A 57,671-nucleotide genomic window follows, 5' to 3' on the forward strand; every position below is an offset into this window, starting at 1 on the left:
GATCGTACTCACGAATAATATCCTTTCTTGGCTTCCCATTCTGATACAGCTGCACCATTTGATTTTTAAATTCTTCTGAAAACGTTCTTCGTTCTCTTTCTTGATTCCATCCTTATAGACAGTCGGTCAATGACTGTCATAGGATTTATATTCTTCATAAAAGCCTGGACGTTTTTGCGAATTTCAGCTGTGGTATGGTAGAAAACGTTATGGATGATGTCGGATTTCAACCATTTCCAAAGCCCCTCGACCACATTAAGTTCAGGGCTGTAAGGAGGCAGGAAAATCAAATTCAATCTACCTCCCAATTCTTTGAGGAAAGGTTCAAGTATTTTTGCATGATGAATTCGTGCGTTGTCCAGAATCATGACCATGTTTCCAGTCGGGTAGGATGCTGTCACTTTATTAAGGAAAGATAGGAACTCAAGCGCTGTATAGTGCTCTTCTTCCTGCCATACGATTTCTCCAGTAACGTAATCTATCGGAGCTAACAGTTTGACGCCATGATGTTTTCCGGTAGTCTTAATGATTCTTTGTTTTCCTTTGGCAAACCAGGTATACTGCAGGGCCTGGTATTCACGGATCATGCTTTCTTCAAACAAAATGTGATCAATTTCGCCCTTGTGGTATTTTTTTACCTCTGGGAAGGTCGTTTCGACAAATTCTTTTTGCTTGTCTTCATCGGCTGCGGACAGGGTATAGGTTGGTTTCGTGTAACTTAGGTAAGCCGTTCCATCATTTTCGACACGCCACGAATGGAATAGGACGTTCCAAACTCTCGCAGAATGTACAAACTAATGAGTTCTAGCGTCCAATTGAACTTGGCCGGGAACCCGCACCCATGGGGCTGGAAATCAATAATGGTCTACTTTACCTGAGCCTGCTGTTCCGTCGTCAATCGTGGTGGCTTTCCGGTTGAGAACTTCATGGTTAAGCCGTCCAATCCATGTTCTTGGTAGGAACGGATATAGGTTCCGATTGTTTTACTGGTCCGCTTGTGAATGGCGGAGATTTCCTGGACAGATTTCCCCATCAGATGTAGCCGGATTGTCTGATAACGTTCATACATGCGACGACTTTTTTCAGTTTTAAGTCTATTTTCAACCTCTTGTAATTCGTCAACATTGGATTTCATGACATCTCCCCGCCTATTCAGGATAAAGCTTTATTTCGACGAGTGATGTACAAAAATCCTTCCGAATTATAAAGAAAAACTTAAGTTCAATCTATATAGATCAAAATTATCTTCATTCCACTCGATAAACTCATAATCAGTTAGATGTTTTTTCCAAGATTCTATACATTTTTTTGCAAGTTTATTTTTTTCTCCTCTACCGAACCATGCATAATGTACTATTTTAGGAATATTTTCAACTGTCACTTCCAACACCCTCTTCCATGTTTTTAATATAACGACCATTTTAAACCATTTTTACAAATTTACTTTAGAATCATTGAGCTAATCATTTTTGATTAGTTTTATTATAAAAGCTAGGATTATTGAAAAATCTATTAATTAAACTTCCCAAAAAAAGTTATAAGGATAAATAGTATTCCACTCTGGTCGCATTATTAAAATAGTAGTAGCGTACGCACAGAACAATACAACAATTATTAAAACAATTACTATAACTAGATTTTTATCTCTTAATCGTTTTAAAGAGTTAGGCAAATAAACACAAGAAAATAATAAAAAATAATCACCTACTCTATTAAGCAGGTTGAAATTAAAAGATATAAAAGTTATAGAAACCCCAGCTACTAATAAAAGTAGCATAAGTTGACCATCATTAACTTCTGTTCTATTAACACTTTGCACATTGAAGTTTCCAATATCTATTTCCCTTTTTTGGGTGTGATAACCTGTGAAAATGCCAAATAATATAATACTTATTCCAACCAACATATTCAATACACTAGCCAATCTAATTTCTCCGTTCAGATATTCTGAACCTAAATAGTATTCATATGTTGGAAATATATTTAGCAAGACTTCAAAAATGATAGGAAATATAATATACAATATTAAACTTGTTATAATAGCGGTTAGCGCTGTTTTAAAATTAAATTTTAATTTCGTAATTGGCCATGCTAACAAGAATACTAGTGCCGTTCTATGAAACATGGATGCTAAAATAACAATAAGAATAAATTTAATTAGATTTCTTTTTCTAAGATAATCATAAGCAAATAAGATAACTATTATCGCAAGTTGTAGTCTAATAGTATTCATAGTTGCCCCATAGTATCCGAAGGTGAAAAATAAATAAGTGCTCAACCAATGGATTTGAGAATATTTATAAAAGAATCTAGCAAATCCAAATATAATAATGAAGCTTGTTACAATTATAATTATTTGAGGATGTGAGCCTATTAAACTAAGTAACTTATTCAAATATAAATAGCCTATTTCATATCTCCAAGCAAAAGATGTTATATCTCCTGATAGAGATATACTAGAAAACAACCTCAAATATTCACTCGTATCATTACCTACATTTTCCGATCTAAATGCAACAATAATAAAAAACAAGCCAAATGTTAAAATAATATACGTTATTTGTTTTATTCTATTCTGTTTTCCTGTACCTAAGAGAAGTCCAAGTAGCAATATATATAGTATTAAAAAAAAATGCAGCCACATCTCATTACCGCCTATCGTAATCAAAAGTTTATGGGAAAGATTATATTTAGAGTCAACATATATTATAAGTAGACTATATTAAATCCCGGTATAATTCTTCTAGTTTTTTGGACTCCTGAATAATATTAAACCCCGCCCTTACAACATCTATATAAGAATTCATTCGATTTTCATTACTACCGATGCTTAATACCTTCTCTGCCCAATATTCTGTCGATTGGTTCAACCCAATATACGTATAATTTATCAATCCAATCTCTTGAGTAATATCAGAAGACAATATAATAGGCAATCCTGAAGCCTGTGCTTCAACTCCTACTACAGGTAATCCTTCAAATAGAGAAGGCAAAATAAAACTATCCATTGCTTGAAAATAATCTTGAACATTACCCTTTCGTCCCAAAAACATTACCGAATCTTCTAAAGCAAATAGCTTTACCTTCTCTTTTGTATGTTCGAATAATGGTCCATCTCCAATTAGCATTAACAAACTATTAGGCTTTTTTTTCTTTATCTCAGCAAATATTTCTATTATAAATTTATGGTTCTTCTGCTCATTAAATCTGCCCACATGCCCTACAACAAACTTCCCATTAATTTTAAGATTGTTTCTCACTTTTTCTCTTACATCTTGATTATATTTATATCTGTCAATATTTACTGCGTTATTAATAACCTTCACTTTACCGAATTCAACATATTTTTCACCATATACAGTTTTTCCAGCTGCTTTTGAACAAGCCAAGTAAATATTTGCTTGTTTTTTTATAGGGAGACATAATATTTTGTTACGAATAGCACTAATTTTCTTATCTGAAAATTTTGTGGCGTGACTATGAGTAATCAAATGTTTAATACCATACCTTTTAGCAATCGGAAGAATTACAGAGTTTAAATAAACTTCATGTAAATGAACTGCTTTATACGTATTTGCATTCTCTTTAAAAAAATCTTTATATTTGATATAGCTTTTTATAGAGGGTCTTGGTAAATAGTAAATTTCTCCGCCTAGTTTTTTAATTTCTTCTATATGATTTTTTTCACTTTCAATGAAATACAAGAAATCAAATTGAACTTTGGTACGATCTATGTGGCGATAGTAATTCATCAGAACCCCCATTACACCACCGTCAATACCTAAACTAGATACTACATGTAAAATCCTTATTTTATCCATTCTATCTCAACTCCAAAAAACACAAAATTAATGCAAAACTTAAGTTACTAGGTGTTTTGAGAATACATATATATTCTAAATTTTTTTTCGTAATAGCGTATTAGAGAGAATTTTTAATAGCCATATAGGCGAAACAAACATGATTAATTGTCCTATTATGACAACAACTAAATCAGTAGTGCTAGAATAACCTTTTTTCCAAAAATCATAAATAACTGCTATATAGCTTTTACAGTTCCCCCAGTTCTTTCTTCTCTTAAAATTATCTTCGTTAGATCTAAAGAGTAAAAGGGCTTTGTCAATATTCATTGCCTTACAACCTTTATTCAGCATCCTTATAAATAAATCAATATCTTCTTTTCTATTAACATCACGGTAGCCTCCGCATCCTAAAACATGGGATTTCTTATACATAACAGTAGGATGGTTAAAAGGGCTTCTTCGTCTTGAAAACTTCAAAATATCTTCATGACTAGTTGGAACTGTTCTTGAAGTAATAATATTGTCAGGTTCATCATAAAACTCATCCGTAAATGTCCCGACAATGCTTAAATTATTGTTCTTAAGGAATTCTTCAATTTGTAATTCACAACGATTTTTTAACGAAATATCATCAGTATCCATTCTAGCTACTAGTTCATTTTTGCATTTTTTCAAACCTTCATTTAAAGCAAGTCCAAGTCCTAAATTCTTCTCTAAGGGAACTATGGTAAATAGACTAGACTCTACTGAAGCATAGTAATCTATTACCTGTTCAAGTTCCTCAGTCAACTTACCATCCTTTACTATTACAATTTCATCCGGCTTGATGGTCTGATTAAGCATACTATCAATACTCAACTTTAGAAATTCTGGTTTTTCTTTATAATAAACAGACATTAACACGCTATATTTCATATTAGTCATCTTAAAATTCCCTTTCAGATACATTTATCGATTCTTCTAGGTTCCGAATCTGATAATTTTCTTTATAATTACTCATGTTTTTGTCATATACTAAATTACCAAATACTTTGTTAACAATTTTTAGCTTCAATCCCAATACTTTCAAAATCGGATTGAACAACTTTGTGAGTAACACCTTCTTACCATGTACCTTAGCTATCACCTTTACTAGCTCACTAGTCTTAACATACTCCTTATTTTGCGGAAAGAACAATCCTCTCTCTTCATTATCAATGAGTAACCTAATAAATTCACAAAGATTATCAATATGAAGCATACTTCGCTGATTCTCTATGTTAGGAAAAACAGGCAGCTTTTGAACCGCTTTTGACAACTTAGGATAGTTCCCTTTAGAATCTTTACCATAAATCATCGGCGGCCTAATAATAACAACTTTAAATTTATCACTTTCTAAAGGTTTGATACCCTCTTCTGCCTGCAGTTTACTATTACCATAAAAGTTACTCGGTATAGGTACTGTTTTTTTATCTATAACTCTCATATTACTGGTGCTATCTCCATACACAATAATGCTGCTCATAAAAATAAACTGCTTAACGCCATCTGCTTTGGCTTTTTTAGCAGTCTCTATTGTAAGATCACGATTAACTTTATAATACATTTCTTCCATTTTAGAATCTGATGATACATGAGCTATTCCTGCCACATGAAAAATAACATCATATTCCGAGAAATCTTTTTCCCTCCAAGAATTGTCTCTTAAACTAATCGAATCTATTAAATACCTATCAGGATAATTTTTAAGCCACTTCTTAAGGCTCATTCCTACATAGCTGTTTTTTCCTGTTATTAATATTTTTTTCATTTAGAAATGCTCTCCTTACTACTAGCAATTTCCTTTTTTACTCCGGTTCCACCTTCAACAACCCCGTCACTTTTCACTACACTAACGATGGTCCCGAAGAAGCACTTTACATCCATCCAGAGGCTAATCTTCTCAACGTACTCCCCATCCAACTTCGCTTTCACTTCAATAGGAAGCTCGTCTCTACCATTAATCTGTGCCCAACCAGTTAATCCAGGTGGAACTTCATTAGCACCATACTTATCCCGTTCAGCAATCAGATCATACTGATTCCATAGTGCTGGTCTTGGCCCAATAATACTCATCTGCCCCACAAATATATTCCAAATCTGCGGAAGCTCATCAAGTGAGGTTTTTCTCAGGAATTTACCCATCTTTGTGATATACTGTTCTGGATTACCTAATAAATGAGTTGGTGTGTCCTTAGGCGTGTCTATTCTCATAGTGCGGAATTTCAAGATATTAAAGTGGGTCTTGTTAATACCAACACGCTTTTGCTTAAACAGAACCGGGCCTCTTGAATCAATTTTAATTGCAATAATTAGAATTAAAAAAATTGGTGATAAGAAAATAAGCCCTATTAAAGAAAGAATGATATCTATCAATCTTTTTATCTTCATATACATCCAGCTACACTCCTTAAAATTTGTCCTTTAGTAGATTAGGACTTAATTAGAATCTGTTATTCTTCAATTCCAACCAACTACTAAACCACTAAATCTTATCTATATCTGATAGCCACCTCGTAATATCTATTCAATCTACCAAGCAAAATACAAAATAGATATTCACTTTCGGGTTACCATAAACCGAGTTTCTTCCTATTATATATACCATTCAATCAATCTATAATTCTCACTAAAAATGCATCAAACACTTATCCTGCAAGGTTTCTAGCACTCAATCTAACTACGATACTCAGTTCCTACTCAACATTCAATCACAGTTAACTCTTCATCTGTGCTCAGAGGAAAGGGACCCATCCATCATCTTCTTCCTCTACATCATTGTCTCCTTTTTTATTATGGTTAGAATACAAATTACATTGCACATTCCCTTCTAAGTAGATAATGTCGCCATCATTTGGACATATCTCTTCTCCATATTCTCGTAAGTATTCAGCAAACAACACATTAGTATGCTCAACATCCGCTTCAGTTAATAAATATGTGTTATACATTTTTTCAAGTTGCTTCATGTTTCGATTGCACATTTCCGTCTTAACTTTTTGTATATATCCAAATAAAGATAGTACGGCTATTGAAGCCAAAATTGCCAATACTGTTATTTCTGCAAGACCTCTATCAGACTAAAACCAGCATTATTAAATTTTTTATTTCTATTTTTGCTTGCAGTACTCATATAACGTCCCTCCAAGCCTTACTATATTTTGCTGTCATGCATATTCACTTCATTCTATTCTTTCTCACTCTTCTTTTTCCCATAGATTTACCCAGCTATTTTGAATAGCTCAAATCTCTTCTGCTGATTCTGAATAAATTTTCAATCATTGTCTATCACATCTGCCAGATGAACTTTTCGCTATCTCCCAAGTTTGTTGTAAAAAAATAAAGCCAGGGTCCGATCCCCTTAGTAAAAATACAGTGTTAAAATACTTAAACACGGTATATTGTAGTTAGTGTACAGGATCCGACCCTTATAAAAATTACCTAATAAAATTATTTAACTAATTTTTCTTCATATATCTTTGAAAGATACATAAATAACTCTTCTCTTAATTCAGCTCGATCCATAGCATTTCAATGGTAGCCTTAATAAAACCAAGTTTGTCCCCAACAACATATCTCTTGCCTTCAAACTGATAAGCCACAACCATCTGTTTCTCGTTCAATTGTTTAATCACGTCTGTATATTGGATTTCTCCTCCAGCGCCAGAATGTTGGTTTTCAAGTATAGCGAAGATTTCTGGACGTAAAATATAACGGCCCATAATGGCATAGTTGGAAGGTGCTTCATTTATGAATATAAAACGTCACGAATTCCATATCAAAAGCTAACCGCTTCCCTCATAACCTCTTTCAATTCATCCTTCGTATTAGCAATCTTCACTAGCTGCTCTTTCAAAGTATCGTTATCCTTATCATGCAAGCTGGCAATAAACTCATGAAAGATCGGCCCTTCGACAACGGCGGCTTTTCCGATGTGTATTTTCGGAAACACCTGTTTAGGGTGGACTTCATTGCTGTTGAGTAATTCTTCAAACATTTTCTCTCCTGGACGGATTCCTGAGAAGTTGATGCCGATTTCTTCTATTGAATAGCCTGACAGTGTGATCAAGTTTCTCGCAAGGTCGACGATTTTGACTGGCTCTCCCATATCGAGTACGAAGATTTCCCCGCCTCTTGCTAACGCTCCCGATTGAATAACCAACCGTGATGCTTCCGGAATGGTCATGAAGTAGCGTGTCATATCCGGATGGGTGACTGTGACCGGTCCACCTGCTTGGATTTGTTTTTTAAACAAAGGGATAACGGATCCCCGGCTGCCTAGTACGTTTCCGAACCGAACCGCTACAAAGTTCGTTTGGCTTGTTTTATCAAGTTGCTGAATGATCATTTCAGCTACACGTTTGGTCGCACCCATAACATTCGTTGGGTTAACTGCTTTATCAGAAGAAATGAGCACAAAGTTTTTCACGCCAAATGTATCAGCCGCTTCAGCAACATTTTTCGTGCCAAAAATATTGTTTTTTACAGCTTCTTTTGGGTTGTACTCCATTAACGGGACATGTTTATGTGCGGCCGCATGGTAAACTACATCAGGTGTATGTTCCTCGAAAACATCAAACATCCTTAATTTATCTTGCACATCCCCTATCACAGGAATGATTTTAATTAAATCTCTGTATTGGTTCCTTAATTCCATGTCAATTTGATATATGCTATTTTCTCCATGACCAACTAATACGATTTTACTTGGCGAGAATCTGCATATTTGTCGACAAATTTCAGAACCGATTGAACCACCGGCTCCCGTTACGAGTACAGTCTTTTTAGTAATGAATTCAGAAATACTATCAATATCTAATTCAACCGGTTCCCGTCCTAGTAAATCCTCGACTTGGACATCCCTGAATTGATTGATTGATACTTTACCAATCATGATATCTTCAATCATAGGCATAATCTGAGTTTTTGCATTCGTCTTCGAGCATTCTTCAAAGATTCGCTTTAATTCCTTTTTGCTTAATGAAGGGATAGCTATCACAATATTTTCTATTTGCAGCTTCTCTACTATTTGAGCAATTTTTTTAGAATTCCCTACTACAGGAATACCAAAATAATGGAGCTTGTATTTTTTTGGATCATCATCAATATATGCAACAGGTTTTAGCTCAGAATCATGGTTATTTAACAAATGTCTGACGACCATATTTCCTGCCGCTCCAGCTCCAATAATTAATGTTTTCTTCTTTTCTCCCTTTGGTTTAATATATCGGTCAGCAAACATCCTCCACGTAAAACGGGATCCTCCAATTAACAATACATGCAGCATCCATGTTAACCCTAAAGCCCTGACGTACACATTTTGAAAAATCAGCATCTGGATAATAGCGGTCACGATAATGGAGAAGGTTACTGCTTTCATTATTGATAACAGCTCTCCGACACTGGCATATTCCCATGCCTTATTGTACAGCTTGTAAATAGAAGCAAAAATATGATGGCTAATCAACAGAGTAATAGAGCTGATTAGCAGTGTAGACATTTTAAAAATATCTAGATAAGGATGTAAAACTAAGTAACTTATATATATGGCCGATAAAACAATCAGAGAATCCAATATTATCAGTGTTATTAATCGTTTTCGGTACGCCAACCGAAATTCCCCCTTAGTGTTATCCAATACAATTGATTTCCATAGACATTGAATACAATCACAATTTATAAGGTTTTGGTTTTTATTTTTCTGTGATCTACACTTTGTTCTGAAGAAATGATTGTTTTCATATATTCAATGATTTCTTCCTTTAAATCCTCATGCTGTAATGCAAATTCTAATGTAGTTTTGACAAAACCAATTTTTTCACCAACATCATAACGCTTACCTTCGAAATCATAAGCGAATACCCGCTGTATTTGGTTTAATTTTTGAATGGCATCTGTAAGTTGAATTTCTCCGCCCGCGCCAGTTTCCTGGTGTTCAAGGAATCTAAAGATTTCAGGTGTCAGTATATAGCGACCCATTATTGCGAGGTTGGATGGTGCTGTGCCTTTCTCAGGCTTCTCCACAAAATGATTTACCTGATAGCGACGTCCTTCTTGTGCTGCGGGATCGATGATGCCATAACGATGGGTTTCTTCATTAGGTACAGTTTGTACACCAATAACGGATGCAAGTGTTTCTCCATATTGATTAATCAACTGTTTTAAACAGGGGGTATCACTTTGGACAATATCATCACCTAATAAAACTGCAAACGGCTCATCACCAATGAAGTGACGAGCACACCAGATAGCATGACCCAAGCCCTTCGGTTCTTTTTGCCGGATATAATGGATATCAGCAAGATTTGTAGAGTAACGAACCTGATCCAATATATCTAACTTTCCTTTTTCTAATAGGTTTTGTTCCAACTCCAGTGCGATATCAAAATGGTCTTCGATTGCACGTTTTCCTTTACCTGTCACAATGATGATATCTTCAATACCTGAAGCAACTGCTTCTTCAACGATGAATTGGATAGTTGGCTTATCTACAATCGGCAGCATTTCCTTTGGCATCGCTTTGGTTGCAGGTAAAAACCTTGTCCCCAATCCTGCTGCGGGAATGATCGCTTTCCGTACCTTTTTCAAAATCCTTTCCCCCTTCGTGCATTTCTCTATTTAAATTAATGATTTTACTAAAACAATTTGGATTAAAGCCGATACCTATAATGAGGAATTCTATCCATCTAGGTAATTTATAAAATCTGCATAAATAAATGCCTAATGATAGGACATGTGTCATGACATGTCCTATCATTAGACATTTAACTTAGTTAACTAAATAATTAAAAAGTGGGCATTTAACCCATCCTCACACCATACCATCGACGACGGGCGTCTAAGGGTGCCGGTCCGGGCATCCCACAGCATGATCGAGTGCCTCCTTGGATAACGGTAAGGAAGCCTCGCCGGTCAAGTTCTCGTCCTGACAAATCTAAAATCTATCGATTAAAATTAAATAATCCTAATATCTTTTTCTTCTTTACCTTTTCGGGTATTTCTTTGTATGGGGTTTTTCCTGCGACTAGAAGCTCGGCATTTTCAGTGAATAGGTAGACCATATCCACGCCGTAATTCTTTTCGATTTCATCTAATGCTTCCGTTAATTTGAAGCCTCGATTGGAAACGTTATGGGCATCCGATGCGATGAAATGCGCCAGGTTGGCTTCGATTAATTGCAGGCTGAACTTCTTTACCGATTTGCCGAAATATCCGGCGACACTTGAAGCCGTCAGCTGGGTTAAGGCTCCCTTTTTGACGAATTCGTATAGCATGTCCGGGTTCTGCATGAGTTCTGCGTTTCTTTCCGGATGGACAATGATCGGGGTCAATCCGTTCATCTGAATGTCATAAAGAAGCTGTTCGGTATAGCGTGGTACATGTCCGGATGGAAGTTCAATGAATAGGTGCTTTCCGGAGTCGTTCAATGTTATGATCTCGCCTTTGTTATAATCCTCCAGCAGTTCACCGTAAATTCTCGGTTCCTGGCCGGGCAGAATTTGCAGCGGAATAGCTGCCATGTTCAGGATGGTGTTGAGCTCTTCTACTTTTTGCAAGATGACGCGTTTTGTATTTTCATAGTTTCCGTTTTTGTGGTGGGGGGTTGCGATGATTGATGTGATTCCTTCTTGGACCGCAAGCTTTGCCATTTCCATACTTTCCCTCAGTGTTTGGGCTCCGTCGTCAATATCAGGCAAGATATGGCAATGTATGTCAATCATCACAAGACCTCCAGTTAATTTCCAATTATCTTTCTACTAAATCTAACATAATTTCCCTAACGCCGGAACAAGTTTTCATCGACACAACTTCGACATTAATTTACATTGTGGTAGTAGTAATATTGGTCCTCTTTTACTTTTTTATTGTTTAAAATCGCCCCCAAAATGGTCCCATTGACCGATAACAAAGACTCTTTCGCCTTTGCTGCCTGCTCGATTTCCGTCTTTCCGCTTGAGACGACGAAGATCGTACCATCACAGCGGGTCGCGAGAACCTGGGCATCTGTTACAGCTAAAACCGGTGGAGAATCGAACAGAACGATGTCGAATTCTTGTAGAATATTTTCTATTAAATCATCCATTGCCTTCGAGCCTAACAGCTCAGCCGGATTCGGAGGAACCGGACCGCTCACAAGAACATATAAATTTTCTTCGTCCGTCGGGACCATTGTGTCTTTTAGACTGGCTTGTTTCGCTAGTACATTGGTTAAGCCAAATGTGTTTGTTAAATTGAAGGTGAAGTGGACAGTAGGCTTGCGTAAGTCCGCATCCACTAAAAGCACCTTTTTCCCCTGCTGGGCGAAAACGACCGCCAAGTTCGTAACAGTAGTTGATTTACCTTCAGCCGGTGCTGTAGAGGTTACAAGGATGGAGCGTATGTCTTTATCAACTGAAGAAAACTGGATGTTCGTCCGGATCGTCCGGTATTGCTCGGAGATTGGTGATTTTGGATTCAGTTTTGTGATTAGCTTTCTTTTGTTATCAGAGCCTTTCTTTCTAGAAGCCACTTGCTTCACCTCTTCTTCCCCGTTTTTCGTTCTTGTCTTGTTCATCGATCTTTGTTATGACCCCTAGCACCGGCAATTCCAATAGCTTCTCAATATCCTGTTCCGTTTTAACCGTGTTATCCAAGTATTCCAGTAAAAAGGCCAAGCCGACACCGGCCATTAACCCGACGACTAACGCAATCGCAATGTTAAGCAGCGGGTTTGGTTTTATCGGGGATTGATCGTCTGCCGTTGTCGCTTTTGTTATAATCTTCACATTATCTACATTCATAATCTTCACGATTTCTTCCTGAAAAACGCTTGCAGTTTTGTTCGCTATATCCGCCGCCTGCACGCGATCCGGATCCTGTACCGATAGATTGATAACTTGTGAATCCTGTTCGCTTTGGACCGTTATCTTTTCATTTAACTGATTGGCTGTCATATCGAGATTCAGCTCTTCCCTGACCAAATCCAAGATCGCCGGGCTTTTTATGATGACGTTATATGTATTGATCAGCTGCAAATTCGTTTGGACCTCATTGTAGTTGTACAACGCTTTCTCATCTTTTGACTGGTTGACCAGAATCTGTGTTGACGCCTGATAGATAGGTGTTAAGAAAAAGTAACTGATGATACCGCTGGCAATGGTAGCCAGGAGAGTAATGATCATAATCAGCTTTAATCTTTTTTTAAGCGTTCCGAATAATTCTTTTAAACTTATCGTTTCTTCCATTGTGTCCTCCCACTTTCTTACTGTAAAACAAGAGTTATTATATCAGAAGGTTTCTGTCAGTTTTTGTCATTCTGTGTTTCACTTCGTAATTTTTTTATAAAGTTGTCGGATTTTATAATCAAGTCAAAATATGACTTATTATTTATTACATGTTTTGGCACACCACTTTCGGGATAAAATAATCAGGTTTGGGTTCCACTTGGAAAAAGGGATTGAAGTGTCCGTTATAGCGACTCGTATAACTGCTTAGTGAATCCATATATTACAAAAGGAGCATTTTTTATTTTGACTACGTAAATAATTAGCCACCCGAAATATTTTCCTGTAGAATATACATGGATATTTAAATTGTAGGAGGACCTGTATGAGTGAACCGTTTGCAAAGGAAGGTCCAAATACCTCAGATAAGATTTGGACGAGAGATTTTGTACTGATTGTTTTAGCTAACTTTTTTATTTTCCTCGGCTTTCAAATGACGCTGCCGACGATTCCTTTGTTTGTCGAACAGCTCGGGGGAAGCGATCAGATGATCGGCGTTGTCGTCGGTATCTTTATGTTCTCCGCCTTACTGATCAGACCGTATGCCGGACATGCGCTGGAAACGAAGGGCAGGGCTTTTGTTTATTTAATTGGTCTTGGCATTTTTGTCATTTCTGTAGGAGTTTTCGGGTTTGCGACTAGCATTATTCTCTTATTCATTGTGCGGATTATCCAGGGGATCGGCTGGGGATTTTCTACCACTGCTTCTGGGACGATTGCTACCGATTTAATCCCTGCACATAGAAGGGGCGAAGGCATGGGTTACTACGGTTTATCCGGAAACCTGGCGCTTGCATTCGGCCCGTCGCTTGGCCTTGCGCTGAGCGGGGTTTTAAGTTTTACGGAATTATTCTTAATATGCGGCGGGCTTGGCTTGGCTGCTTTACTTCTATCTTCCACCGTTCGTTATAAGAAAGTAGAAAAAGCCGCCAAGGAAACAGTAACCGTCAAGTGGGATTTCTATGAAAAGAGCGCCTTGCAGCCATCCATTCTATTATTTTTTATCACGGTGACGTTTGGAGGCATCGCTACTTTTCTTCCGTTATACGCGACGCAAAAGGATATTTACGGGATTCAGTGGTATTTCCTTCTTTACGCTCTTGCCTTGATGCTGACAAGGACATTTGCCGGGAAGCTCTATGATACAAAAGGGCATCGCGCTGTCTTCATTCCGGGAGCACTCTTGATCCTGGTTGCGATGGTACTCTTAGCCTGGCTGCCAAACAGCGGCATCTTGTATATAGCCGCGATTCTTTACGGACTAGGGTTCGGTTCGATCCAACCGGCGCTGCAAGCATGGTCCATTGAGCAGGCGCCCAGACACCGAAGAGGCATGGCCAATGCGACATTCTTTTCTTTCTTTGATCTTGGCGTAGGGATTGGCGCCATCGCATTTGGGCAGATTGGCCATTGGTTCGGATACAGCAGCATTTATATGACCGCTGCGGTTTCGGTGTTTATCGCGATGATTTATTATTTGATCTTGCTGAGGAAGAATCCGGTGAAGCCAGCTTAAACTGTATAATCTGAAAGAGCGCATTCATCGTTTGATGCGCTCTTTTTTTGAGCATGAAAAGAAGCCAACATAAAAATGCTGGCTTCCCTTCTTTTATTTAGTCTTCGTCTTTCTCATCGTCGTCGTCTTCATCTTCTAGCTCATCTTCAATTTCAATTTCTTTCCCATCTGCATATTCAACTTCCAGTTCAACACTGAATTTGCCTTCGAACTTAAGGATGTCCAGAATGGCCGTAACCACTTCTTGTTGTGTTTTGCTGTTAGGTTCCTGCAACTCTTTTACCAGGGCAGTAACTTTTGCATTTGTCACTGTTCCGGTTGTATCTTTTATTTTAAGGGTTGTTTTCTTCTTTTTGACCTTGTAATCGACTGTTACCTTTTTGTCGTCGGCTGTTTCAATTTCGATTTCTAAATCGACGACTTTATTGGAGTATTGGACACCATCTTTGCCTTTTTCTTTGCCGTCTTTAATTTTGTCTTTGTCGGTATCAGGATTTGTAGGGTTCAGGCCAAGCTCGATTTCAGCCAGGTTGCTGACTCCATCTTTATCCTTATCTTCTTGTCCGTCTAATTTTTTGTTTTTGTTTGTATCCGCTGATTTTGGGTTTAAGTTTAGCTTGTATTCGATCAAGTTGGTTAAACCATCTTTGTCGTTATCCTGGGCAGCTATATTCTTCCCCTTAAGTTTATACTTCTTTTCCCATTTGTCATCGATTCCGTTTTTATTCTTGTCGACGACTTTCTTAGCCTTGGCGTCTGCTGTAGTCAGGCCTGCTGAAAATAGCAAGGACAGACTGAGCACACCAATGAAGAGTTTCTTCATATTTCTCATGTTCTTTTCCCCTTTTATATATATTTCGGTAATTGATTCAACCATAGTGGCCCGTAACCGAGTTCCCATGGTTTTATCTATTCGCTGTCTATACTTAAGAAGAAGTTTACCTACCGATTACTGTATTTATCGGTCGTATGCGACATAAACAAATAGGCGTAAAGAACCGTTTTATTTCCAAAGAAAGTCAGTTGGACATTATTTTCTGATTTTGTCAATACATTTTACAAATTAACACAGAGTGCCAGACCACCAGATCATATCAACGAAATACGAGATTTATCACCGAACTCTGAAATTTTCACCTAACCCGAGACTGCTATTTTGATTAAATGTTTAAAGGAGATTAGAACAATTGAGAAGATGCGTGAATCATACTGCTAAAACGAAAAAAACGGCATCCTCCACCCTAGGAGAATGCCGCTTTTCTTTAATGTCCACCCAAATAAGCCATTTTCACCTGTTCACTGGATGTCAGTTCTTCCGCGTCTCCGGAAAGCACAATGCGGCCGGTTTCGACTACATATGCCCGGTTGGCAATTGATAGTGCCAGGTTGGCGTTCTGCTCAACCAGAAGGATTGTAGTACCTGTTTTGTTGATTTCTTCAATGATGCGGAAGATTGTTTTAACCAGTAAAGGAGCTAATCCCATTGATGGTTCATCCAACAGCAGAAGCTTGGGCTTTGCCATTAAGGCCCGGCCCATCGCCAGCATTTGCTGCTCTCCGCCTGAAAGGGTTCCCGCTTGTTGCTTTAGACGTTCGAGCAATCTCGGGAACAGTTCATAGACTTTATCCAGATCCTGCTTGATCCCGGCTTTATCCTTCCTTAGGTACGCACCTAATTGAAGGTTTTCTTCAACCGTCATGTTCGCAAAAACGCGACGGCCTTCGGGAACATGGGAGATCCCCTGCTTCACGATTGTTTGTGCCGCCTTGCCGCCAATCGGTTTTCCTTCATACAGAATCTGGCCTTGCTTTGGCTTGATCAGGCCGGAGATCGTTTTTAAAAGCGTGCTTTTTCCGGCACCGTTTGCGCCGATCAACGTCACTATTTCCCCTTGATTAATTTCCAGGGAAACATCTCTGATCGCCTGGATATTGCCGTAAAATACATTGATTCCTTCTACCTTTAACATTATGAAACCTCCTCGCCGAGATACGCTTCGATGACTTTTGGATTGTTTCGGACTTCTTCCGGCGTACCCTGCGCGATTAGCTGTCCATGGTCCAGTACGTAGATCCGTTCGCATACGCCCATTACAAGCGGCATATCATGCTCGATAAGCAGGACAGTCAGGTCGAATTTCTCTCTAATGAATCCGATAAGCTTCATCAATTCCTGTGTTTCCTGAGGATTCATTCCAGCAGCCGGCTCGTCCAAAAGCAGAAGCTTCGGATTTGCGGCAAGTGCCCGCGCGATCTCTAAGCGGCGCTGCTGACCGTATGGAAGGTTTTTTGCCTTTTCATCCTGAAATCGGTCGAGGCCAAAGATTTTCAGGAAATCTACGGCTTTTTCATGCATTTCTTTTTCCCCGGAAAAGTGAGTCGGAATGCGTAAAATTGAGCTTGCGATCGAATGCTTCGCCAGGGAATGATACGCTACTTTTACATTATCGATGACCGACAGTTCACTGAATAAACGGATATTCTGGAAGGTACGGCTAATTCCTTTTCTTGTTATCTTAAAAGGGGGCTTCTTGTTCAGCTTTTCTCCGTTTAAGGAAATGCTGCCTTCGGTTGGTACGTAAACGCCTGTAAGCAAATTGAAGAAGGTTGTTTTACCGGCCCCATTCGGCCCGATAAGTCCTACAAGTTCCCCGGGAAACAATTCTACGTTGACGCCTTGTACGGCTTTTAAGCCTCCAAATTGAATGCCGGCGTTGTCTACCTTAAGCAACGGTGTGTTGGTTGCCATCCTTAGGACCTCCTTCAATGTCTTTCTTTTTCTTGAAGAATGATGTGATTTCCTTCGTACCCATTAAGCCTTGCGGACGATAAATCATCATCACGATTAAGATAATGCTGTAAATGACCATCCTTGTTTCCGGATATTCCTGCAGGAAGGTCGATACGATTGTCAGGAGTATCGCTGCAATGACGGCTCCAGACATGCTGCCAAGACCGCCCAACACAACAAAAATCAGGATATCAAATGACTTTAAAAACCCGAAATTCGATGGCTGGATAATGTAGAAATTATGGGCAAACAATGAACCGGCGATCCCTGCAAAGAAAGAGCCGATCGCAAAGGCAACAACCTTATAATAAGTCGTGTTGATTCCCATTGCGTCTGAAGCTGTTTCATCTTCACGGATAGAAATACATGCCCGTCCATGCGTGGAATTTGTAAAGTTTCTAATAACCAGTATCGTGATTAACGCACAGCCGAACACCCAAGGCCAAGTAGTCAAATGAGTTACCATCATGCCGCTTGCTCCGCCGACATAGTCAATGTTTAAAAATACAATCCGGACGATTTCTCCAAAGCCCAGTGTTGCAATCGCTAGATAGTCACCTTTAAGCCGCAAGCTTGGAATCCCGATGATAAGACCGGCAATCGCCGCGACAATGCCCCCGATTAAGAGCGCAACCGGAAACGGCAATTCCAATTTCATGGTGGCAATGGCGGATGCATAGGCACCTACAGCCAAGAACCCGGCATGCCCAATGGAGAACTGACCGGTAATTCCAATAATTAAATGAAGGCTGACCGCCAAAATGATATTGATTCCCATAAACAAAATCGTGTTTATGAGGAAATCGTTCACCAATTGAAGGTTGATCGTAAGTTGTACAGCGAAAAATACGATGACTGAAAATAAAATTGAGAGCCAAAAACCTTTTGTGCTTTTTAGAATAGTCATTGCTTGTCTCCCCTACACTTTTTCTCTTCTATTTTTTCCGAACAAACCTGACGGAAGGAAGATAAGGATTAAGATAAGTACAACAAATGCTACTGCATCGCGCCATAGAGAGTATCCTGCAGCGCTGACAAGCGATTCAACCACTCCGAGAAGCAGTCCTCCGACCATTGCTCCGGGAATGATGCCGATTCCGCCAAGAACAGCAGCAACAAAAGCTTTTAATCCAGGGATAATTCCCATCAATGGCTCTATTTTGCTGTAATATACACCGAAGATAACACCCGCAGCACCGGCAAGAGCTGAACCGATTGCAAAGGTAGCAGAAATGGTATTGTTGACGTTGATGCCCATCAGCTTGGCCGCTTCGGCATCAAACGAAACCGCGCGCATTGCTTTACCGATTTTGGTTTTATGTACAACGAATTGCAGGATAATCATGAGAACAACAGAAGTACAAAGAATGAAGATCGATTGGCTGTTTACCGATACCCCCAAAATGGATATTTTTTCGGAAGGCAGTACACCCGACGGATACGCTTCAGGCTGTGCGCCGCGGAAATAGATAAAGCCGTACTCGATTAGTAGAGAAACCCCGATTGCTGTAATCAATGCCGCAATCCTAGTCGCGTTACGCAATGGCTTGTAAGCTATTCTTTCGATGATGACACCGAATAGAGCTGTGAACGCCATCGTTAGCAGCAAGGCCGGGAAGAAAGTCAATTCTAGGATCGTTATAGAATAAAAGCCCACGAACGCCCCTACCATAAATACATCACCATGCGCAAAGTTAATCAGCTTAACAATGCCGTATACCATGGTGTAACCTAGAGCGATCAGGGCATATATGCTGCCGAGAGATATTCCGTTAATAAGCTGTTGTATCAGTTCCATATTGGTCTCTCCTTGGTTTTTTAAGAAGTATAAACAAATAGGGGGACAGGCCCCTGTTTTTCAGGTAAACCTGTCCTGCCTTGTAATTCAGAGCTATATATAATAGCCCGATATTTTTTATTCTGGGTCAACTTTTGAATCGAATGTTTGCTCTCCAGCTTCATACTTAAGGATGGATGCTGATTTAATCGGATCGTGATGATCATTCAAGGTAATGTTTCCTGAAACAAGGGCAAGATCCTTTGTTTCCGCTAAAGCTTCCTTGATTTTTTCAGGGTCTGTACTGCCTGCGCGTTCAATAGCATCAGCAATCATATACCCAGTGTCATAACCAAGTGCCGCAAAGCCGTCTGGTGTGGACTTATACTCTGCCTCATACGCTTTTACGAAATCCTGAATCTTCGGATCAGGATCAGCTGCGGAATAGTGGTTTGTGATAAACGTATTGTCCAACGCGTCTCCACCGGCAATTTCAACAAGCTTCGGAGAATCCCAGCCGTCTCCACCCATGATTGGCACATCAATACCAGCTTCGCGGGCTTGTTTAACAATTAAGCCTACTTCTTCATAATAACCAGGCAGGAAGATGAAATCCGGCTTAGCAGATTTGATGCGTGTAAGCGTCGCACGGAAATCTGTATCCTTCGCTACATATGCTTCTTCAGCTACGATTTTTCCGCCGGCTTTCGTATACGATTCTTCAAAGGCTTTAGCCAATCCTTTTGAATAGTCACTTGCCGTATCAATAAATATCGCTGCATTTTTCGATTGGAACTTGCTTTGCGCAAAGTTAGCAGCTACTGTTCCTTGGAATGGATCGATAAAGCATGTTCTAAACACAAAATCGTTTACTTTGTCACCCTTGCCCGTGATATCAGGGTTTGTTCCCGTAGGTGTGATTAATGGAATCTTTTGATCTGTGGCGATTTGCACCTGGGCCAATGTATTTGTACTAGTAGCCGCTCCGACCATAACCGCAACCTTGTCCTGTGTCGCAAGCTTCAATGCCCCTTGGGTAGCCTCTGCTGCATCAGACTTATTATCGACTTTGACTAATTCCAATTTCTTACCATCAATGCCTTCTTTGTTGATTTCATCAAAAGCTAGCTCAAGACCTTGCACCCCAGATTGTCCATAAGAAGCAACCCCTCCGGATAATTCCATGTTAGCACCAATCTTGATCGTATCTCCGCCGCCTGATCCGCCACTGCTCTCAGAACCGCCGCCGCACCCAGCCAGAAGCAATGTGGCACTCAATGATAGTGATAGTAAAAGGCCGCCCATTTTCTTTTTCTTCATCCAATTTTCCCCCTATTTCTCTTCGTTTTTTCTTGCATATTCTCCTAAACTTTGTATTTCTACTATAGAAGATATGCAGACCCGGAAAGATAAATTAATATTGATAATAAAAATAATATTCTGAAAAATAGTTTACCTTATTTTCCCGTAACCGTCTATATAATATTATAGTAAAATTTAAATTTTTCTGAAAAACGCTTACGAATTTAACACTTTAAAGGGGTAAATATTATATATTTAAAATAGTTTCCCTTTGAAAATTTCGACAAAATTCAACCTGCCGCAAATGTTTTGAATTTTACTGTTGAATGAGATAGAGATAGACAAAACCAAAACTAACTGTGGTCATTTGTAACTTCACGAACTATATTTCAAAAAAGGTACGTTTTTTCTGAATGTTGATTCGTTCACTACAGAGACCAAAAGGAGCCGGCATTCGCACCAGCTCCTTCATCTTCATCTTATCTTCAGGGTAACGGAATTAAATTTCTTCTTATTGCCTATCGGGTTATAGTTATTTTCAATATTCCCCGCAGCATCCACAGAGAACCAATTAACCGTCGTCGTTTTATCAATTTTTAGCGTTTCGGCTCCTTCTCTTGTCCCGCTTAGCATCAGTTTCTTGGATTCAAACGTTGGCCGGCTGCCGTCAAGTGTATAATAGATTGTTGCCGGTTCGCTTGTTTTAAATGTAAGATTGATAGGTTCTTTGTAAGATCCGCTGCCAGGTACCGCTTTCGTCGTTGGTGCGCGGTGATCTTTGGAGTGATGATAAGCTACCTCCATTAAACCAATTAAGCCGTTGGAAAATTCCATGGCTTCCTCATGTCCTTCCTCAAACGGCGGCTGGAATCCGACGGGCTTCCAATCGTTTGTTGTCTTATCCCATAGGTCAGCCCCGACTTCGAAATTCCAGGCGAAAATTCCTTTTTCATACCATAAATAGTCTGCGGAATTGCCTGCCGCTGAGTACAATACATCAGGAATCGGACCTGTACGGCTTGGAAGGATGGCTGTTCCCCGATGTTTTTGGATTTTATTTAAGATTTGTTCAGAGGCCGCCCAGTAAAATGCCTCTTCCCCTGCAGATGGCCGCGGCAATGTCGTTCTTGTGGCATCGTATGCACCAGGTGACCACATGAAATAACCGCCATAGCTGTGGATGTTCATTGCAAACTTGATATTCGGATTTTTGTCTGCCAGCCACACGAGATTTTGGGCTTCCGGTTCAGAGCCCTCATGCGGACCAGCATAAGTAGTGCTTGTACAGCTCTTGGATGCTCCGATGAATCCATCATATACGGAGCCGATCGTATGGTTGCGGTTAAGATCTACACCCCAGGAATTTCTTAAAGCCGAATCTGATGCAGTAGGCCCGCAATGGTTCGTCATATTCTTCCGCTGCATATTGGCATCATAAAAACTATAGTTCGCGCCGTCCGGATTTACTGTAGGAACTAAGAAAATGTCGAGATTGTTAACCAAACGCTTTGTCTCTTCGTCATGTCCATAGTTTCTCAGCAATCGTTCTGCCGTCTCAATTGTAACCAGAGGTGTAACCCATTCGCGGGCGTGTTCCTGCGCATAACCCAAAACACCTGGCTTGGAACCGTCACGGTGCTTGCCAATGCGAATCGCTTTCACAGTAAATGGATCTTTTGAAACCTTGTCAGGAGCCTTCAACCCATCTGTAAGTGTTGCCGTAACCGGTTTAACGAGACCGCTTCCGCTATTCCCGCGGTATGTAACAGCCGATACAAGCTGATTCGCTTTGCTATTCACTTCTGCAACAACCTGACTGGCAGTGCTTGTACTGGTACCCGCCCCGTCTGTGGCCAGTTCTACTATTACTTTTTTATTTTCGATCGTTACGCTTAGCGGGGCATTGTTTGTTCCGGGATTTTTAAATTCGATGGAAATATCATTGCCTCCCTGATGTCCTAAAGTCTTCGATGTCAAAACTACAGCATCTGTATTATTGGTGCCTATTGTAGCTTGAGCATAGCGCTTGTACCCATTGGTTTTGTTTGGCATATCAATGATTTCAACCAGGTCCGGAAATTGCTTAGCCAGCTTCTCTGCCCGCTGATACAATTCGGTCGGATCCATATAATGATCGATAAAATCTTTCACATAAAACCTGTTTGGCTTATCACGTTCTTCACTTCCCAGCCACTTAGTGACTGTAGCTGTAGCGCTGCCCCCTAAATTGCTTGTGATTTTTACATTCTTTGGAACCGCACTGATGGGCAGTTCTAAGTAATGGTACAAATATTCGCCATAATCCACCTTCCTTGAAAGAGTTGCCGTCTTTTGGACTCCATTTTCCGTCCAGCTGGCCGTTAACGCAGAGCTTGCAGCAGTTCCAGCGCTCGACTTTGCCTCAATATAAAGGAACTTTTCTGACTGGCTTGTAAAATAGTTCGCCCTTAACACATTGATCTTATCTTCCACAGCCGTAATCGATGACTCCTGCTTTACAGCTTGATTCCTCTCTGCCACTCTTTGTTTCCATTGCTGTTGTGTAATCAGCGTATCTTTTACATCAATCCCGTGCATTTTTAACATAGCAATTTCAGAAGGTGTTACGACCGCATCCACTTCCAATATCCCATCATGCTCATGGACCCTGTGAGTGAGATCAATCCCAAGCTCCACGATCTTGTCCATCGCCTTTTGGCCAGGCACCTTCAGCTGAACAACAGAAACTGGTTCCGGCTTCTCAAGCGGCACAACCGGCTGAGATGATGCCATTATCGGTTTGTCGATAACCGGGTAAACCGTGGACAAGCAGAGACCTGTAATAACTGACAAAGCAACAATTCCTTTTTGCAAACCCCTATTATTCTTCAAAAAATCCCCTCCTAACCTGATTAGTAAAATAAAAAACTATCAACTCAACTATAAAATTATTTATCTGAATATTTTGTCAACATTTCACAGCTATTAAAAGTGAGTTCTATATACCTAGAATTAAGCTGGTTATTTAACCAACATGTTTTATTTCGGTTCCCGAAAATATTTAGAATTGAACTTTGTAAGTAAATAAGCCTACTGTTATCCCGTAAAAATAATGATTAGTCTTTTAAATAGCATTCTTGATTTTGTGATTCACGAAGGATTATGGAGTACTATGTAGAAAAATAAATAGTTATGGAGAAATTTTTTGGAGGATTTTAAAGATAATAAAAAGAAAAATACTAGTTTTAATAAAACGTTTACGGTCTATAGCGGAGAAAGAGCCATTCTTATCTTTCATGCAAAAATGCCAGGAGATTTTTGAGATGGCATCAGGAGAGGGAGTCCCTGCTAAATTTGTTTATACGGAGGTTCCAAACCACAACTTGGTTTACAGCTTAAATAATGCAAATAGCGTGAGGAATGGCCAAACTACAGCTATCTTCAAGGCTGGGTTCAAAAAAATTCAAAATTAAAACAAAAAACTCAGGCCTGTTTTTGGCCTGAGTTTTGCTGCAAAAGATTATTTTTCGTCGCTGACCCGTTGAATCGGGATATCTTTTAAAATTTCCCGAACAACCCAGCTACCGGCAATCAATCCGGCCACCGACGGAACAAATGCGTTAGAGGAAGGTGGCATCTGCGCTTTCCTGATCTTCGCCGCGTCATTCCCTACCTCTTTACGCACATCTTCTCTGATTACAATCGGGCTTTCATCCGAGAATATGACAGGAAGACCTTTTGTTATCCCTTCCTTACGTAATCTCTTACGCATGACCTTCGCGACCGGGTCGGTATGCGTCTTTGAAATATCCGCAATCATGAACCGGGTTGGATCCATTTTATTAGCCGCTCCCATGCTTGAGATAATCGGAATGTTCCGCTTCAGACATTCCTTCGCTAAATGGATTTTATAGACGATCGTATCCGACGCATCAATGACATAATCGAGCCCGTAGCTGAAGAATTCCTCATACGTTTCTTCCGTATAGAACATTTTTAACGAAATGACTTCACACTCCGGATTAATATCCTGAATCCGTTCCTTCATCAAATCGGCTTTAAACTGGCCGACAGTCGATAACAACGCATGAAGCTGCCGATTCACATTCGTGATATCCACATCATCCTTATCGACCAGTACCAGGCGGCCCACGCCCGAACGCGCCAGCGCCTCAACCGCGAAAGTGCCCACCCCGCCGATGCCGAGAATCGCCACCGTTGTATTTTTTAATAACTCAAGTCCTTCTTTTCCAATCGCCAATTCATTACGCGAAAATTGGTGCAACATTATATAACCAACTCCAATAAAATCTCTTTATCTTTAGAATTCCCAAAGTTGAATATATCATAAACATTGTGGAGTTTGATACTTTTTGAAGGGATCAATGTATTGGGATTGATGAGGTGGAATCAAGCGGTGGCTACAAAATTGAAATCTTCGCTACAAAATTCATTGTTTCGGCTACTATCTGTTGAATAACTGCTACTATATTGAAATTCCCGTTACAAAATTTGGGACTGACTAGTATATAATAGAGTAGAGTTAGGTCTTCCAAACCAATCCAATTTCAGTGATACAACAGTATGGGCCCTTTTTATTCATTTTATATTATTTTTATCATTATTTATTTTCCTGGGGGGCCATATGAATCCTTTTGTTAGCTTTTTAATATATCCTGGAACGTGGATAGCGATTCTTGGATTGATAGCCTTATATTTTTCTGTGAAATCTTTGGCGAAGTATCCCATTTGCGGTTATAAGTATCATTATTGTTATTGTATCTCTATATGATTCAATTAACTTTTTGCTATGGTTATTAGGTGTTCCTTGGAATAATTGGTCGTCAGTTTCTTCTATGACAGCTAGCGACTTTACACATTTAAGTTTTTGGCAAATAAATAGACAGTAGGATTTTAATCCGACTGTCCCGTTATAGAGATTTTAATATATGAGAAATTGCTTCATTTCCGCTTCGCTTAAATCTTTTGCTTCAATGCCTTTTTTCTTACAATATTCACCTAATGCACGTATCTTCACCTTTGGTGCGTCTGGATCTGGTGGAAATGCATATACGCCATCAGGAAAAGCATCGTCAAATTTTTCGATTTGTTCACGTAACATGGAATTACTCCTTGTTATAAGGTTCCCGTATTCCGTTTAACTACATAACTCAAGCCAAATAGAAATGCGCCATTAAAAGGAAAAAACTTATGCTTACTCGTGTAACCATTTATCAACACATCCTATCTCATAGAATATTGTTGCCTGTCGTTACAATTTAAAAGTAGCATAAATTTGTTAAGCTGATGATAATGGAGCATGAAAATTAAGTAAATGCCGTACTTACTATTCAGTCAATTGATATACGATCTATCAATTTGTTATTCTCCTGGTCATATAGTTCAATCTCACCTTGTTTGATCGGATTCTCACTTTGATAATACCAGAGGGAAATGTTCTCCAATTCATATTTTTTCACAATATTTTGTTCCAGCATCGTTTCTAAATCCAATAAATTAGCTCGAATTCCATTCACTTCAACATAATGGTTTTGTTTAGTCGTTATTAAACCATAAATTAAAAGCTCACTTTGCCCTTGGAACCCATTGATTTTATTAGGTTCGATTTTTTCTATTGGACTTGAAGTCATCACTCCTGCCTTCCAACCAAGAAACCCCTTTTGCACAAAAGATACCCCGAAGTTATTACTTCCGTCTATAAAAAAAGAAGAGGGATTCATCGTTTAACTTATAGGCAGGGATTAACAATATATTCTTATCCAGACTCATCAAAGCGTCTTGAGGTTCTGGATAAGAAAGGGACTTCTCAGTCTGAAACCAGAAATAAACGAATGAAAACAGAATAAGGATTAATATAATTTTTGCCATTTTCGATTTTAAAGAAGGATTTTTTATTCATCCCACCTCCACACAAACCGTTTCCTTTTCATATGAAGAACTGGTATTACGATTTAAACACTAACTTTTTTTGATTTAAACGAAAAATTCGACCATTTAAACGAAAAGTCTGGTCATTCAAATGAAAAACCCTGTCATTCAAACGAAAAGTCCTTCCATTTAAACGATAAATCCACCGATTTAAACGAAACCAAATGCTAATAACTAACCCCGCCGCGACACAAATTATCCAAAAAACAAATCTACAATATTACCGGCTTTAGAGGATTGTTTATTATAAAGTTCGGAGTATCCGCAATTCGTACAGTAAACAACAGTAAAATGATTATGCTGTACATCGAACAGCTTCGATAACCCCGTCCCTGACGTTGCTATTTCTTTTGTTTTGGCTTCTGTATGGCCGCATTTTATGCATCCTTTTTCACTCATTCTTCTCATCCTTTTCTCTTTTATAATAATAACGGATTTAGAGTAAAAAGGTTTCATTTTTTCCAAATTTTATCTTTTATAAAAAAGAGCTGCCGAAGCAACTCAGGTGTCAATTTTTCTTATTGCTTAAAACCTGCTTATCACAATCACTGAATAGTTTATATGTCTCTCTAAACCGCATTTCTCTATCCAATTCTTCTTTCTTCATTCGGATTAATTGCGCTAAAACGTAGTCGTTGTTATACATTCTGACCACCTCCTTGTTCTTAATGTAACTATACTCATTAAGGAACAAGAGCTCATTCGTCGTTCGGTTGATTTTTTCTACGACTTTTGGCGGAAAGATGGATGGTGCGGTTTTAATAATTGTCGGACATCGCCCCTCAGACATCTGTGGATTTTTGGTATAGCTTTTGGCCAAGCGTGAATGAACTGCTTATATCAGGTATAAATGGAATATCTTGAACCAGAAATGCCCAAACGAGATATAGACTTAAACTGACGGCACTTAATACTAAAATATAAAAATAACTTTTTCTTCTTTTCTCTAAAATAGAAAGAAAACGTACCTATCCCTGAAAGAACACTTACGATAAATATCCATCCTGCTAAAGCATCCATTCTAGAAAATGGTTGCCAATTAAAGTATATTAATACGAATATGTAATAAATCCACGAAATCGCTAGGATTAATAAGAAAGGAATTGTCCTCACTTCTTTATCAAATAATTATCACATTTTATTGGTTATTATCGGCTGGCCAGTTGTAGTTATGATATAAACTTAGCTATTCCTTTTCCCTATCAATAAAGGTTGCAATTAAAATTGTATAATCGGAATTAGTACACTAAAAAAGGAATCCTGATGTGGATTCCCTGTTTTTACGCAACTTTCCCTCAATGGGTTGCTAGTATTGTGGGCCTCGATTGTTTAGTGAATCTTCACCGTCCCTATCATCTGTATCATTTCTTAGTACAACGTTATTGGTTCCTTTTTTATACTCATACTCCACATCCCGATCCATATCTCTCGCTTTTTTCAAAAATTCTTCTTTGCTCATGTGCTTTCACCTCCATGCTTATTGTTCCTTATTCATATCATCTTATTTAAAACATGAAAAAAAGCAGGAAATCTTCCTGCTTTTAACCAGTGCGTATTATGTAAATTACTTTTGGCTCTGCAAAGCCATGTGAATACCTAACCCGAGATATACAACCCCGACAACCTTCCCCTGCCAGCGGGCAAACGTTTGATTTCTGGACAGCCATTGGCTTACAGAACCCGCAACCAGCGCAATAAAGGTTGTGTACAAGATGCTTAACAAAACAAAAGTAAGCCCGAGAATCAATAATTGGGTGATTATTGGTCCGCCTGCCGGGTTTATAAATTGGGGAAGAAAGGCAAGAAAGAACAATGCCGTTTTTGGGTTGAGTACTTCAGTGACGATCGCCTGGGTAAACGAACGGCGGGAAACTGTATGATCCTCCGGTGTGGGTACAGACAGCTTCGTTGATTTTTCAATCAAGGCGCGGATCCCCAAATAGAGCAGATATGCGGCTCCCAGATATTTAACGATTTCAAAAGCAAATGCCGAGGTCATTAAAATCGCGGAGAGGCCGAGTACAGACGCCATCGTGTGAATCAGATCCCCAACGGCGATGCCAAGACCTGTGAATATTCCATTTCTTTTTCCACCGCTAATGCTTTGGCCCAGTGTTAGCATGACAGCCGGTCCCGGTATGACGAATAACGTTAATACGACTAACACAAATGCAACCATCTGTTCCTCCTTGGTTCTATAAAAAATTAAGCTTAATGATCGCTTTTTACCTATTTCATTTTAACATAAAGTTTTAAACATTCAGTTTTCTTAAATGGTTTCATCATCGTTTATAATCGCGAGCACTTGATGATCTTCCCACTTTCCGTTAATCTTCACGTTGCTTTTGGCGATGCCCTCTCTATGAAATCCGGATTTTTCTAATACTTTGATTGATCCTATGTTATGCGGCATGACTCCAGCTTCAATCCGATGCAGCTTCAGTTTATTAAATGCAAAAATTACAATTAAGCCAACAGCCTCCGTCATATAACCTTTGCCATTCTGTTCTTGATCAAGGAAATAGCCAACAAAACAATTTTGCAAAGCACCTCTTAAGACCTGTGACAATGCGATTGTACCGATTAATTCCCCATCTTCATTTCGGAAAATGCCAAAAGAATAACCTTGGTCACGTCCAGACATTTCATTATTCCTATTTATCCGGTCAGCCTGGTCCTGCAATGTGTAAAATTCATTTGCCCGTAAGGCTGTATACTTTTGAAAAAATTCCTGGTTTTTAATTTCTAATTGTAAAACAGCACTCGCATCCATAGTATCTAACATTCTAAGGAAAACATGGTCCCCTTGGAGCTTCATAGCATTTCCTCCAGTTCGTAGAATTTTATAAGGTTTTCATTTGCAGATATGCTTGAATTTCTATTTCATCAGGAGATGAGTAATATAAAGTTACTGATCGATAATCTTAGAATGATAGATAAATATAAATAGTTTCTCAAGGTAATCCCCCGGCAACCTTTTCTTTTATATTACCACATTATGGGTTTTCAGAAAACTTCGTTAGTATCTAATACGCCAAAAAAAGACTACCCCGAAGGATAGCCTCTAATCGCTTATATTCTCTTTGCCCCTAGATATTTTGGGGACCAGTAGCTATTATTCAATGAACTGATCATTACGCCGTTTGAAGAGGAGCTGTGAATGAATTGTCTGTTCCCGATATAAATCCCTGCATGGGATGCACCCTTTTTATAAGTTTCAAAGAATACGAGGTCTCCAACTTGCGGGCTGGAAACCTTGACGCCTTTTTTATAAATATCAGCTACAGTTCTTGGTAAGCTGATGTTGGCGCCTTGCTTGAATACGTAGCCTAGATATCCGCTGCAATCAAAGCCTTTTGGGGTAGTTCCGCCCCATTTATATGGCACATTTTGATACTTCTTTGTGGTTGATACGATCTTGGTTGATTTAGAAGTAGACGAAACACCGGCTACTTTACTGCTAGAGCTTGGCGCACTGCCTAAAGCTCTGAAAGTGTTCGTTCCAACAACGCCATCTGCTTTGAGGCGGTTCTTTTTCTGGAAATTGATGACTGCACTTTTGGTAGCTGAACCAAAGTAAGTCGTCGTTTTGCTGATCTTTAAATATCCTTTTTTCTTCAGGATGTCCTGCAGCTGCTTCACATCACTGTGGGTCATGCCGCTTTTAAGCGTTCTCTTCCCAAAAGTCGAACTTATTACTGCCGGAGCCGACGCCTTTTTTACTGCGGGAGCCGCACCTTTTTTGATCCCTAATGCTTTATATGTATTCGCTCCAGCAATTCCATCTGCTTTTAGACGGTTCTTTTTTTGAAAATTAACAACCGCACTTTTCGTAACGGTTCCAAAGTAAGTCGTCGTTTTGCTGCTTTTGAAATATCCTTTTTTCTTCAATACTTCCTGCAATTGCTTTACTTCACTATGAGTCATACCGCTTTTTAACGTTCGATCACCTAAGGCTGCATTACTGGCTAACGGGCTGCTGACAAGTAAAGTACCTGCCATTACTGCGGATACTACTAATTTTTTCAATTTTTTATTTCCCCCAAACTCATTTCTATACCCCAAATCCTACCACTTTAAAATGACATGTTTATTTTAAAACAGTGACATTCACGTTAAGAAACATTACAAAAATCGACAAAATTGAAATGATACTGAATTTTCTGACTTTATAAGAGGTTCGGGGCTTTTTTCTTTTACATGATTTCCTGTACAATATACGTATCAGTAAAAGGAGGAACCGAGCATGTTTACGACTATCCCGCCAAAGGATGAATATCTAAGATTCAGCAATGATGATGAATATATCCAAAAAACTAAAGATTGGGGCCTCGTGTCAGCTTCCGCCAAAGCGGCCAAGCACGAGTTTCTGTATAAACGAGATAACAACACATACACCGTCACCATAAAAGGCTATGAAAGCAACGGAGATCATGAGACTGCGATCGTCTCCTTTTCCAACGACGCACTTCATTGTGTCCACCCTGCTTATTTAAAGGAAATGCAGAGCCCCTCGTTTGGCAGGGAGTCTATGCTTGACTCACCAGAAGCATCTTCAAACGGGCAACTGCCTGAATCAGGCGAGCCCGCTCAAGATAACAAAGTTAAGAAAACAAAGGCAACAAAAGAAACTAAGAAAACAGCTTCGAAACCAAAGCTTGAACTGCCAGCAGAAAAAGTTTCATTTGAAGCCGTGGTCAAAGAGTTTGAAACGAAATACAATCACTTCACCGAAAGCGAAGACGAAGTCCTGATCCTGGAAAACGTTAAAATCGTGGGAGATAATCCGCTAGAGGTTGGGGAAGCCTGGTGTGGCTACAGCAATACCCTGAAAAAACATGAACTTGAAGTAGGCAATGCCATCACCTTTGACGCGAAGATTGTCGATAAAAAATTGAATAAAGAGATTCGTTATAAAATTAACAATCCCTCTAAGATTGCCAAGCAATCCTGATGAAAAGGACGATACAATCACTATGATTTATCGTCCTTTTGATTTATCAATAGTGAGTTTAATTGCTTGCGGAATGATATATGGACATGTTACACTCATTCTGTACCGAACGGTAGGTACTGAAATTAATTGATCTAATCATTAGATAAATAAAAGGAGCTGGGATTATTGAATATAACCATAACTGACCATGCAAAAAAAAGAACTGAACAAACAAGTCGGAGACCAAAACGGTGTTCTGAAACTTCGATACGAAACAGAGGATTGCGGTTGTTCCGGAGGAGTACCAACTTTATGGTTTGTCCCCTCAGCGAATGAAAATGAAGATCTCTCTTTTGAAACGAACGATCGTCCTGTCTTAATGGAAAAATCCAATCTCATCTTCTTTGATGATGAATTGAAAATTGATTACTCAACTTCAGCTAATAGTTTTCAATTAAAAAGCCCTCAGCAAATCTTAAACGGAAGAATGGCGCTTATTTCTAAGATTAAATAAATAAGGAATACATTTCCTATAGATGGAAAAATTATAGTATCAGAAAAACGAAAGGGTGATTTTTATGTCAAACAGCTTCTATCAAAAAGAAAACTTAAAAAACCTTAATCGAATCAAAGATCTAGCTCCTGATCAACTTCATGCTTTTTCCGAATTTAACAGCGGAGTTTTTAAAGAAGGCGCGCTAACGAAGAAAGAAAAGGAAATCATTGCGGTAGCTATCGCCCATGTGACCGAATGTCCTTATTGTATTGATAGTCATACACGCAGCGCTAAAGCGGAAGGTGCTTCTCTTGAGGAATTAGTGGAAGCCGTATTTGTAGTATCCGGTGTCGAAGCAGGTGGTGCGGTAACTCATAGTACCCATATGCAAAATGCTTTAGATCCTGAAGCGAATGATGCGCTTTATGCGAGATCCAATCTTAATAAGCTAGGTCATTTAAGTAAGTCGGCTCCAGATGGCTTTAAAGCCTATTCTGTTTTCAGTGCAGCCGCTATGAAGGCCGGAAAATTAAGTGTGAAATTCAAGGAAGTTATCGCGGTAGCTGTAGCCCATGCAACCCAGTGCCCGTATTGTATTGATGTCCATTCTAAGAACGCTGAAAAAGCCGGTGCCTCCAGAGAAGAACTTTCCGAAGCGATTTTGGTTGCTTCTGCCTTGCTTGCCGGCGGTGCATATGCCCATATGGCGAACATGATTCAAAGCTACGGGGAATAAGACCGGATGTATGAATATACTTTTATATTGTAGTTTGTACTATAATATAGAGTACAAACTTGGTGATAAAGGTGTGTAAGTATGTCTAGAAAGCAAGAAATCATATCTATAACCCGGGACGTTATCCATTCCAAAGGCTATCAGGCAACATCGATAACTGATATTCTTCAAGCTGCTAGTATTGGAAAAGGACAATTCTATCATTATTTTTCCTCTAAACATGATCTTGGGCTAGCCGTTGTTGAAGATCTTATTCAAGAGTGGGATAGAGAGTTAATCCATGGCATTCTCCAAACAGCGGAAGAACCCGCAACAAAATTAAACAAGATGCTAGAGTGGGCCATTACCTTTCATGCTGAGATGGAAAAAAAACCAGGTTGTCCAATTGGCAACCTAGCCATTGAAATGAGTGAACATGATGAAACTTTCCGCATTAAAATCCATCATTTTTTCGAACGTTGGATTGCGGCTGTAGAATTGATTCTGGGTGAGATGGTCAAGCAAAATCAACTGGATTCGATCATCGATACTAAAAAAAGTGCGCAAGCGATGATTGCTATGATTGAGGGCGGAATATTGCTCATGAAAAATCAGCAGGACCTCTCATTATTAAAAAATGTTTTCGAAGTGATTCGGAAGCAATACAATCTATCATAGGGAAATTTTATAAAAACTATATTTTGTACCAAACAGTCTGTACATTACAGCACAAATAGAAAAAGGATTGAGGAGAAAAACATGAAACAAGTCAAAACAGAGCAGGAATACCGCAATGACATTGCCCAGGATCAACTTACAGTGGGAATCTTTACAACCACTTGGTGCCCGGACTGCAAACGTTTGAATATGTTTATCGATGAAATTACAGAAGAACATCAGGACAAACAATGGTTTAAAATAGATCGGGATGAGTTCCCGGAAATTGCTGAAGAGCAAGATGTTATGGGCATTCCATCTTTATTGATATTTAAAAATGGCGAAAAGCTTGCCCACTTGCATAGCGCAAACGCCAAAACAGCAGATGCTGTGAGAGAATTTTTAAACACCATATAAACACTTCCTCTTTAGGAACTTACACAAGGGGCTTGGACATCTATCCAAGCCCCTTTCCATTTTACTGAAACCTTAAATAAAGGTGGTTATCGAGATTTATTAGGAATCCCTAAAAATAAAAAAACTGGCTAGCTATTTTTCACTAACCAGTTTTTCATATTATCTAATAAAGTTGAAAATCCTCCAAGCAATTCAGGACAAACTGTGATGGCTCTATTTTCTGCCAGCAATTCTTGAATTCTATTATCTAAGCTATGCGTACCGTTATATCTAACTTCCAGACCAGCTAAACAAGAACTCACTAAAATCAAATGATTTCACCTCAATCTATAAATCTCTACAATCATGATTTTTTCGCTGTGTCTCGATGCTTATAAAGATGGATGAACATTAAAATTTGTAGAGCAAACCACGCTATAAATAAATACACAAGTACGGGCTCAATTTCCTGAAAAGTTAGTAACAGTAAAAGGATATGGGGTAACATTAATGCAACACTCATACCCATTAATTTCCGGGATTTTTTTATTAAAGCAATGATAAAAAAAATTATGGAGAGAACTAATAATACCCAAACAACAATTAGCCAATACCAAAATAGAAAAATATCAAAATTCATTGAAACCTCGACCATATTAATTCTCCTACCAGATGTTTATTTAAATTATATCATTATAGTTTAGAATTTTACATATATTTTCCAGATATTTACTATCCTGCCTTGTTAGTCGAATAGAAAAAAGCTGACACAGTAACCTTTCTTCGATTTTATTCATCACTATTTCAGACTTTAAGATGTATTTAGATTATAATTGTCATAGTAAGACTGAGTCTGGGAGAGAACACGATGAAAAAACGAAGAGGGAAACGGAAGAAGAGGAATAATAAAGCAATTGTCTTATTGCTTATCCTTTGTTTCGTTTTTATTATGGTTGAATATGTGAAGCAGGTTCATATAAATCAAGAATCTTCCTCAATCATTAGCAATGATCCTTACAGGGACGCAAAAAAATATCGTCCGTTAATCCACGATGAATTAGAAAAACATCAGCTTGAACAATATACGACGGTCCTTATCGCTTTGATGCACCAGGAAAGTAAAGGCAAGGGCGGGGATCCGATGCAAGCTTCCGAGTCAGCAGGGTTGGCGCGAAATACAATTAAAGATCCAGAACAAAGCATTAAACAAGGCGTAAAACACTTTGAGCGTGCCGTAGCTTATGGAAATCAAAAAAAGGTGGATTTCCCTACCATTCTCCAGGCCTATAACATGGGGATCGGCTATATTGACTACGTGGCGCAAAACGGTGGCAAACATCATGAAGATTTAGCTAAGAAATTCTCTTTAATGCAAGTTAACAAGAAACCGAATGTATATAATTGCCGCGGAGACAAAAAGAATTTCCGCTACCCTTACTGTTATGGAGACTTTACCTATAGTGAAAAAGTGGCGAAGAATATAGAATCCCTGTCGGGGTCTGTTCCTGTGAGTATAAATTGATAGGGATTCTGGAGTAAGAAATTGTTAACTTGTAACTACAGCGAAAAGGTGAATGTTTGTGATTTTCGGCGTTAGTTTAACATTGGTTATTAAATAGTAGTTTGGATAATATACTTCGAGTGTGAATAATAAATCTCAGATTTGGATAATAAATGTTGAAATTAATAAGTTTCCGCAGTCAATCCTGGCTCCCAAAGCTGATGTTGGATAATCCACGTATTTCGGGGACATATTAATGTCCGGAGGTGAAAAATGTGACAAATCAAAATGAAAAAAGGCCGGCAGAGAAATTCAATGCCAAACATCAAGGTGGAATGGGTGGCCATGCAGGTGATTCGGACACCGAATTTGCCGCAGAAGAAAATATCCAGAAAGTTCAGAGGCAATCCCGGCAACTAGCGGATAACAGCGATCAAAATTCATAGCTTGAAAAATTACTAATAGTCCATATGCGCAAAATAATGCAGGAATCCGGATGCTCACCGGACTCCTGCATTTCACATTACCGGCACTGAAACCTTTAACGGTTTGAGCGCCCGGCTTTCATTGATAAAAATAAACGCATCATATCTTTCCGAAATCACTGAAGGTACGTAGTTGCCAAGATGTTCGTACTCCGGATTGTAAACGACTCCGATTGCGCGATGGCCGATCCTTGACGAAAATAAGTGACGGTTTTCATCGTTAAAGAAAAGCATTTTATCGTAGGTCCCAGAGCGATGCAACACATCTTCCCAACTGCCAAGTTGTGCCTTCGGGACTATTTTTTCTTCGAACTCTACTCCCCACTGTTCTGCCGCGATTACCGTTCCGCTATGAGTGCCAAAGCCTACTACATAAACATCTTCCGGCCTGTTTTGCTCTCTGACCACCTGGCCGACATTAATCAGCCCGTTATCGGCCATGTCTGTCGCGCGGGCGTCCCCTACGTGGGTATTATGCTCCCAGACAATCACCTTTGCCTCGGGCCCGTGAAAATCCATGACTTCATTCAATGCTTCTACCATATGCAGGTCGCGGATATTCCAGGAGCTTTCGTCATTTAAGATCATCGTGCTGTAATATCTTTCTGCATTCGCCATGACCAGCGCATTGATCTTTAGGTCCAGACCGCTTTCCTCTTCGTATTGATGTAAATTCCTGTTCTCATTAATCCGGTTTAACAGATTGGTTACTTCCTCAACACAGCCTTCCGAATAAACGGCTGAAGCGATTGCGTACTTTTCATGATTCCGGTTAAATGCTTCAAAGCATGTAAAAGCTTTTCTAGCCAGAGGAAGGTCGGGCGAATTTATTTTTTCCAGATGGCGGATTACTTCATCCATGGATTCCCAAAGGCTGTACACATCGATCCCGTAAAATCCGGCCTTCTGTCCGTCAGGCTTCGTGTTATTATGTTCTTTCAGCCACTCCGCAAATTGGGCAATTTCTTGATTGGCCCACATCCAGGTCGGCCAGCGGTTAAAGGATCTCAAGACTTCTTCTGCTGAATGGCTGTCAGCATCATAGCCTTTTATATAACGGTTTAGCTTCTGGCTTGCCGGCCAATCTCCTTCAACCGCAATAATAGAAAAGCCTTTTTCATCTATCAGCTTCTTGGACAATTCTGCCCGGACCTCATAAAACTCAGAGGTTCCATGGGATGCTTCCCCCAAAAGCACTATTTTTGCATCACCTATTTGGTTGACCAGTGTATCCAGGTCATCCCTATTTTCAAAGGGAAGCGAATGGTCTTTGATATTTTCTGCGAGTTTTTTAAGCATGATAAGCCACCTTTACTTGTTGCCGTATTAAGATTTTTCCTTGCCGTTTTATTCAGCCGGTGCCGACTCGATTGCCACTTGATAGGCATGAAGGATGTTTTCAGCTTCCTCATGATCATCCAGGCCGATAAGAAACTGCTCGCCATCTTCTTCTTCAATGCGCATCAGCAACACCTCTTCTTCAGAAGTCAAAAGAGCAAAAGAATCATCTTCTAAATCGAATAATGCCTCTACAGCATATTCTCTTTCGTCACCATTCTCTTCCTCAATAAGAATTAAATCCCGAAGCTTAGGGTTATCCATATTAATCACCTCGGTACTTACCTTGCCCTCCATGTGATGATTTTAGAAACAGCAGGATATGGAAACCATCCGGTTTATAAATAAGTCCTTTGGATTAAAGATTTTCGTTGACGGAATATTGAGTGTTGCCACTTTTCCTGTTTCGTTGCCAGTACTCGGACTTTCGTTGCCGAAAATTCTGTTTTGTTGCCAGTTCCCATTTTTGTTGCCGGAATATTGATTTTGTTGCCACTTTTCCCTGTTTTGTTGCCACTTTTCCCTGTTTTGTTTCCAGTACTCGCACTTTCGTTGCCGAAAATTCTGTTTTGTTGCCAGTTACCATTTTTGTTGCCGGAATTTTGATTTTGTTGCCAACTTTCCTGTTTCGTTGCCAGTACTCGGACTTTCGTTGCCAAAAATTCTGTTTTGTTGCCAGTTCCAATTTTTGTTGCTGGAATATTGATTTTGTTGCCACTTTTCCCTGTTTCGTTGCTAGTACTCGGACTTTCGTTGCCGAAAATTCTGTTTTGTTGCCAGTTCCAGTTTTCGTTGCCGGAATATTGATTTTGTTGCCAACTTTCCTGTTTCGTTGCCAGTACTCGGACTTTTGTTGCCAAAAATTTTGTTTTTGTTGCCAGTTCCCATTTTGCCACTTTTTCAAGTCGAGACGTTCAGAAGGTATTTCTATTAGAACTCATCGTTTTGTATAAAAAAAAGAACTTGGATGTTTAATCCAAGTCCTTGCTGCTTACAGATATTTAGGAGCTTCCGCTAATGAATGAGCGTCATCTTCCTCTTTTTGGGCAAAGTCAGTGTTTAACATGGTATGTTCCTTGCCAGTCTTTTTATTTGTAGAGTTTGTTTTTGATCCGTTATTTTTCTGGTTTTTAGCGGAACTGCTCTGACTTTGTTTCGCAGTATTGCCCTGATTCGCGGAATATCCATTGCTTTGACTACGTGTAGATCTATTGCCTTGGCTTCCTGAAGATGTATTGCTCTGACTACCTGTAGATCCGTTGCTTTGATTACCTGAAGATGCGTTGCCTTGAGTATCAGAAGATGCGCTGTTTTGAGTATCAGCAGATGTGCTACTTTGAGTATTAGAAGATGTGCTGTTTTGAGTATCAGCAGATGTGCTACTTTGAGTATCAGAAGATGTGCTGTTTTGATTTTCAGGAGATGAATTGTGCTCTTCATTAGAAGTCTTGTTCAGTTTAGAGTTTGCAAAATCTTTAAGATGGTTCATTATTTTTTCTCGGCTCTCCGGTTTTGAAAGAGTCTGTAATTTGCTCATTGTATTGTCACGCGTTTCCTTGTTTCGAAAAAAGTAAGCCGCTGTTCCTAAAAGCACTGTACCTAATACCGTATTTCTTTTCATGATAAAATCCTCCTTATGGTTTTCTCCATATATACCCGCCGCCACCAAGGTTAAACGAGCAGGAGCCATTATCTGCCTAAGAAAATGCATTGATTTTATCTCTTCTAATTATGCGCGGGGCTTTTATTTGCGGTGTTTTTCGGGCTCGATCTCTACACGATGTTTTGGCCGCACGGGATAGTTGGGCTTCCCCGGATCATTTGGCCCGGTCAGGTCGTTTCTTTGATCCACATTTCCATATTCAGTTTGGTTTCCGTAGTTATTCTGGTTTCTGTCTCGCATGCATTTCACCCCTTTTCTATAGATTGGGTAAAAATAAACAGATCATTTCTGGTAATTTCTACTTCATATACGATATGTGCTTTGAAAAGTGGACATTTAGGAAATAAAAACTGTTGCACAAAACAAAAGGCAGCTATCTTTTTGCATGATAGCTGCCTGCGTGACATTTTAGGGCAAGTATTTAATTGATGTGCGATGATACCTATCGAGAACTAACTGCCTTAGCACTTATTCGGGTTGGGCAGCGGGCTTGGCGGTGTGTCATGCACTGAATAAGGCGCCGGTTTGAGAAACGCGGGTTCTCCGTAAGGTTGTGGCTGTTGGACATATTGAAACTCACTGCAGCCATCCATTGACGGTCCGCAAGCCCAGCGGCCTTTACTGCTTTCTTCGCCACGGGAAAGGTTAAAGAATTTATAGGAGAACTCCCGTCTTTCTCTTTCCTTAGGAAAGGTACCCGGTGCGACTTTGCCTTCTTTTGCCTCTATCTCCGCGATCGCCGCCATCCACTGGTTTTGGTGCATCGTATCCCTGGCAATCAGAAATGCTAGTGTATCCTTCACGCCGTGATCGTCTGACATTTCGTATAACCTTACCGTTTGAAGCCTGCTTTGCGATTCAGCGGCCAGGTTGGCGCGGAAATCGGCAAGTAAATTTCCACTCGCTGCCGTATAGCGGCCATTCCACGGAACCCCTTCGCTGTCTTCAGGCAATGCGCCCAGACCGGAAACAATTAACTGCCGCGGGCTCATTCCTCCCATAGCAGCGTGCAACAGAGGATCTGCGGCAGCCATTTCCTGTTCCTTTGCAGAAGCGCCATCCAGAAGCCGGGCAATCAAAGTCGACACGATTTCAACATGGGAAATTTCTTCTGTCCCTGTATCCAGCAACAAATCACGGTATTTTTGTTCCGCCCGGCAATTCCAGCCTTGCATAAGATATTGCATCATTACCGTCATTTCGCCAAACTGCCCGCCGAGAATTTCCTGGAGTTTTCTTGCGAATGCCGGATCAGGACGGCTTGGAACCGCATCGTATTGAAGCTCTTTAATATGATAAAACATCTTATACACTTCTTTCCCAAGTTTTTTAGCATAACTCTCACTAAGTCATGGTATGAAGATGAATGATAATTGCCCACAGGCAAATGCCTATTTTAGTAAATTAGAATACTAAAAACCTTTTTAAGCACCTGATCATTTAGCCACGTTACCCGTGTAAATAAGCAGTTTTGTAGCGGAAATTTGCATGTTGTAGAACAATGTCCGTTTTTGTAGCGAAAATTCACATTTTCTAAAATACAAAAAAACCCAAATTTCAAGCACTTGTTCAAAGTGTTCAAAATTTGGGTTTTTTATTGTGTTCCATAAAAATGTAAGAGTCCCAATTGTGCCGTTTGTTCCTTTGTTTTGAACCCGCTCTCCGCAGGTGGGTGCTCTGTTCCGCACATCTGTAAGTCCTCAAGCTTTAGAGGCATTTACGTAGCCCGGAAACGTGGGCTCCCGTAACTATAAGTGTTCGGTCAAAACTTATAGGTTAAAGAACGTACACATCAGGACTCTTATCTAACTTGGGAATATCATATCACAGATTCCAGCGAACCTATATGGGAAATTATGCTTGTTTTTTTGTCGCTAATTTGAGATGAAGCTCTTCCAGCTGGGCCTCACTTACTACTCCCGGCGCATCAGTGAGCAAGTCGCTTGCGCTTGCTGTTTTCGGGAAGGCGATCGTATCCCGGAGGTTCGTACGTCCCGCCAGCAGCATTACAAGGCGGTCCAAACCGAGTGCGATTCCCCCATGCGGTGGAGTGCCATACTCAAAGGCTTCCATCAAAAAGCCAAACTGCTCATTCGCTTCGTCAGCGGAAAAGCCAAGCACTTCAAACATTTTCTCCTGGATCTCGCGTTCATAAATACGCAGTGATCCGCCGCCGAGCTCATAGCCATTTAATACGAGGTCATAAGCTTGTGCCCGAACGCTGCCAGGATCCGTTTCAAGCTTTCCAAGATCTTCCCTTGCAGGCATTGTGAACGGATGATGAGCGGCAAAATAGCGGCCGGCTTCTTCATCATATTCCAATAGCGGCCAGTCGACGACCCATAGAAAGTTGAATTTGCTTGAATCAATAAGCCCTCTTTCTTTTCCGAGCTTTAAGCGAAGAGCGCCAAGGGAATCGGCGACAACACTTTTCTTATCAGCGACAAACAATAATAGATCCCCAACAGATGCCTCAGTCACTTGCATCAGATTTTGCTGGGCTTGTTCGTCAAAGAATTTCGCAATCGGTCCTTTGAATCCGTCCGCTTCCACTTTTACCCACGCCAAGCCTTTTGCACCGTACACCGCCGCGAACTCACCTAATGCATCAATGTCTTTCCGAGAGTAATCTGCGGCGCCGCCTTTCACGTTTAGCACTTTTACCGCTCCGCCGCTTTCGACCGCCCCGGAGAAAACCTTAAAGCCGCTTTCTGCCACCTGTTCGGACACATTGATAAGCTCCATCGCAAAGCGTGTATCAGGCTTATCCGAACCATAGCGGCCCATTGCTTCGTCATAGGTCATCCTTGGAAATGGAAGGGTAACCTCCAAACCTTTGACGTCTTTCATGACTTTTTCCATCATTTCTTCTGCTAGGAACATAATATCTTCCTGGCTCATAAAGCTAGTTTCAATATCAATCTGGGTAAATTCCGGCTGTCTGTCCGCACGTAAATCTTCATCCCGGAAACAGCGGGCAATTTGATAATAACGCTCGACTCCCGAAACCATCAATAACTGTTTGAAGAGTTGCGGCGACTGTGGGAGCGCGTAGAATTCCCCGTCGTGCACCCGGCTTGGCACTAAGTAGTCCCGTGCCCCCTCAGGTGTGCTTTTCGTCAAAATCGGGGTCTCGATATCGAGAAAGCCTTCGCCATCGAGATAGTCCCGGACGGCCTTTGTCGTCTGGTGGCGCATTTTCAGCGTTTCAAACATCACCGGTCGTCTTAAGTCCATATACCGGTATTTCAAACGGATATCTTCTGATACTTCGGTCCTGTCAGTGATAGCAAATGGAGGGGTTTTCGCTTCATTTACGATGTTCACGGACTCTGCCAGTATTTCGATTTTTCCCGTGGAGATATTTTTGTTTACATTGGATTCTTCCCGGAGAATTACCGTTCCTTCAATCTCCAGAACATACTCACTGCGGATCGTTTCCGCTGTTTCGAGCGCTTCCTTTGATATATCCGGATTGAATACAACCTGGACGATGCCTGAACGGTCTCTTAGGTCAATAAAAATTAACCCCCCAAGATCCCTTCGTTTTTGGACCCACCCTTTTAAGGTCACTTTTTCCCCGATAGCTGTTTCGGTCACTTCTCCACAGAAATATGATCTACCAAACATTCCGTATTCCTCCTTAAGCCTGCAGCTTTTTAAATTCGTCAACAAATGAAGTAAGATCAACTTCTGTCTGGTTGCCCGTCTCCATATCTTTTACATTAATTTTCTCCTGTTCTAGTTCGTCATCACCGAGAATAGCGACATATCGTGCCTTGTGACGGTCGGCCGATTTGAATTGGGCTTTTGCCTTTCTGTCCAGATAGTCTTTTTCGACGGTAAATCCGGCGTTCCTTAGCTGATACGCAAGCTTGACGGTGTAATCTTTTGCCGCTTCTCCTAAAGAAACGAGATAGCAATCGATTTTTGTTGAAATTGGAAGCTCGACTTTTTCGGCCTCCAGTGCGGCAATCAATCTCTCTACGCTCAACGCAAAGCCAATTCCCGGAGTCTCCGGACCGCCGATTTCTTCAGCAAGGCCGTTGTAGCGGCCGCCGCCGCAAAGTGTCGTAATCGCACCAAAGCCTTCCGCTTCGCTCATGACTTCAAATGCCGTGTGGTTGTAATAGTCCAGACCGCGTACAAGGGCCGGGTCGACGACAAACTCAATATTTAGATCTGTCAGATGTTTCTGCAGCTTTTCGAAATAAGCTTTTGATTCATCATTTAAATAGTCAATGATTGATGGTGCTGTTTTCATAAGCTCGTGGTCTCTGTCTTTTTTACAATCCAGGATTCGGAGCGGATTTTTCTTCAGCCGATTTTGGCAATCGCTGCAAAACTCGCCGATACGCGGTTCGAAGTGATCGATCAATGCGTTTCGATGGTTGGTTCTGCTTTCCTTGTCCCCCAAGCTGTTGATAACAAGCTTGAGCTTCTTTAATCCGAGCTCCCGGTATAAACTCATGACTAATGAAAGCACCTCTGCGTCGATAGCAGGATCGGCGCTGCCCAGGGCCTCGACGCCGAATTGTACAAATTGGCGGAAGCGGCCTGCCTGCGGGCGCTCATAACGGAACATCGGGCCGAAATAAAATAGTTTTACAGGCTGATTAGCCCAGCCAAACATTTTGTGCTCAATATATGACCTTACGACGGCCGCTGTTCCCTCCGGTCGAAGCGTGATATCACGTCCGCCCCTGTCCTGGAACGAATACATTTCTTTCTGGACGATGTCGGTCGTATCACCGACACCCCGCAGGAATAGATCAGTATGTTCGAAGATCGGTGTACGTATTTCTTTGTATTGATATCTTTTGCATAAATCCCGGGCAGCATTTTCGATGTACTGCCAAATTTCGGACTGCCCTGGAAGAATATCCTGGGTTCCGCGCGGCATTTGAATCGACATTATGGTTCCTCCTCTTTGCGCAAAGGCTGTTTGTTTAATTTAAGCGAAATTTATAGTGATTTAAGCGAAAGCTTCCGTCATTTAAGTGAAAAGTCAGGTCATTTAAGCGAAAGTAGGGACGATTCAAGCGAAAAAACAGTTCATTTAAGCGAAACGCATTTTTCGCTTAGCACCCAAACAAAAAAACTCCCGGTCCCCTGTAACGAATCGTTACAAGGGACGAGAGTTGTATTCCCGTGGTGCCACCCTAATTGAAGCATGCTAGCATGCTTCCGCTCAAGTACAGTTAACGCCTGCTTACGTTCATCTCCTACTAAGGAATCCTTTTCAGAGCGAAGCCTACGGAGTGTTCTTTCATTAAGGCACATGCGGAAATGTTTTCAGCCAGCGGCATTTCCTCTCTTTTCATGTGGATCTTAATTACTATTCCCCATCATCGGTTCTAAGATCAGTATGTATTATATCTTTACTATAATACGGACGGTTATTTAAAATGTCAAGAACATTTCACTAATTCTCCTCATTCATTACGATCTGTTCAATTTCTTTTTCAGTTTTCTGGCATCCCTCATATTCAGGCCGAATTCCGAAGCCAATTCGACTAAGTTCGCCCCTTGCTCTTTTTGGATGAAGTCATGAAAATCAACACCATGCAGCTGATTCTCTCCGTTCAGGCTCGTCTCGCCTTTTTCACTAAATCTCATAACCAATCCCCCTATAAAAGTCTCCGATTAGTTCCTTCTTGTCTAGAGGAACATGCGTCTTATTGACTATTCTTTCCTAATCGCCGATTTATTTTCATAAAATGGGAGGGTTTTTATAAAAGAAATCGAAAATGTATAACCGCACAGACAGTTTATAAGGGGAGATGGTCTTGAGTTTTTTGAAGAAAAGCAGCTTGTCCCTCTGTTCCCTCGTACTTGCTTCCACCATTTATCCATTGGCCGAAGCAAAGGGCACTAGCGAAGTAATTGTAAAACAAGAGGTCTTAAACAAGCGGGCAATCGGGCGGGGCAGCATTATAACCGATGATGTGCGGGTAAGAACCGGGCCCGATACGAGATATAACCTCGCGGGTTCTGTAAAACAAGGCAGCAGCGTTGAAATTCTGGAGCGCCAGGGGAAATGGACTCAAATAAAAAACGATGAACTAACAGGCTGGATTTCTGAAGACTTTATCAGTCAACAGTCCATTTTTATTAATCAAAACAAGGAAATCCCAGCACACGGCATGGTTACTGACACAATCAATGTCCGCACGCACGCTTCGCTTGACGGAGAAGTGCGCGGAAAAATTGCCAAGGGCAGCAAGATTAAGATTGTAACCGCAGAAGGCGATTGGCTAAAAGTTTCCTATAAATCCGCATACGGCTGGATAAATAAAGAGTATATCAGTTTTTCCGGGGACATTTCGGAGGAACAAAAACAAGTTAAAGAGACACCCTTAAATGGTGAGGTTGTCATTAAGCAAAATGGGACCCATTTAAGAAGCAGCCCCGATGTCCATTCCCGGATTATTTCGAGGACTGATGTAGGAGAGAAATTTCCCATTATCGCCGCCGCCAGCAATGGTTGGTATAAGATTCGGCTTAAAAATGGCCAAACGGCATATGTAGCCGGCTGGGTTGTTTCGATTACAGGAAAAACGACGCAAATGAAAAAAACTGGCGCAGAGCAATACCTCTCTGATAAATTAATTGTCATCGATCCGGGACACGGCGGAAAGGATCGCGGCACGAAAGGTGTAAATGGCACACTGGAGAAGAATCTGACGCTGCACACGGCTTTGCTGTTGCAGGACAAGCTGGAAACGGCAGGGTCAACCGTAATCCTCACGCGGAATGCCGATGACTATTTATCGCTGCCGACACGCGTCGGAGTTTCTCACCGGCATAACGCCGACGCCTATATAAGCCTGCACTATGACCATGCAAAAAATCAGCTGGTCAGCGGTGTCACAACCTATTATTATCATTCCTATCAAAAATCGCTCGCAGCGAGCATCAATAAATCGCTCGGCTCCTCTTTACAGGTCGTCAACAGAGGCTACAGATTTGGCGACTATTATGTAATCAGGGAAAATCAGCGCGCGGCTGCTCTCATTGAGTTAGGGTATTTGAGTAACGCTGGGGAAGAGTCCACCGTAAGTTCTGAACGGTACCAGGAAGACGTATCTGATGCTATTTTTGCGGGGCTTGAGAGTTATTTTAGGTGAGATCGAGCAGAAATTAAGATCATCGAGTACAAATTCAGATTATCGAGCAGAAATTTCGATTATCGAGCACAAATTCGGATTATCGAGCATAAATTTCGATTATCGAGCAGAAGTTCAGATCATCGAGCAGAAATTTCCAATATCGAGCACAAATTCGCATGATCGAGCACAAATTTCGATTATCGAGCAGAAATTCAGATTATCGAGCACAAATTCGGATAATCGAGCAGAAATTTCGATCATCGAGCAGAAATTCGGATTATCGAGCACAAATTCAGATTATCGAGCAGAAATCCAGATTATCGAGCACAAATTCGGATGATCGAGCAGAAATTTCGATTATCGAGCAGAAATTTCGATTATCGAGCACAAATTCGGATCATCGAGCAGAAGTTCAGATCATCGAGCAGAAATTCGGATTATCGAGCATAAATTTCAATTATCGAGCACAAATTCGAATTATCGAGCACAAATTTAGATTATCGAGCAGAAGTTCAGATCATCGAGCACAAATTCGGATGATTGAGCAGAAATTTCGATTATCGAGCAGAAATTCGGATTATCGAGCAGAAATTCGGATTTCGAGCACAATTTCTAATCATCGAACACTTAAATTTGATCAATTTTTTGATAGTAAGGCCTTGTTTCATTATGTAGCCATTTCATTAGGATCAAAACAACTAATAAATATTAAATGAGCGATTAACCAGATTTACGAGCGATAACCCTAATTTACGCGCGACTATCTCAATTTACGAGCGATTATACAAATTTATGAGCGATTATCCAGATTTATGAGCGATTATCAAATTTTATGAGCGATTAACCAGATTTATGAGCGATAAGTAAAACTTACGAGCGTTCATCAAGCATGCGTGCTCTCTTCTCCAACAAAAAATCCTTGCCGCTTCTAAGCGGGCAAGGACTCACTAAACTTAAATTTTATTTACTTTCGACAATCAGCGTTACCGGGCCGTCATTGGTTAGCTGTACCTGCATCATTGCCCCGAAGATGCCGGTTTGGACGTTGATTCCTTTTTTTCGGAATTCTTCGTTCAGCATTTCATATACCGGGTTGGCTTCTTCCGGCCGGGCAGCCTCCATGAAGTTCGGCCGTCTGCCTTTGCGGACGTCGCCGTACAAAGTAAATTGAGAAATGGAGAGAATCGAGCCGCCTTTATCAAGCAGGGAAAGATTCATTTTTTCATCTTCGTCTTCAAAAATGCGTAAGTTGGTGATCTTATCGGCGACATATGTCGCATCCTCGGCATTGTCCCCATGTGTGATGCCTACAAGCAGCACCAATCCGTGGTCGATTTCGCCGACGGTTTCGCCATTTACGAGGACTCTGGCTTCTTTAGAACGTTGCACTACAACTCGCATGGATATAACTCCTTAGTTCATGATCCTTCTTACTGCATAGACGTCCGAAATTTGTTTAATTCTCTCAACTACCTTCTGCAGGTGGCTGATATTATTAATGGAAATCGACATATTGATGGTCGCCATTTTGTTTCGATCGGATTTTCCTGATACGGCAGAAATGTTTGTTTTCGTTTCATTGACAGCCTGCAGTACTTCATTCAGCAAACCGCGGCGGTCGTAGCCGTTAATTTCGATGTCAACGTTGTACTCTTTTCGTTCATTTAAGCTGCTTTCCCATTCGACAGGGATCAACCGGTTTTCGGTTTCGTTTCCTTCTACATTCGTGCAATCCACCCGATGGACGGAAACGCCTCGGCCTTTTGTGATAAAGCCGACAATATCATCGCCAGGCACTGGGTTGCAGCATCTTGATAGACGGATTAACAGGTTATCAATTCCCTGGACACGTACGCCGGATTCTCTTCTTTTAACAGCATGGAGTGATCTTTTTTCTGAAACGGCCTCTGAAATGGTTGGTTCTTGTTCCATTTCTTTTTGTTTTCGCTGCTTTTCAGTTAAACGATTGGCGATTTGGATCGCGGTTATGCCGTTGTATCCGACAGCTGCATACATATCTTCATCATTGGAAAAGTTGAATTTTTCGCTTACCCGTTTCAGGTTTTCGGAGGTCAAGATTTCTTTCAAATCAAAATCCATGTTTTTGATTTCTTTTTCGACCATTTCCTTGCCCTTTTCGATATTTTCTTCACGGCGCTGTTTCTTAAAGAATTGACGAATTTTATTTTTCGCCTGGGAAGTCTGGGTCATCTTCAGCCAGTCCTGGCTTGGTCCGTATGAATGCTTCGATGTCAGGATTTCAATGATGTCACCGGTTTTCAGCTTATAGTCAAGTGGGACCATTTTGCCGTTAACTTTGGCACCGATTGTTTTGTTGCCGATTTCTGAGTGAATCCGGTAAGCAAAGTCGATCGGGTTCGATCCAGCTGGAAGCTCGATCACTTCTCCTTTTGGCGTAAAAATAAACACCATGTCCGAGAACAAATCAATTTTAAGGGATTCCATAAATTCTTCTGCATTTATCGTATCATCCTGGAATTCAAGAATTTCCCTGAACCAGGTTAATTTATTTTCCAAGGAGGCCGACTCATTTATTTCTTTGCCTTCCTTATAAGCCCAGTGCGCGGCAATCCCGAATTCAGCGATACGATGCATTTCCGCTGTCCGAATCTGCACTTCAAGCGGGTCGCCTTTAGGGCCGATCACCGTTGTATGCAGGGATTGATACATATTTGGTTTTGGCATCGCGATATAATCTTTAAAGCGGCCAGGCATCGGCTTCCAGCAAGTATGGATGATTCCCAAAATCGCATAGCAATCCTTAATGCTGTTAACAACAATACGGACGGCCAGCAAATCATAGATTTCACTGAATTGCTTATTTTGGAGCGCCATTTTACGGTAAATGCTATAGATGTGCTTCGGGCGCCCTGAGATTTCGGCCTTTAAGTTTACCTCGGCCACACCTTTCTTCACTTCTTCAATAACATCTTCCAAGTACTGCTCACGCTCGGCGCGCTTTTTCTTCATAAGGTTGACGATACGATAATATTGCTGCGGGTTTAAATAACGGAGCGCCGTATCCTCAAGCTCCCACCTGATCTTGCTGATCCCGAGACGATGGGCAAGCGGTGCAAAGATCTCCAGCGTTTCATTGGAGATTCTCCGTTGCTTTTCGTGCGGCAGGTGCTTGAGAGTCCTCATATTATGAAGCCTATCGGCGAGTTTTATCAAAATAACCCGGATATCCTGCGCCATCGCCACAAACATTTTCCGATGGTTTTCGGCCTGCTGCTCTTCCTGTGACTTATATTTAATTTTCCCGAGCTTGGTTACACCGTCAACAAGCATCGCAACTTCCGGACTGAAGCTTTGTTCAATGTCCTCTAGCGTCACCTCAGTATCCTCTACTACATCATGAAGGAAACCCGCAGCGACTGTAGAAGGGTCCATTTCCAGATCTGCCAGAATTCCGGCGACCTGAATGGGATGGATTATATATGGTTCGCCGGATTTACGGAACTGTTCACGGTGGGCATACTCAGCAAATTTATACGCTTTATAAATAAATTCAGCATCATTCTGCTGAAGATATACCTTTGCCCTATCAACAACCTGTTCGGCGGTCATTATTTGATCATTAGCCATTCAATCACCTTTTTATCCTGATCAGAGTCCGATTGGCACCTGCCAATCTATTTAAAAATATTTTATTAAAAAAAACATTATTGTTTCTATTATCGGGAAAAAAGTATGAGATGTAAAGGATAAAGAGCTTATTTCTTGCCTACCTGTTACAATACCCTGAATTTGCTAACTTTGTCGAAGAATAAGAAATGTTATTGGAAATGAAAATGGCCGGTCTTTTGAGACTGGCCATTTACGTTATTATGAAACTGTTTAAGCAGATTATACAGTCAATAAGTCAGGTTGCTTTTCACAGACCATTGATTGAAAGCACTTATCAAGCAAGGCCATCCGGATATATAGCCCGTTCTCTGCCTGGCGGAAATAGGCGGCGCGGGGATCCTTGTCTACGGTGGCCTCGATCTCTCCTGCACGCGGCAGCGGATGGAGGATCACGCAATCTTTATTCATATGAGTAAGAAGTTCATCATCAATGATGTACTTTCCATAAGCCAATTCGTATTCTTCCATTGAGGAGAAACGTTCTTTTTGAATACGTGTTTGATAGACAACATCAGCTGATTTTACCGCTTTTTTCAAGTCGTATTCCTCTGAGTAGGATACACCCTGTTTATCTAAAAACTCTTTTACATAAGGGGGAATCTGGACATTTTTGGGAGCTGTAAAGCATATATGAACATTATGATAATTTGCCAGCATATAGGATAGGGAGTGCACGGTACGCCCATTGGCGAGGTCCCCGACCATGACAACATTCAAATTATCCAGCCGGCCCAGTTCTTTTTGAATCGTATAGACATCAAGCAATGCTTGGGTAGGGTGCTCTCCCCCTCCATCTCCTGCGTTTATGATGGGTACCGTTGCCACGGCAGCCGCCCTTTCAGCTGCTCCAATATCCGTATGGCGGATGACAATGACATCACAATATTCAGACACAACGCGGATCGTATCTTCGAGTGTCTCCCCTTTAGTCGCGGAAGAAAACCGGGAGGCATTTTCTGTACCAATCACTTTTCCACCCAAACGGCTGATCGCTGATTCAAAGGACAGACGCGTGCGCGTGCTTGGCTCGAAAAAAAGGCTCGTCATAATTTTGTTTGCATATTGATCGTTGCCGCCGCTTTTTACCACTTGCTCCATTTTATCTGCTGCCTGAAATAGTTGACTCAGTGAGGCGCGGTTATATTGCTTGGCTCCTAATACATGATACGTTTCCATCATAAATTCCCCCTGGTTGATAAGTTTTTAAACAAAAAAGCTCCCTGCCTTAGAGAAGACAAGAAGCTTTTTACAGCAAGGGTAACTTAAAGGAAAGGTGGACATACCAATCCCCAATAAAATAAGTTACTTACCTTGTCAGTCTCTCTGGACTAAATTAAAGGTAGTTCCGTATATAATTACTGAAATTATCACACAGCCAAGTTTTTATTGCAATGATTTTTTCAAAAAATTGCCTTTGTGATTAAAAACTTATTAAAGACAATACATCATATCCATCCAGTTTGTTTTTGCCGTCCAGATATGTAAGTTCGATTAGGAAAGCAATCCCGGCAACGATTCCGCCGAGCTCTTCTACAAGCTTAATGGTTGCTTCGATTGTTCCACCTGTTGCAAGAAGGTCGTCGGTGATCAACACACGCTGTCCCGGTTTAATGGCATCTTTATGGATGGTCAATACGTCCTTGCCATATTCGAGGCCGTAGTCCATTTTTATCGTTTCCCTTGGAAGTTTTCCATCTTTTCTTACCGGTGCGAAACCGATACCCAAGGAGTATGCGACAGGACATCCGATGATAAAGCCGCGTGCTTCTGGACCTACGATAATATCAATTTGTTTTTCACGTGCGTATTCTACGATTTGATCGGTTGCATAGCGGTACGCTTCCCCGTTGTTCATCAATGTAGAAATATCTTTAAACTTAATCCCGGGCTTCGGCCAATCGGGCACAATTGTAATATATTGCTTTAAGTCCATTGCTTTGTTTCCTCCTCGAGGGCTACTAATGTATTAAACCAGTCAAATAATTGCTGGTAAGAAGAATAAAGAAGCTCTTTTTCAAGCTCATATTGTTCTTGTTTTCGCTGATAAGACGGGGCATCACTCAAATCCTGTTTGTTTGCCTGTTTATTGAGCGAAATCAGTCCATTGTTTATTGTAACAAAATCAAGCTCAGAAAACACCTGTGAGATAAAATTGATCGTATCCCGCGACCATCCCCGGTATTTAGCGAGCTCATCTCCATTCTTGGTTAAATCAAAAGACTCTCTTTTCGCCAGAAATGCGTAAAACCATTTAAAGTGTTCGCGCGTTGGCATCGTACTAAAAAAGTGATCCTGCTCATGATGAAAATGGGCATATATTCGGGCAGGCTGCTTATCTCTTAATGTATGCTCGAGCAAGCCTTTTGATGGCGGTATATCTAATAAAACAACATGGCAGCCGTCTATATTTACATTTTGGGCATCTTCTTCATTTTTTATATGCACCAATGCATCATTTTCCTCTAGAAATGGAAAATGTTTGATCGTTTCTTCTGAAAAAATAATGACCTTATGATTTGTCTGCGGCATCCATTTTTCGAACCGGTCTATGCCTCGATAGTCAAATAGCTGCCAGCTGTCGACGGACATATCATTCAGAAAAATTTGCGGCTTTCTGATATTATTCCATTCATTGATGGCCAGCTCGCCGATCACTGATACTTTGGAAAGTGGAGAAATTTCCTCATATAAATAGCCCAACCCAAAGCCGACACCATCCAGAGAAACACTGCTGTCTCCAAGCTGAACCTTAAGATGATTTTGGTTGGTGCCAATCTTTCTGATCCCGGATAGTCCCGCCGATTCAATTAAAATTTTCGGCTTCGGATTGTTCATTCCGAAAGGTGCAAGCTGACTCATTTCTTCGATGGACTGAATGGAAATGTCTTCAATCGCTGTCGCTCCGTCAAGCTTGGTTACGGGCGTGAAATCCTCAGCAGTCAGCTGCTCTTGGGCAAGACTGTTTAGACGGTTCCGTAGATCTTCGACGTCTTCTAACTTAAGCGTCATCCCCGCGGCCATCGGGTGTCCGCCAAAATGAGGCAGGATATCCCGGCATGTCGAGAGATTCCTAAACATGTCAAAGCCTTCGATACTGCGGGCTGAACCTTTTGCCAAGCCTTTTTCGGTATCATAGCTTAATACGATGGTCGGCCGGTAGAACCGCTCAACGAGCTTCGAGGCCACGATTCCGATAATACCGGGATTCCAGCCTTCCTTGCCGACTACAAGAACGCCGTTTTCATCCGGCGGAAAGTTTTCTTCTACTTCACGAATCGCTTCTTGCGCAGTTTCTGCCACGAGAGCCTGCCGTTCCTTATTCAACAAATCAATATCAGCTGCAAGTTCTGCAGCTGTTGCGCTATCTGCGGCCATCAGCAGATCCACGGCCGGATCTGCGGCGCCGAGCCTTCCCGCGGCGTTAATCCTTGGAGCCATTCCGAAACCAATTGACTCCTCATTCAATGTATCCTGCTCGATGCCCGCTTTTTTAAATAACGCGAGCAACCCCGGACGTTTAGTATGGCGTAGCTGCTGAATACCCCTAGCCGCAATCAGCCGGTTTTCCCCATATAACGGCACCAAATCGGCAATCGTCCCAATCGCAGCGATCTCCAATAAATGTTCGGGCAGGTCCCCAAGCAGGGCATGCGCTACTTTGAAGGCCACTCCTACCCCGGCAAGCTCCCTAAACGGATATGTACTTTCTTCAAGCTTCGGATGGATGATCGCCAGAGCTTGCGGCAGCTCAGGACCAGGCTCGTGGTGGTCAGTGATGATATAATCAATGCCGAGCTCTTTTGTGAGCGCGGCCTCATCGAGCGCTGAAATGCCTGTATCGACCGTAATCAGTAACTTCACACCCTCTTCCGCGGCAAGCCGGAATGCTTTTTCATTCGGCCCATACCCTTCGGTGAAACGGTTCGGGATATAAAAATCAACATTCGCTCCCATTTGCGTAAGAGTTTCGATCATGACAGTCGTACTGCTGACACCATCCGCATCATAATCGCCAAAAATGCGAATTTTCTCGTCTGCTTCAATCGCTTGATGTATTCGTGCTACGACTTTATCCATATCCTTCATCAAAAATGGATCATGAAAAGCCTGTTCATTTATAAATAAAAAAGATCGCGCTGCTTCAACTGTATGAATCCCACGATTTGCTAATAACCTTGCAACCAGAGGTGTTATCTGTAGTTCTTTCTCCAACATTTCTACCACTTTTTCATCGGCCGCCTGGACGTGCCACCGGGTTTTTGCCTTTAACATGAATTCACCCCTCAACTCAACTATTATACAAAAGGAGCAGAGGGGTTTCAATTTAATTATTTTCCGTATTTTTTTCTACGACGGCGGGTTCATCCGTGATAACACGCCAGGCCTTGATTCAAAATCATCAATGATGTTTTCCTGCTGCTTTATTTTTCTCCTTAATGTGTAGATCTTGACGATATTAATGGAAAAAACGATAAAGCCACCCATTAAAACAGACCCAAGAATCACCAGGATTAACGGCCACTCCGCGGTACCAAACAAGTAATTAACCGTCACCGAATCGACGTTAATGACAGCGAAAATTGAGACAATGATTGCAAATAAGATGCCCAGCAGAAATATCCATTGGAATTTCATGATTCGTCTCCTTTCTTCTTTATCTCAGTACGTTAATTTTTTATGATTATTCCCTTTTATTTATAGTTATCAAACATTTGGTCGGTTACGGATTTGTTGCAGGGATTTCGTTGCCGGTATTTCTGTTTTGTTGCCAGGGCCAGATTTCGTTGCCTAAATCTCGATTTTGTTGCCGGGTTCGCCAGTTTTGTTGCCGCAACGTGCACTTTCGTTGCCGGTATTTCTGTTTTGTTGCCAGGACCGGATTTCGTTGCCTAAATCTCCATTTTGTTGCCGGGTTCACCAGTTTTGTTGCCGCAACATGGACTTTCGTTGCCGGAATTTCTGTTTTGTTGCCAGAGTTAGATTTCGTTGCCTAAATCTCGATTTTCTTGCCGGGTTCACCAGTTTTGTTGCCGCAACGTGCACTTTCGTTGCCGGAATTTCTGTTTTGTTGCCAGAGTTAGATTTCGTTGCCTAAATCTCCTTTTTGTTTCCGGGTTTACCAGTTTTGTTGCCGCAACGTGGACTTTCGTTGCCGGTATTTCTGTTTTGTTGCCATGGCCAGATTTCGTTGCCTAAATCTCCATTTTGTTGCCGGGCCGGATTTCGTGCGCGGAAAATTTCTGTTTTGTAGCGGAGTTTCTCCAGATACGATTTCGCAGTGACCATCCCGATGTCGCGCATCAAAAAAGACCAATCCAAATCGCGGATTGGTCTTAATAATACTTACACCTGAGCTTCTTGGCTCGGTTTTTTTTCTTTGTAGGTGATGAGGACTCCCTTTTTCTTCAGTTCCCTTCGCTTGAGGTCAAGCCATAATTGGGTAGCGATGTATAGGGAAGAGTATACGCCGCAAAGTAAGCCGACAAGTAAAGCGATTGAGAAGTTGCCGATGGACGGGCTTCCGAAAATCATCAAGGCGGCAACCGTGATGATTACCATCAACACCGTATTGATCGAACGGGTCAAAGTTTGTCTGATACTTACGTTGACAATCTCTTCAAGTTCTTCATTCGTCTTGATTTTCTTCTTCTTACGCATATTTTCTCTGACCCGGTCAAAGGTAACGATCGAGTCATTGATGGAATACCCGACAATCGTCAATATCGCCGCGATGAAGGTCAAATCTACTTCCAACCGCAGCACGCTGAATATCGTGATAATGAAGAATGCGTCATGCAGCAGTGAAATCACTGCCGGCACAGCCATTCTCCATTCAAATCGGATCGTTGCGTACAATATGATACCGAGAGACGAAATCAGTATGGCATAAATCGCATTTTTAGCCAATTCTTTTCCGATCGTTGGAGATACGGTGCTGATATTCGTATCATCATCTCCTACCTCATCATGGAAGTAATCCTTGACTTCGGCAATTTCATTTTTATCCAGAACGCCTTTAAAGCGGACTACTCCAGTTTCTTGATTATCCCCAGAGATAACGATATCTTCGCTATTTAAGTCCAATGCATCCAAATGCTCTTTTACTGTCTCTTGAGTCAACGGTTCATTAGAGGTAAATTCGATTCTTGTTCCGCTTGTAAAATCAATACCAAGATTCATCTTAAAGATGAACAGGAAAATGATCCCGATAACCGTTATCGCGGCAGAAAAAGTATAATACCATTTTCTTTTCTTTACAAAATCGAACCGATCAAACCGGGTAGGAAGCTCCGTGACATCCTTCGCTTCTGCGAGATCATGGATATCCTTCTTCCTTACACCCAGCCATGATGGGTGTTTATCAAAGGCTCTGCTGTTGATCCAGAGGCTCATGAATAAACGGGTTCCATAAACAGCCGTAATGAAACTCATCAAAATACTGATGATTAATGTTGTCGCAAAGCCTTTTACAGAACTTGTCCCATAAAAGAACAATACGGCAGCCGCCAAAAGCGTAGTCAAATTGGCATCCGTAATCGTAGCGAGCGAGTTTTTATTTCCTTCTTTATAGGCGGCACGGACAGAGCGGCCGAGCTTCAGTTCATCTTTGATCCGCTCATACGTTATGATATTCGCATCGACAGCCATTCCGACCCCGAGGATCAGGGCCGCAACCCCTGGGAGTGTCAAAACGGCATTCATCCAGTCGAATACCAATAAAGTTAGATAGATATATATTGCCAACGTGATAACAGCAATAAATCCTGGGAAACGATAATAGAAGAGCATGAATGCAAACACAAGGGCAATCCCGATAATGCCGGCATAGATCGTTTCATTTAACGCTTGCTCCCCAAATTTAGCTCCGACCGAAGTAGAGTATACTTCTTTTAGTTCTTCCGGCAGTGCCCCTGCATTTAACAGGTCTGCCAGTTCCTTTGCTTCCTCTATCGTAAATTGGCCGGTAATGATTACTTTATTCGTGTCAAATATTTCTCTGACAGTAGGGTCTGAAATCATATTATCTGTGGTTTCAGGCTTTTGAATGCTGTCTTTTCCTTCTTCAAAATCAAGCCAGATGGCCAGGACGTTGGTTGGTGGCGGCATGGCCGAAATTTGTTCGGTGATTTGCTTGAATTTTTGCGGGTCCTTCAAGGTGACTTCGACAACCGGACGATTATTTTCATCGAAGGTCTGCTTAGCGCCGTTCTCTGCCAAGTCTGCCCCTGTCATCATTTCTTTATCATTGAAATCACGGAAACTTAATTTTGCCTGAGTCGAAAGGATTTCACGGGCATTGTTCTGGTCCGTTACCCCCGCGAGCTGGACGCGAATTCTGTCTTCTCCTTCAACTTGTATATTCGGCTCATTGACACCAAGGACATCGACACGCTTGCTCAGTGCCTGGGCGGTGCTGCTAAGCGTTTCCTGTGTAACCTTCTTTTCGCCGTCTTCTGGCTTCACTTCATATAAAACCTCGAAGCCGCCTTGTAAATCGAGGCCAAGTTTAATATTGTTCAAAATTCCTGTTGAAGTTGTGCCAATCGTTGCGAATACAGCAATTATAATGAGGAAAAACGCAACGATCCTGCTTCTTTTTACCATTATTGTATAAGGCCCCTTTCTTTCTTTAACACCATATCCTATAAGTCTTCGTCTCATTCCAGTCATTAAAAAAGCAACATCATTATTATGATTGAAAAAAAAACGAGTGTCAATTTAAGATTATTTGTCAGTCCTTCAATAATTCTCTCATTTCTTCGGATGAGAGTTCCTTAAATAAGTTCGGTGCCTTGTAAGCCTCGACCGTCATGTAGGACATAAACTGGCTGCTGCTGAGTGTCAGGATGTCATTTACTAGTTCATATATATGGATTTCTTCCTGCGGACGCTTCCATTTCTTTTGAGTCAGATATGACCATACCTCATCTTCCTTAGCAGCCCCAAGGCCGAGCAGGTTCAACTCTTCCGTTTTGTTTTTCAACGCAGGCTGCAGTGTCTGGTAAAAACGTTGATACGGGTGCTGATTCATCATGGATATTTCCTCCACTATATTCTATTTTTATTGGACGTTCGATGATTAATTTGCATGCTTTGTCCAAGTCTCTGCATATAGATAATTGTATATGATATCAGCACATTTGAGAAGGCAGGGATTAGCGGTCATGTCCAAATTTCTGAAAGGAACATTCATTCTTTTAATAGCCAGCTTTATTACACGTAGCCTGGGATTTATCAATCGGATTGTGGTCGCTCGTTTTATCGGGGAAGAAGGGGTAGGGTTATTTATGATGGCTTTGCCTACTTTGTTTCTTGTCATTAC

General features: G+C 40.9%; 57 protein-coding genes, 1 other RNA gene, 3 pseudogenes and 1 other annotated feature (1 of these 62 running past the window's edge). Of the genes and pseudogenes, 11 read left to right on the plus strand and 50 right to left on the minus strand.

Annotation, left to right across the window (positions count from 1 at the left end):
- Positions 1-65 precede the first annotated feature (65 nt).
- From D0463_RS20130 to D0463_RS12655, 14 genes and pseudogenes are all read right to left on the minus strand, one after another.
- A pseudogene (locus D0463_RS20130) lies at positions 66-1,135 on the minus strand (IS630 family transposase).
- A 66-nt stretch (positions 1,136-1,201) separates the two neighbouring features.
- Positions 1,202-1,381 (minus strand): glycosyltransferase family 32 protein, encoded by a 180-nt coding sequence (locus D0463_RS12595; RefSeq protein ID WP_216824902.1) that lies wholly within the window; start codon positions 1,379-1,381, stop codon positions 1,202-1,204.
- Positions 1,382-1,516: 135 nt separating this feature from the next.
- Positions 1,517-2,644, minus strand: coding sequence for an EpsG family protein (locus D0463_RS12600; protein WP_117307747.1), 1,128 nt, complete (start codon positions 2,642-2,644; stop codon positions 1,517-1,519).
- A gap of 73 nt (positions 2,645-2,717) precedes the next feature.
- Positions 2,718-3,821 carry a glycosyltransferase family 1 protein gene (locus D0463_RS12605; RefSeq protein ID WP_117307748.1) on the minus strand — a complete coding sequence of 368 codons (1,104 nt, stop codon included), beginning with the start codon at positions 3,819-3,821 and terminating at the stop codon, positions 2,718-2,720.
- 75 nt (positions 3,822-3,896) lie between these two features.
- Positions 3,897-4,727, minus strand: coding sequence for a glycosyltransferase (locus D0463_RS12610; RefSeq protein WP_117307809.1), 831 nt, complete (start codon positions 4,725-4,727; stop codon positions 3,897-3,899).
- A gap of 1 nt (position 4,728) precedes the next feature.
- On the minus strand, positions 4,729-5,592 hold the full coding sequence (locus D0463_RS12615; RefSeq protein ID WP_117307749.1) for an NAD-dependent epimerase/dehydratase family protein: 864 nt from the start codon (positions 5,590-5,592) through the stop codon (positions 4,729-4,731).
- Positions 5,589-6,218, minus strand: coding sequence for a sugar transferase (locus D0463_RS12620; RefSeq protein WP_117307750.1), 630 nt, complete (start codon positions 6,216-6,218; stop codon positions 5,589-5,591). Before D0463_RS12620 ends, D0463_RS12615 begins: the two co-directional genes overlap by 4 nt.
- Before the next feature lie 338 nt (positions 6,219-6,556).
- Complete coding sequence (locus D0463_RS12625) at positions 6,557-6,790, minus strand: hypothetical protein (protein WP_133299573.1); 234 nt, start codon at positions 6,788-6,790, stop codon at positions 6,557-6,559.
- A gap of 481 nt (positions 6,791-7,271) precedes the next feature.
- A pseudogene (locus D0463_RS12630) lies at positions 7,272-7,564 on the minus strand (UTP--glucose-1-phosphate uridylyltransferase); the annotation flags it as partial.
- Positions 7,565-7,599: 35 nt separating this feature from the next.
- Positions 7,600-9,432 carry a polysaccharide biosynthesis protein gene (locus D0463_RS12635; protein WP_117307752.1) on the minus strand — a complete coding sequence of 611 codons (1,833 nt, stop codon included), beginning with the start codon at positions 9,430-9,432 and terminating at the stop codon, positions 7,600-7,602.
- Positions 9,433-9,497: 65 nt separating this feature from the next.
- Entirely contained in the window at positions 9,498-10,409 is a 912-nt protein-coding gene (galU, locus tag D0463_RS12640; RefSeq protein WP_117307753.1) for a UTP--glucose-1-phosphate uridylyltransferase GalU, read from the minus strand.
- 353 nt (positions 10,410-10,762) lie between these two features.
- Positions 10,763-11,542 carry a tyrosine-protein phosphatase gene (locus D0463_RS12645; protein ID WP_117307754.1) on the minus strand — a complete coding sequence of 260 codons (780 nt, stop codon included), beginning with the start codon at positions 11,540-11,542 and terminating at the stop codon, positions 10,763-10,765.
- Positions 11,543-11,637: 95 nt separating this feature from the next.
- Positions 11,638-12,375, minus strand: coding sequence for a CpsD/CapB family tyrosine-protein kinase (locus D0463_RS12650; RefSeq protein ID WP_117307755.1), 738 nt, complete (start codon positions 12,373-12,375; stop codon positions 11,638-11,640).
- On the minus strand, positions 12,320-13,045 hold the full coding sequence (locus D0463_RS12655; RefSeq protein ID WP_117307756.1) for a YveK family protein: 726 nt from the start codon (positions 13,043-13,045) through the stop codon (positions 12,320-12,322). Before D0463_RS12655 ends, D0463_RS12650 begins: the two co-directional genes overlap by 56 nt.
- A gap of 364 nt (positions 13,046-13,409) precedes the next feature.
- Between D0463_RS12655 and D0463_RS12660 the strand changes: the two genes are divergently transcribed.
- Positions 13,410-14,600: an MFS transporter gene (locus D0463_RS12660; RefSeq protein ID WP_117307757.1), complete on the plus strand. Its 1,191-nt coding sequence runs from the start codon at positions 13,410-13,412 to the stop codon at positions 14,598-14,600.
- Positions 14,601-14,697: 97 nt separating this feature from the next.
- On the opposite strand, the gene D0463_RS12665 is transcribed toward D0463_RS12660, so the two are convergent.
- The 7 genes from D0463_RS12665 to D0463_RS12695 form a co-directional block, all read right to left on the minus strand.
- Positions 14,698-15,432 (minus strand): hypothetical protein, encoded by a 735-nt coding sequence (locus D0463_RS12665; RefSeq protein WP_117307758.1) that lies wholly within the window; start codon positions 15,430-15,432, stop codon positions 14,698-14,700.
- Between the two features lie 430 nt (positions 15,433-15,862).
- A complete protein-coding gene (locus D0463_RS12670) occupies positions 15,863-16,570 on the minus strand; it encodes an ABC transporter ATP-binding protein (protein WP_117307759.1) in 708 nt (235 codons plus the stop codon).
- Positions 16,570-17,349, minus strand: a complete 780-nt coding sequence (locus tag D0463_RS12675; RefSeq protein WP_117307760.1) for an ABC transporter ATP-binding protein — start codon at positions 17,347-17,349, stop codon at positions 16,570-16,572. Before D0463_RS12675 ends, D0463_RS12670 begins: the two co-directional genes overlap by 1 nt.
- Entirely contained in the window at positions 17,324-18,298 is a 975-nt protein-coding gene (locus D0463_RS12680) for a branched-chain amino acid ABC transporter permease (protein WP_117307761.1), read from the minus strand. Before D0463_RS12680 ends, D0463_RS12675 begins: the two co-directional genes overlap by 26 nt.
- A 12-nt stretch (positions 18,299-18,310) precedes the next feature.
- Positions 18,311-19,189: a branched-chain amino acid ABC transporter permease gene (locus tag D0463_RS12685; RefSeq protein WP_117307762.1), complete on the minus strand. Its 879-nt coding sequence runs from the start codon at positions 19,187-19,189 to the stop codon at positions 18,311-18,313.
- A 117-nt stretch (positions 19,190-19,306) separates the two neighbouring features.
- Positions 19,307-20,488, minus strand: coding sequence for an ABC transporter substrate-binding protein (locus D0463_RS12690; RefSeq protein WP_117307763.1), 1,182 nt, complete (start codon positions 20,486-20,488; stop codon positions 19,307-19,309).
- A gap of 456 nt (positions 20,489-20,944) precedes the next feature.
- Positions 20,945-23,341: a M14 family metallopeptidase gene (locus D0463_RS12695; protein WP_117307764.1), complete on the minus strand. Its 2,397-nt coding sequence runs from the start codon at positions 23,339-23,341 to the stop codon at positions 20,945-20,947.
- Between the two features lie 431 nt (positions 23,342-23,772).
- Between D0463_RS12695 and D0463_RS19420 the strand changes: the two genes are divergently transcribed.
- Positions 23,773-23,922, plus strand: coding sequence for a hypothetical protein (locus D0463_RS19420; RefSeq protein ID WP_160118423.1), 150 nt, complete (start codon positions 23,773-23,775; stop codon positions 23,920-23,922).
- Positions 23,923-23,969: 47 nt separating this feature from the next.
- Here D0463_RS19420 and D0463_RS12700 read toward each other — a convergent pair whose 3' ends face one another.
- From D0463_RS12700 to D0463_RS12730, 9 genes are all read right to left on the minus strand, one after another.
- Positions 23,970-24,737 (minus strand): tRNA threonylcarbamoyladenosine dehydratase, encoded by a 768-nt coding sequence (locus D0463_RS12700; protein ID WP_117307765.1) that lies wholly within the window; start codon positions 24,735-24,737, stop codon positions 23,970-23,972.
- Between the two features lie 654 nt (positions 24,738-25,391).
- Positions 25,392-25,571, minus strand: a complete 180-nt coding sequence (locus D0463_RS12705) for a hypothetical protein (protein ID WP_117307766.1) — start codon at positions 25,569-25,571, stop codon at positions 25,392-25,394.
- 229 nt (positions 25,572-25,800) lie between these two features.
- Positions 25,801-26,136 carry a hypothetical protein gene (locus tag D0463_RS12710; RefSeq protein ID WP_117307767.1) on the minus strand — a complete coding sequence of 112 codons (336 nt, stop codon included), beginning with the start codon at positions 26,134-26,136 and terminating at the stop codon, positions 25,801-25,803.
- Between the two features lie 457 nt (positions 26,137-26,593).
- Entirely contained in the window at positions 26,594-26,797 is a 204-nt protein-coding gene (locus D0463_RS12715) for a zinc ribbon domain-containing protein (protein WP_117307768.1), read from the minus strand.
- Between the two features lie 109 nt (positions 26,798-26,906).
- Positions 26,907-27,044: a hypothetical protein gene (locus D0463_RS19425; protein WP_160118424.1), complete on the minus strand. Its 138-nt coding sequence runs from the start codon at positions 27,042-27,044 to the stop codon at positions 26,907-26,909.
- 660 nt (positions 27,045-27,704) lie between these two features.
- The gene (locus D0463_RS19430) at positions 27,705-27,857 is read right to left on the minus strand and encodes a hypothetical protein (protein ID WP_160118425.1); all 153 of its coding nucleotides are present in this window, start codon (positions 27,855-27,857) and stop codon (positions 27,705-27,707) included.
- A 105-nt stretch (positions 27,858-27,962) separates the two neighbouring features.
- Positions 27,963-28,577: a LysE family translocator gene (locus D0463_RS12720; protein ID WP_117307769.1), complete on the minus strand. Its 615-nt coding sequence runs from the start codon at positions 28,575-28,577 to the stop codon at positions 27,963-27,965.
- 90 nt (positions 28,578-28,667) lie between these two features.
- Positions 28,668-29,216, minus strand: a complete 549-nt coding sequence (locus D0463_RS12725) for a GNAT family N-acetyltransferase (RefSeq protein WP_117307770.1) — start codon at positions 29,214-29,216, stop codon at positions 28,668-28,670.
- A gap of 254 nt (positions 29,217-29,470) precedes the next feature.
- Positions 29,471-30,427 (minus strand): C40 family peptidase, encoded by a 957-nt coding sequence (locus D0463_RS12730; protein ID WP_254052793.1) that lies wholly within the window; start codon positions 30,425-30,427, stop codon positions 29,471-29,473.
- 217 nt (positions 30,428-30,644) lie between these two features.
- On the opposite strand from D0463_RS12730, the gene D0463_RS12735 reads away from it, so the two are divergent.
- The 5 genes from D0463_RS12735 (at position 30,645) to D0463_RS12755 (ending at position 33,619) form a co-directional block, all read left to right on the plus strand.
- Positions 30,645-31,352: a hypothetical protein gene (locus tag D0463_RS12735; protein WP_117307771.1), complete on the plus strand. Its 708-nt coding sequence runs from the start codon at positions 30,645-30,647 to the stop codon at positions 31,350-31,352.
- Positions 31,353-31,542: 190 nt separating this feature from the next.
- Complete coding sequence (locus D0463_RS12740; protein ID WP_117307772.1) at positions 31,543-31,848, plus strand: iron-sulfur cluster biosynthesis family protein; 306 nt, start codon at positions 31,543-31,545, stop codon at positions 31,846-31,848.
- Positions 31,849-31,912: 64 nt separating this feature from the next.
- Positions 31,913-32,566, plus strand: a complete 654-nt coding sequence (locus tag D0463_RS12745) for a carboxymuconolactone decarboxylase family protein (RefSeq protein ID WP_117307773.1) — start codon at positions 31,913-31,915, stop codon at positions 32,564-32,566.
- 81 nt (positions 32,567-32,647) lie between these two features.
- Positions 32,648-33,223, plus strand: a complete 576-nt coding sequence (locus D0463_RS12750) for a TetR/AcrR family transcriptional regulator (RefSeq protein WP_117307774.1) — start codon at positions 32,648-32,650, stop codon at positions 33,221-33,223.
- A gap of 18 nt (positions 33,224-33,241) precedes the next feature.
- On the plus strand, positions 33,242-33,619 hold the full coding sequence (locus D0463_RS12755; protein ID WP_301950645.1) for a thioredoxin family protein: 378 nt from the start codon (positions 33,242-33,244) through the stop codon (positions 33,617-33,619).
- A 170-nt stretch (positions 33,620-33,789) separates the two neighbouring features.
- Here the strand turns inward: D0463_RS12755 and D0463_RS12760 are convergent.
- Positions 33,790-33,930 (minus strand): annotated as a pseudogene (locus D0463_RS12760) (2-thiouracil desulfurase family protein); the annotation flags it as partial.
- 536 nt (positions 33,931-34,466) lie between these two features.
- Between D0463_RS12760 and D0463_RS12770 the strand changes: the two are divergent.
- Together D0463_RS12770 and D0463_RS19435 are read left to right on the plus strand one after the other, a co-directional pair.
- A complete protein-coding gene (locus tag D0463_RS12770) occupies positions 34,467-35,120 on the plus strand; it encodes a lysozyme family protein (RefSeq protein WP_117307777.1) in 654 nt (217 codons plus the stop codon).
- 254 nt (positions 35,121-35,374) lie between these two features.
- Entirely contained in the window at positions 35,375-35,545 is a 171-nt protein-coding gene (locus tag D0463_RS19435) for a hypothetical protein (protein WP_160118426.1), read from the plus strand.
- Between the two features lie 72 nt (positions 35,546-35,617).
- Here the strand turns inward: D0463_RS19435 and D0463_RS12775 are convergent, their stop codons facing one another.
- The 10 genes from D0463_RS12775 to D0463_RS19630 all read right to left on the minus strand — a co-directional run bounded on the left by D0463_RS12775 (position 35,618) and on the right by D0463_RS19630 (position 44,204).
- Positions 35,618-36,883, minus strand: a complete 1,266-nt coding sequence (locus D0463_RS12775; protein WP_117307778.1) for an erythromycin esterase family protein — start codon at positions 36,881-36,883, stop codon at positions 35,618-35,620.
- Positions 36,884-36,931: 48 nt separating this feature from the next.
- Positions 36,932-37,186, minus strand: a complete 255-nt coding sequence (locus D0463_RS12780; protein WP_117307779.1) for a DUF1292 domain-containing protein — start codon at positions 37,184-37,186, stop codon at positions 36,932-36,934.
- Positions 37,187-37,260: 74 nt separating this feature from the next.
- Positions 37,261-37,818, minus strand: a complete 558-nt coding sequence (locus tag D0463_RS12785) for a hypothetical protein (RefSeq protein ID WP_117307780.1) — start codon at positions 37,816-37,818, stop codon at positions 37,261-37,263.
- A gap of 95 nt (positions 37,819-37,913) precedes the next feature.
- Positions 37,914-38,543: a hypothetical protein gene (locus tag D0463_RS12790; RefSeq protein ID WP_133299574.1), complete on the minus strand. Its 630-nt coding sequence runs from the start codon at positions 38,541-38,543 to the stop codon at positions 37,914-37,916.
- A gap of 123 nt (positions 38,544-38,666) precedes the next feature.
- Positions 38,667-38,825, minus strand: a complete 159-nt coding sequence (locus tag D0463_RS19440) for a hypothetical protein (protein ID WP_160118427.1) — start codon at positions 38,823-38,825, stop codon at positions 38,667-38,669.
- A 221-nt stretch (positions 38,826-39,046) separates the two neighbouring features.
- Positions 39,047-39,889: a manganese catalase gene (locus D0463_RS12795; RefSeq protein WP_117307782.1), complete on the minus strand. Its 843-nt coding sequence runs from the start codon at positions 39,887-39,889 to the stop codon at positions 39,047-39,049.
- A gap of 312 nt (positions 39,890-40,201) precedes the next feature.
- Positions 40,202-40,387: non-coding RNA, 6S RNA (gene ssrS, locus D0463_RS12800), on the minus strand.
- A 52-nt stretch (positions 40,388-40,439) separates the two neighbouring features.
- Entirely contained in the window at positions 40,440-42,215 is a 1,776-nt protein-coding gene (aspS, locus tag D0463_RS12805) for an aspartate--tRNA ligase (protein ID WP_117307783.1), read from the minus strand.
- Between the two features lie 13 nt (positions 42,216-42,228).
- Positions 42,229-43,500: a histidine--tRNA ligase gene (gene hisS, locus D0463_RS12810; protein WP_117307784.1), complete on the minus strand. Its 1,272-nt coding sequence runs from the start codon at positions 43,498-43,500 to the stop codon at positions 42,229-42,231.
- Positions 43,501-43,712: 212 nt separating this feature from the next.
- Positions 43,713-43,946: a binding site (T-box leader), on the minus strand.
- Between the two features lie 81 nt (positions 43,947-44,027).
- Positions 44,028-44,204 (minus strand): hypothetical protein, encoded by a 177-nt coding sequence (locus D0463_RS19630; protein WP_174234328.1) that lies wholly within the window; start codon positions 44,202-44,204, stop codon positions 44,028-44,030.
- Positions 44,205-44,374: 170 nt separating this feature from the next.
- Between D0463_RS19630 and D0463_RS12815 the strand changes: the two genes are divergently transcribed.
- Positions 44,375-45,715, plus strand: a complete 1,341-nt coding sequence (locus D0463_RS12815; RefSeq protein WP_160118428.1) for an N-acetylmuramoyl-L-alanine amidase family protein — start codon at positions 44,375-44,377, stop codon at positions 45,713-45,715.
- A gap of 942 nt (positions 45,716-46,657) precedes the next feature.
- Here D0463_RS12815 and dtd read toward each other — a convergent pair.
- The 9 genes from dtd to D0463_RS12865 form a co-directional block, all read right to left on the minus strand.
- Positions 46,658-47,098 (minus strand): D-aminoacyl-tRNA deacylase, encoded by a 441-nt coding sequence (dtd, locus tag D0463_RS12825; RefSeq protein WP_117307787.1) that lies wholly within the window; start codon positions 47,096-47,098, stop codon positions 46,658-46,660.
- Between the two features lie 12 nt (positions 47,099-47,110).
- Positions 47,111-49,306, minus strand: coding sequence for a RelA/SpoT family protein (locus tag D0463_RS12830; protein WP_117307788.1), 2,196 nt, complete (start codon positions 49,304-49,306; stop codon positions 47,111-47,113).
- Between the two features lie 261 nt (positions 49,307-49,567).
- A complete protein-coding gene (pyrB, locus tag D0463_RS12835) occupies positions 49,568-50,527 on the minus strand; it encodes an aspartate carbamoyltransferase (RefSeq protein ID WP_117307789.1) in 960 nt (319 codons plus the stop codon).
- Positions 50,528-50,768: 241 nt separating this feature from the next.
- Entirely contained in the window at positions 50,769-51,281 is a 513-nt protein-coding gene (locus D0463_RS12840) for an adenine phosphoribosyltransferase (RefSeq protein ID WP_117307790.1), read from the minus strand.
- Positions 51,272-53,620, minus strand: coding sequence for a single-stranded-DNA-specific exonuclease RecJ (gene recJ / locus D0463_RS12845; RefSeq protein WP_117307791.1), 2,349 nt, complete (start codon positions 53,618-53,620; stop codon positions 51,272-51,274). Before recJ ends, D0463_RS12840 begins: the two co-directional genes overlap by 10 nt.
- Positions 53,621-53,695: 75 nt before the next feature.
- Positions 53,696-53,983, minus strand: coding sequence for a LapA family protein (locus D0463_RS12850; RefSeq protein WP_117307792.1), 288 nt, complete (start codon positions 53,981-53,983; stop codon positions 53,696-53,698).
- A 456-nt stretch (positions 53,984-54,439) separates the two neighbouring features.
- A complete protein-coding gene (locus D0463_RS12855; RefSeq protein ID WP_117307793.1) occupies positions 54,440-54,652 on the minus strand; it encodes a hypothetical protein in 213 nt (70 codons plus the stop codon).
- A gap of 39 nt (positions 54,653-54,691) precedes the next feature.
- Entirely contained in the window at positions 54,692-56,953 is a 2,262-nt protein-coding gene (secDF, locus tag D0463_RS12860; RefSeq protein WP_117307794.1) for a protein translocase subunit SecDF, read from the minus strand.
- A 127-nt stretch (positions 56,954-57,080) separates the two neighbouring features.
- Entirely contained in the window at positions 57,081-57,383 is a 303-nt protein-coding gene (locus D0463_RS12865; protein ID WP_117307795.1) for a post-transcriptional regulator, read from the minus strand.
- 130 nt (positions 57,384-57,513) lie between these two features.
- Here D0463_RS12865 and spoVB point away from each other — a divergent pair, with 130 nt between their 5' ends.
- Positions 57,514-57,671 carry the beginning of a stage V sporulation protein B gene (gene spoVB, locus D0463_RS12870; protein ID WP_117307796.1) on the plus strand. The gene runs 1,387 nt beyond the window's last position, so only the first 158 of its 1,545 coding nucleotides appear in the window; the start codon lies at positions 57,514-57,516; its stop codon lies beyond the right edge, outside the window.

Source organism: Bacillus sp. V59.32b (genome assembly GCF_003429085.1).
Lineage (GTDB): Bacteria > Bacillota > Bacilli > Bacillales > DSM-1321 > Peribacillus.

What these genes read in the sequence shown, in the direction of transcription:
- recJ (WP_117307791.1), bottom strand. Translation starts at nt 53,620, where the DNA reads ATGTTAAAGGCAAAAACCCGGTGGCACGTCCAGGCGGCCGATGAAAAA.
- D0463_RS12865 (WP_117307795.1), bottom strand. Translation starts at nt 57,383, where the DNA reads ATGATGAATCAGCACCCGTATCAACGTTTTTACCAGACACTGCAGCCT.
- secDF (WP_117307794.1), bottom strand. Translation starts at nt 56,953, where the DNA reads ATGGTAAAAAGAAGCAGGATCGTTGCGTTTTTCCTCATTATAATTGCT.
- D0463_RS12830 (WP_117307788.1), bottom strand. Translation starts at nt 49,306, where the DNA reads ATGGCTAATGATCAAATAATGACCGCCGAACAGGTTGTTGATAGGGCA.
- D0463_RS12775 (WP_117307778.1), bottom strand. Translation starts at nt 36,883, where the DNA reads ATGCTTAAAAAACTCGCAGAAAATATCAAAGACCATTCGCTTCCCTTT.
- D0463_RS12650 (WP_117307755.1), bottom strand. Translation starts at nt 12,375, where the DNA reads ATGAACAAGACAAGAACGAAAAACGGGGAAGAAGAGGTGAAGCAAGTG.
- D0463_RS12605 (WP_117307748.1), bottom strand. Translation starts at nt 3,821, where the DNA reads ATGGATAAAATAAGGATTTTACATGTAGTATCTAGTTTAGGTATTGAC.
- D0463_RS12715 (WP_117307768.1), bottom strand. Translation starts at nt 26,797, where the DNA reads ATGAGTGAAAAAGGATGCATAAAATGCGGCCATACAGAAGCCAAAACA.
- D0463_RS12615 (WP_117307749.1), bottom strand. Translation starts at nt 5,592, where the DNA reads ATGAAAAAAATATTAATAACAGGAAAAAACAGCTATGTAGGAATGAGC.
- D0463_RS12705 (WP_117307766.1), bottom strand. Translation starts at nt 25,571, where the DNA reads ATGTTACGTGAACAAATCGAAAAATTTGACGATGCTTTTCCTGATGGC.
- D0463_RS12600 (WP_117307747.1), bottom strand. Translation starts at nt 2,644, where the DNA reads ATGTGGCTGCATTTTTTTTTAATACTATATATATTGCTACTTGGACTT.
- D0463_RS12645 (WP_117307754.1), bottom strand. Translation starts at nt 11,542, where the DNA reads ATGATTGACATACATTGCCATATCTTGCCTGATATTGACGACGGAGCC.
- D0463_RS12740 (WP_117307772.1), top strand. Translation starts at nt 31,543, where the DNA reads ATGCAAAAAAAAGAACTGAACAAACAAGTCGGAGACCAAAACGGTGTT.
- aspS (WP_117307783.1), bottom strand. Translation starts at nt 42,215, where the DNA reads ATGTTTGGTAGATCATATTTCTGTGGAGAAGTGACCGAAACAGCTATC.
- hisS (WP_117307784.1), bottom strand. Translation starts at nt 43,500, where the DNA reads ATGTCGATTCAAATGCCGCGCGGAACCCAGGATATTCTTCCAGGGCAG.
- D0463_RS12675 (WP_117307760.1), bottom strand. Translation starts at nt 17,349, where the DNA reads ATGGCAACCAACACACCGTTGCTTAAGGTAGACAACGCCGGCATTCAA.
- D0463_RS12840 (WP_117307790.1), bottom strand. Translation starts at nt 51,281, where the DNA reads ATGGACTTAAAGCAATATATTACAATTGTGCCCGATTGGCCGAAGCCC.
- D0463_RS12750 (WP_117307774.1), top strand. Translation starts at nt 32,648, where the DNA reads ATGTCTAGAAAGCAAGAAATCATATCTATAACCCGGGACGTTATCCAT.
- D0463_RS12670 (WP_117307759.1), bottom strand. Translation starts at nt 16,570, where the DNA reads ATGTTAAAGGTAGAAGGAATCAATGTATTTTACGGCAATATCCAGGCG.
- D0463_RS19420 (WP_160118423.1), top strand. Translation starts at nt 23,773, where the DNA reads ATGGCATCAGGAGAGGGAGTCCCTGCTAAATTTGTTTATACGGAGGTT.
- D0463_RS19440 (WP_160118427.1), bottom strand. Translation starts at nt 38,825, where the DNA reads ATGCGAGACAGAAACCAGAATAACTACGGAAACCAAACTGAATATGGA.
- D0463_RS12700 (WP_117307765.1), bottom strand. Translation starts at nt 24,737, where the DNA reads ATGTTGCACCAATTTTCGCGTAATGAATTGGCGATTGGAAAAGAAGGA.
- D0463_RS12655 (WP_117307756.1), bottom strand. Translation starts at nt 13,045, where the DNA reads ATGGAAGAAACGATAAGTTTAAAAGAATTATTCGGAACGCTTAAAAAA.
- D0463_RS12610 (WP_117307809.1), bottom strand. Translation starts at nt 4,727, where the DNA reads ATGACTAATATGAAATATAGCGTGTTAATGTCTGTTTATTATAAAGAA.
- D0463_RS19425 (WP_160118424.1), bottom strand. Translation starts at nt 27,044, where the DNA reads ATGTATAACAACGACTACGTTTTAGCGCAATTAATCCGAATGAAGAAA.
- D0463_RS19430 (WP_160118425.1), bottom strand. Translation starts at nt 27,857, where the DNA reads ATGAGCAAAGAAGAATTTTTGAAAAAAGCGAGAGATATGGATCGGGAT.
- D0463_RS12770 (WP_117307777.1), top strand. Translation starts at nt 34,467, where the DNA reads ATGAAAAAACGAAGAGGGAAACGGAAGAAGAGGAATAATAAAGCAATT.
- D0463_RS12780 (WP_117307779.1), bottom strand. Translation starts at nt 37,186, where the DNA reads ATGGATAACCCTAAGCTTCGGGATTTAATTCTTATTGAGGAAGAGAAT.
- D0463_RS12620 (WP_117307750.1), bottom strand. Translation starts at nt 6,218, where the DNA reads ATGTATATGAAGATAAAAAGATTGATAGATATCATTCTTTCTTTAATA.
- D0463_RS12725 (WP_117307770.1), bottom strand. Translation starts at nt 29,216, where the DNA reads ATGAAGCTCCAAGGGGACCATGTTTTCCTTAGAATGTTAGATACTATG.
- D0463_RS12850 (WP_117307792.1), bottom strand. Translation starts at nt 53,983, where the DNA reads ATGAAATTCCAATGGATATTTCTGCTGGGCATCTTATTTGCAATCATT.
- D0463_RS12745 (WP_117307773.1), top strand. Translation starts at nt 31,913, where the DNA reads ATGTCAAACAGCTTCTATCAAAAAGAAAACTTAAAAAACCTTAATCGA.
- D0463_RS12625 (WP_133299573.1), bottom strand. Translation starts at nt 6,790, where the DNA reads ATGAAGCAACTTGAAAAAATGTATAACACATATTTATTAACTGAAGCG.
- D0463_RS12720 (WP_117307769.1), bottom strand. Translation starts at nt 28,577, where the DNA reads ATGGTTGCATTTGTGTTAGTCGTATTAACGTTATTCGTCATACCGGGA.
- D0463_RS12735 (WP_117307771.1), top strand. Translation starts at nt 30,645, where the DNA reads ATGTTTACGACTATCCCGCCAAAGGATGAATATCTAAGATTCAGCAAT.
- D0463_RS12680 (WP_117307761.1), bottom strand. Translation starts at nt 18,298, where the DNA reads ATGACTATTCTAAAAAGCACAAAAGGTTTTTGGCTCTCAATTTTATTT.
- D0463_RS19630 (WP_174234328.1), bottom strand. Translation starts at nt 44,204, where the DNA reads ATGAGATTTAGTGAAAAAGGCGAGACGAGCCTGAACGGAGAGAATCAG.
- D0463_RS12685 (WP_117307762.1), bottom strand. Translation starts at nt 19,189, where the DNA reads ATGGAACTGATACAACAGCTTATTAACGGAATATCTCTCGGCAGCATA.
- D0463_RS12665 (WP_117307758.1), bottom strand. Translation starts at nt 15,432, where the DNA reads ATGAGAAATATGAAGAAACTCTTCATTGGTGTGCTCAGTCTGTCCTTG.
- D0463_RS12690 (WP_117307763.1), bottom strand. Translation starts at nt 20,488, where the DNA reads ATGAAGAAAAAGAAAATGGGCGGCCTTTTACTATCACTATCATTGAGT.
- D0463_RS12660 (WP_117307757.1), top strand. Translation starts at nt 13,410, where the DNA reads ATGAGTGAACCGTTTGCAAAGGAAGGTCCAAATACCTCAGATAAGATT.
- D0463_RS12795 (WP_117307782.1), bottom strand. Translation starts at nt 39,889, where the DNA reads ATGTTTTATCATATTAAAGAGCTTCAATACGATGCGGTTCCAAGCCGT.
- D0463_RS12790 (WP_133299574.1), bottom strand. Translation starts at nt 38,543, where the DNA reads ATGAAAAGAAATACGGTATTAGGTACAGTGCTTTTAGGAACAGCGGCT.
- pyrB (WP_117307789.1), bottom strand. Translation starts at nt 50,527, where the DNA reads ATGATGGAAACGTATCATGTATTAGGAGCCAAGCAATATAACCGCGCC.
- dtd (WP_117307787.1), bottom strand. Translation starts at nt 47,098, where the DNA reads ATGCGAGTTGTAGTGCAACGTTCTAAAGAAGCCAGAGTCCTCGTAAAT.